Source organism: Clostridium sp. AM29-11AC, assembly GCF_003480545.1.
Classification (GTDB): domain Bacteria; phylum Bacillota; class Clostridia; order Lachnospirales; family Lachnospiraceae; genus Otoolea; species Otoolea saccharolyticum_A.
This window is the reverse complement of record NZ_QUJI01000013.1, coordinates 1-56,008: the sequence shown is the minus strand read 5'-3', so window position 1 is coordinate 56,008 and position 56,008 is coordinate 1. Positions and strand designations below refer to the sequence as shown.

The 56,008-nt window shown below is 52.0% G+C and carries 69 protein-coding genes and 2 pseudogenes (1 of these 71 cut by a window edge); 69 read left to right on the top strand and 2 right to left on the bottom strand.

Annotated features, from left to right (window positions below):
• The 7 genes from DW757_RS10695 to DW757_RS10665 all read left to right on the top strand — a co-directional run.
• Nucleotides 1-61, top strand: the final stretch of a protein-coding gene (locus DW757_RS10695; protein ID WP_015574021.1) for a hypothetical protein. It extends 206 nt beyond the left edge of the window; 61 of the gene's 267 nt are visible here — the last part of the coding sequence; its start codon lies off the left edge, out of view; it ends in the stop codon at nt 59-61.
• 224 nt (nt 62-285) lie between these two features.
• Nucleotides 286-672 (top strand): DUF3783 domain-containing protein, encoded by a 387-nt coding sequence (locus DW757_RS10690; RefSeq protein WP_008395927.1) that lies wholly within the window; start codon nt 286-288, stop codon nt 670-672.
• The gene (locus DW757_RS10685; RefSeq protein ID WP_118751698.1) at nt 672-1,790 is read left to right on the top strand and encodes an aldo/keto reductase; all 1,119 of its coding nucleotides are present in this window, start codon (nt 672-674) and stop codon (nt 1,788-1,790) included. Before DW757_RS10690 ends, DW757_RS10685 begins: the two co-directional genes overlap by 1 nt.
• Nucleotides 1,791-1,860: 70 nt before the next feature.
• A complete protein-coding gene (pap, locus tag DW757_RS10680; protein WP_044930767.1) occupies nt 1,861-3,399 on the top strand; it encodes a polyphosphate:AMP phosphotransferase in 1,539 nt (512 codons plus the stop codon).
• A gap of 147 nt (nt 3,400-3,546) precedes the next feature.
• On the top strand, nt 3,547-4,800 hold the full coding sequence (locus DW757_RS10675) for an NAD(P)/FAD-dependent oxidoreductase (RefSeq protein WP_118751697.1): 1,254 nt from the start codon (nt 3,547-3,549) through the stop codon (nt 4,798-4,800).
• A gap of 407 nt (nt 4,801-5,207) precedes the next feature.
• A complete protein-coding gene (locus DW757_RS10670; RefSeq protein ID WP_118751696.1) occupies nt 5,208-5,954 on the top strand; it encodes a metallophosphoesterase in 747 nt (248 codons plus the stop codon).
• A 391-nt stretch (nt 5,955-6,345) separates the two neighbouring features.
• Nucleotides 6,346-6,633 carry a DUF503 domain-containing protein gene (locus DW757_RS10665; RefSeq protein WP_347559984.1) on the top strand — a complete coding sequence of 96 codons (288 nt, stop codon included), beginning with the start codon at nt 6,346-6,348 and terminating at the stop codon, nt 6,631-6,633.
• Between the two features lie 521 nt (nt 6,634-7,154).
• On the opposite strand, the gene DW757_RS10660 is transcribed toward DW757_RS10665, so the two are convergent.
• On the bottom strand, nt 7,155-7,469 hold the full coding sequence (locus DW757_RS10660; RefSeq protein WP_118751694.1) for a transcriptional regulator: 315 nt from the start codon (nt 7,467-7,469) through the stop codon (nt 7,155-7,157).
• A 168-nt stretch (nt 7,470-7,637) separates the two neighbouring features.
• On the opposite strand from DW757_RS10660, the gene DW757_RS10655 reads away from it, so the two are divergent.
• The 60 genes and pseudogenes from DW757_RS10655 (at nt 7,638) to DW757_RS10360 (ending at nt 52,221) form a co-directional block, all read left to right on the top strand.
• Nucleotides 7,638-8,168, top strand: a complete 531-nt coding sequence (locus DW757_RS10655; protein WP_243033591.1) for an SLOG family protein — start codon at nt 7,638-7,640, stop codon at nt 8,166-8,168.
• 297 nt (nt 8,169-8,465) lie between these two features.
• Nucleotides 8,466-9,581: a hypothetical protein gene (locus tag DW757_RS10645; protein WP_118751693.1), complete on the top strand. Its 1,116-nt coding sequence runs from the start codon at nt 8,466-8,468 to the stop codon at nt 9,579-9,581.
• A 33-nt stretch (nt 9,582-9,614) separates the two neighbouring features.
• Nucleotides 9,615-10,457 (top strand): DUF2262 domain-containing protein, encoded by an 843-nt coding sequence (locus tag DW757_RS10640; RefSeq protein ID WP_118751692.1) that lies wholly within the window; start codon nt 9,615-9,617, stop codon nt 10,455-10,457.
• A 31-nt stretch (nt 10,458-10,488) separates the two neighbouring features.
• Nucleotides 10,489-10,767 carry a hypothetical protein gene (locus DW757_RS10635; protein ID WP_087170179.1) on the top strand — a complete coding sequence of 93 codons (279 nt, stop codon included), beginning with the start codon at nt 10,489-10,491 and terminating at the stop codon, nt 10,765-10,767.
• A 64-nt stretch (nt 10,768-10,831) separates the two neighbouring features.
• Complete coding sequence (locus DW757_RS10630) at nt 10,832-11,020, top strand: Imm17 family immunity protein (RefSeq protein WP_243033599.1); 189 nt, start codon at nt 10,832-10,834, stop codon at nt 11,018-11,020.
• 13 nt (nt 11,021-11,033) lie between these two features.
• On the top strand, nt 11,034-11,246 hold the full coding sequence (locus DW757_RS10625; RefSeq protein ID WP_055270385.1) for a hypothetical protein: 213 nt from the start codon (nt 11,034-11,036) through the stop codon (nt 11,244-11,246).
• Nucleotides 11,243-11,638: a hypothetical protein gene (locus DW757_RS10620; RefSeq protein WP_118751691.1), complete on the top strand. Its 396-nt coding sequence runs from the start codon at nt 11,243-11,245 to the stop codon at nt 11,636-11,638. Before DW757_RS10625 ends, DW757_RS10620 begins: the two co-directional genes overlap by 4 nt.
• The gene (locus DW757_RS10615) at nt 11,629-12,216 is read left to right on the top strand and encodes a hypothetical protein (protein ID WP_118751690.1); all 588 of its coding nucleotides are present in this window, start codon (nt 11,629-11,631) and stop codon (nt 12,214-12,216) included. The genes DW757_RS10620 and DW757_RS10615 overlap by 10 nt, the downstream gene beginning before the upstream one ends.
• 16 nt (nt 12,217-12,232) lie before the next feature.
• Entirely contained in the window at nt 12,233-13,312 is a 1,080-nt protein-coding gene (locus DW757_RS10610; protein ID WP_118751689.1) for an ankyrin repeat domain-containing protein, read from the top strand.
• Nucleotides 13,313-13,322: 10 nt separating this feature from the next.
• On the top strand, nt 13,323-13,808 hold the full coding sequence (locus DW757_RS10605) for an SMI1/KNR4 family protein (protein WP_118751688.1): 486 nt from the start codon (nt 13,323-13,325) through the stop codon (nt 13,806-13,808).
• A gap of 11 nt (nt 13,809-13,819) precedes the next feature.
• Nucleotides 13,820-14,440 (top strand): hypothetical protein, encoded by a 621-nt coding sequence (locus DW757_RS10600; RefSeq protein ID WP_118751687.1) that lies wholly within the window; start codon nt 13,820-13,822, stop codon nt 14,438-14,440.
• Between the two features lie 13 nt (nt 14,441-14,453).
• Nucleotides 14,454-15,044, top strand: coding sequence for a hypothetical protein (locus DW757_RS10595; protein WP_118751686.1), 591 nt, complete (start codon nt 14,454-14,456; stop codon nt 15,042-15,044).
• 14 nt (nt 15,045-15,058) lie between these two features.
• Entirely contained in the window at nt 15,059-15,898 is an 840-nt protein-coding gene (locus DW757_RS10590) for a DUF2262 domain-containing protein (RefSeq protein ID WP_118751685.1), read from the top strand.
• Nucleotides 15,899-15,911: 13 nt separating this feature from the next.
• Entirely contained in the window at nt 15,912-16,415 is a 504-nt protein-coding gene (locus DW757_RS10585) for a DUF2004 domain-containing protein (RefSeq protein ID WP_118751684.1), read from the top strand.
• Entirely contained in the window at nt 16,405-16,758 is a 354-nt protein-coding gene (locus DW757_RS10580; RefSeq protein WP_118751683.1) for a hypothetical protein, read from the top strand. The genes DW757_RS10585 and DW757_RS10580 overlap by 11 nt, the downstream gene beginning before the upstream one ends.
• On the top strand, nt 16,755-17,351 hold the full coding sequence (locus DW757_RS10575) for a hypothetical protein (RefSeq protein WP_118751682.1): 597 nt from the start codon (nt 16,755-16,757) through the stop codon (nt 17,349-17,351). The genes DW757_RS10580 and DW757_RS10575 overlap by 4 nt, the downstream gene beginning before the upstream one ends.
• 14 nt (nt 17,352-17,365) lie before the next feature.
• On the top strand, nt 17,366-17,920 hold the full coding sequence (locus tag DW757_RS10570) for an SUKH-3 domain-containing protein (RefSeq protein ID WP_118751681.1): 555 nt from the start codon (nt 17,366-17,368) through the stop codon (nt 17,918-17,920).
• On the top strand, nt 17,917-18,921 hold the full coding sequence (locus DW757_RS10565; protein WP_118751680.1) for a DKNYY domain-containing protein: 1,005 nt from the start codon (nt 17,917-17,919) through the stop codon (nt 18,919-18,921). Before DW757_RS10570 ends, DW757_RS10565 begins: the two co-directional genes overlap by 4 nt.
• A gap of 16 nt (nt 18,922-18,937) precedes the next feature.
• Nucleotides 18,938-19,483, top strand: coding sequence for a hypothetical protein (locus tag DW757_RS10560; RefSeq protein WP_118751679.1), 546 nt, complete (start codon nt 18,938-18,940; stop codon nt 19,481-19,483).
• Between the two features lie 16 nt (nt 19,484-19,499).
• Nucleotides 19,500-19,826, top strand: coding sequence for a DUF5713 family protein (locus tag DW757_RS10555; protein ID WP_055270415.1), 327 nt, complete (start codon nt 19,500-19,502; stop codon nt 19,824-19,826).
• A 5-nt stretch (nt 19,827-19,831) separates the two neighbouring features.
• Nucleotides 19,832-20,179 (top strand): hypothetical protein, encoded by a 348-nt coding sequence (locus DW757_RS10550; RefSeq protein WP_118751678.1) that lies wholly within the window; start codon nt 19,832-19,834, stop codon nt 20,177-20,179.
• Nucleotides 20,180-20,182: 3 nt separating this feature from the next.
• Nucleotides 20,183-20,947 carry a DUF4241 domain-containing protein gene (locus tag DW757_RS10545; protein WP_118751677.1) on the top strand — a complete coding sequence of 255 codons (765 nt, stop codon included), beginning with the start codon at nt 20,183-20,185 and terminating at the stop codon, nt 20,945-20,947.
• 14 nt (nt 20,948-20,961) lie between these two features.
• On the top strand, nt 20,962-21,921 hold the full coding sequence (locus DW757_RS10540) for an NTF2 fold immunity protein (RefSeq protein WP_118751676.1): 960 nt from the start codon (nt 20,962-20,964) through the stop codon (nt 21,919-21,921).
• 8 nt (nt 21,922-21,929) lie between these two features.
• The gene (locus tag DW757_RS10535; RefSeq protein ID WP_118751675.1) at nt 21,930-22,166 is read left to right on the top strand and encodes a hypothetical protein; all 237 of its coding nucleotides are present in this window, start codon (nt 21,930-21,932) and stop codon (nt 22,164-22,166) included.
• Nucleotides 22,167-22,181: 15 nt separating this feature from the next.
• Nucleotides 22,182-23,663: a hypothetical protein gene (locus DW757_RS10530; RefSeq protein ID WP_118751674.1), complete on the top strand. Its 1,482-nt coding sequence runs from the start codon at nt 22,182-22,184 to the stop codon at nt 23,661-23,663.
• A gap of 12 nt (nt 23,664-23,675) precedes the next feature.
• Nucleotides 23,676-24,275 (top strand): hypothetical protein, encoded by a 600-nt coding sequence (locus tag DW757_RS10525; protein WP_087260284.1) that lies wholly within the window; start codon nt 23,676-23,678, stop codon nt 24,273-24,275.
• A gap of 31 nt (nt 24,276-24,306) precedes the next feature.
• Nucleotides 24,307-24,906 carry a hypothetical protein gene (locus DW757_RS10520; protein WP_118751673.1) on the top strand — a complete coding sequence of 200 codons (600 nt, stop codon included), beginning with the start codon at nt 24,307-24,309 and terminating at the stop codon, nt 24,904-24,906.
• 2 nt (nt 24,907-24,908) lie between these two features.
• Nucleotides 24,909-25,154: a hypothetical protein gene (locus DW757_RS10515; RefSeq protein WP_182433290.1), complete on the top strand. Its 246-nt coding sequence runs from the start codon at nt 24,909-24,911 to the stop codon at nt 25,152-25,154.
• Between the two features lie 10 nt (nt 25,155-25,164).
• Nucleotides 25,165-25,899, top strand: a complete 735-nt coding sequence (locus tag DW757_RS10510) for a DKNYY domain-containing protein (RefSeq protein WP_118751672.1) — start codon at nt 25,165-25,167, stop codon at nt 25,897-25,899.
• A 15-nt stretch (nt 25,900-25,914) separates the two neighbouring features.
• Entirely contained in the window at nt 25,915-26,790 is an 876-nt protein-coding gene (locus tag DW757_RS10505) for an NADAR family protein (protein ID WP_118751671.1), read from the top strand.
• Between the two features lie 4 nt (nt 26,791-26,794).
• Nucleotides 26,795-27,109, top strand: coding sequence for a hypothetical protein (locus DW757_RS10500; RefSeq protein WP_118751670.1), 315 nt, complete (start codon nt 26,795-26,797; stop codon nt 27,107-27,109).
• Nucleotides 27,106-27,540 (top strand): annotated as a pseudogene (locus tag DW757_RS17715) (immunity 51 family protein); the annotation flags it as partial. The gene DW757_RS10500 and the pseudogene DW757_RS17715, both read left to right, overlap by 4 nt.
• Complete coding sequence (locus tag DW757_RS17710) at nt 27,526-27,816, top strand: hypothetical protein (RefSeq protein ID WP_347559986.1); 291 nt, start codon at nt 27,526-27,528, stop codon at nt 27,814-27,816. The pseudogene DW757_RS17715 and the gene DW757_RS17710, both read left to right, overlap by 15 nt.
• A 21-nt stretch (nt 27,817-27,837) precedes the next feature.
• On the top strand, nt 27,838-28,788 hold the full coding sequence (locus tag DW757_RS10490) for a hypothetical protein (protein WP_118751668.1): 951 nt from the start codon (nt 27,838-27,840) through the stop codon (nt 28,786-28,788).
• Nucleotides 28,785-29,477, top strand: a complete 693-nt coding sequence (locus DW757_RS10485) for a hypothetical protein (RefSeq protein WP_118751667.1) — start codon at nt 28,785-28,787, stop codon at nt 29,475-29,477. The genes DW757_RS10490 and DW757_RS10485 overlap by 4 nt, the downstream gene beginning before the upstream one ends.
• Before the next feature lie 12 nt (nt 29,478-29,489).
• A complete protein-coding gene (locus tag DW757_RS10480; protein ID WP_118642053.1) occupies nt 29,490-30,155 on the top strand; it encodes a hypothetical protein in 666 nt (221 codons plus the stop codon).
• Entirely contained in the window at nt 30,152-31,123 is a 972-nt protein-coding gene (locus DW757_RS10475) for a hypothetical protein (protein WP_118751666.1), read from the top strand. Before DW757_RS10480 ends, DW757_RS10475 begins: the two co-directional genes overlap by 4 nt.
• A gap of 79 nt (nt 31,124-31,202) precedes the next feature.
• Nucleotides 31,203-32,051 (top strand): hypothetical protein, encoded by an 849-nt coding sequence (locus DW757_RS10470; protein ID WP_118751665.1) that lies wholly within the window; start codon nt 31,203-31,205, stop codon nt 32,049-32,051.
• 25 nt (nt 32,052-32,076) lie between these two features.
• Complete coding sequence (locus tag DW757_RS10465) at nt 32,077-32,427, top strand: DUF6547 family protein (protein ID WP_015544500.1); 351 nt, start codon at nt 32,077-32,079, stop codon at nt 32,425-32,427.
• 15 nt (nt 32,428-32,442) lie between these two features.
• Nucleotides 32,443-38,043 (top strand): DUF2185 domain-containing protein, encoded by a 5,601-nt coding sequence (locus tag DW757_RS10460; protein WP_118751664.1) that lies wholly within the window; start codon nt 32,443-32,445, stop codon nt 38,041-38,043.
• Between the two features lie 15 nt (nt 38,044-38,058).
• The gene (locus DW757_RS10455; protein ID WP_118751663.1) at nt 38,059-38,922 is read left to right on the top strand and encodes a CbrC family protein; all 864 of its coding nucleotides are present in this window, start codon (nt 38,059-38,061) and stop codon (nt 38,920-38,922) included.
• A gap of 19 nt (nt 38,923-38,941) precedes the next feature.
• The gene (locus DW757_RS10450; protein WP_118751662.1) at nt 38,942-40,051 is read left to right on the top strand and encodes a hypothetical protein; all 1,110 of its coding nucleotides are present in this window, start codon (nt 38,942-38,944) and stop codon (nt 40,049-40,051) included.
• 16 nt (nt 40,052-40,067) lie between these two features.
• Nucleotides 40,068-40,502, top strand: a complete 435-nt coding sequence (locus DW757_RS10445) for a hypothetical protein (RefSeq protein ID WP_118751661.1) — start codon at nt 40,068-40,070, stop codon at nt 40,500-40,502.
• A 25-nt stretch (nt 40,503-40,527) separates the two neighbouring features.
• The gene (locus tag DW757_RS10440) at nt 40,528-41,277 is read left to right on the top strand and encodes an SMI1/KNR4 family protein (RefSeq protein WP_118751660.1); all 750 of its coding nucleotides are present in this window, start codon (nt 40,528-40,530) and stop codon (nt 41,275-41,277) included.
• Between the two features lie 54 nt (nt 41,278-41,331).
• Nucleotides 41,332-41,883 (top strand): DUF4304 domain-containing protein, encoded by a 552-nt coding sequence (locus DW757_RS10435; protein WP_118751659.1) that lies wholly within the window; start codon nt 41,332-41,334, stop codon nt 41,881-41,883.
• A 51-nt stretch (nt 41,884-41,934) separates the two neighbouring features.
• Nucleotides 41,935-42,420: a DUF2262 domain-containing protein gene (locus tag DW757_RS10430; protein ID WP_021630239.1), complete on the top strand. Its 486-nt coding sequence runs from the start codon at nt 41,935-41,937 to the stop codon at nt 42,418-42,420.
• A 74-nt stretch (nt 42,421-42,494) separates the two neighbouring features.
• Nucleotides 42,495-43,007 (top strand): hypothetical protein, encoded by a 513-nt coding sequence (locus DW757_RS10425; protein WP_118751658.1) that lies wholly within the window; start codon nt 42,495-42,497, stop codon nt 43,005-43,007.
• Nucleotides 43,008-43,025: 18 nt separating this feature from the next.
• Nucleotides 43,026-43,385 carry a hypothetical protein gene (locus DW757_RS10420; RefSeq protein WP_087347283.1) on the top strand — a complete coding sequence of 120 codons (360 nt, stop codon included), beginning with the start codon at nt 43,026-43,028 and terminating at the stop codon, nt 43,383-43,385.
• Between the two features lie 51 nt (nt 43,386-43,436).
• Entirely contained in the window at nt 43,437-43,793 is a 357-nt protein-coding gene (locus DW757_RS10415) for a hypothetical protein (RefSeq protein ID WP_118751657.1), read from the top strand.
• Complete coding sequence (locus tag DW757_RS10410; protein ID WP_118751656.1) at nt 43,784-44,089, top strand: barstar family protein; 306 nt, start codon at nt 43,784-43,786, stop codon at nt 44,087-44,089. Before DW757_RS10415 ends, DW757_RS10410 begins: the two co-directional genes overlap by 10 nt.
• 24 nt (nt 44,090-44,113) lie before the next feature.
• Nucleotides 44,114-44,893, top strand: a complete 780-nt coding sequence (locus DW757_RS10405) for a hypothetical protein (protein WP_118751655.1) — start codon at nt 44,114-44,116, stop codon at nt 44,891-44,893.
• 28 nt (nt 44,894-44,921) lie between these two features.
• Entirely contained in the window at nt 44,922-45,800 is an 879-nt protein-coding gene (locus DW757_RS10400; RefSeq protein WP_118751654.1) for a DUF4261 domain-containing protein, read from the top strand.
• A gap of 32 nt (nt 45,801-45,832) precedes the next feature.
• A pseudogene (locus DW757_RS18030) lies at nt 45,833-46,686 on the top strand (WYL domain-containing protein); the annotation flags it as partial.
• Nucleotides 46,687-47,274: 588 nt separating this feature from the next.
• Nucleotides 47,275-48,213 carry a hypothetical protein gene (locus tag DW757_RS10390; RefSeq protein ID WP_118751653.1) on the top strand — a complete coding sequence of 313 codons (939 nt, stop codon included), beginning with the start codon at nt 47,275-47,277 and terminating at the stop codon, nt 48,211-48,213.
• 465 nt (nt 48,214-48,678) lie between these two features.
• Nucleotides 48,679-49,704: a DnaB-like helicase C-terminal domain-containing protein gene (locus tag DW757_RS10385; protein WP_118751652.1), complete on the top strand. Its 1,026-nt coding sequence runs from the start codon at nt 48,679-48,681 to the stop codon at nt 49,702-49,704.
• Nucleotides 49,705-49,843: 139 nt separating this feature from the next.
• Nucleotides 49,844-50,713 carry a DUF5301 domain-containing protein gene (locus DW757_RS10380; protein ID WP_118751651.1) on the top strand — a complete coding sequence of 290 codons (870 nt, stop codon included), beginning with the start codon at nt 49,844-49,846 and terminating at the stop codon, nt 50,711-50,713.
• A gap of 52 nt (nt 50,714-50,765) precedes the next feature.
• Nucleotides 50,766-51,173, top strand: a complete 408-nt coding sequence (locus tag DW757_RS10375) for a DUF3221 domain-containing protein (protein ID WP_182433289.1) — start codon at nt 50,766-50,768, stop codon at nt 51,171-51,173.
• 147 nt (nt 51,174-51,320) lie between these two features.
• On the top strand, nt 51,321-51,587 hold the full coding sequence (locus DW757_RS10370) for a CPCC family cysteine-rich protein (protein ID WP_118751650.1): 267 nt from the start codon (nt 51,321-51,323) through the stop codon (nt 51,585-51,587).
• On the top strand, nt 51,535-51,798 hold the full coding sequence (locus DW757_RS17695; protein ID WP_347559985.1) for a PF20097 family protein: 264 nt from the start codon (nt 51,535-51,537) through the stop codon (nt 51,796-51,798). Before DW757_RS10370 ends, DW757_RS17695 begins: the two co-directional genes overlap by 53 nt.
• 57 nt (nt 51,799-51,855) lie before the next feature.
• Complete coding sequence (locus DW757_RS10360) at nt 51,856-52,221, top strand: hypothetical protein (protein WP_015574040.1); 366 nt, start codon at nt 51,856-51,858, stop codon at nt 52,219-52,221.
• An 83-nt stretch (nt 52,222-52,304) separates the two neighbouring features.
• Here DW757_RS10360 and DW757_RS10355 read toward each other — a convergent pair whose 3' ends face one another.
• Nucleotides 52,305-52,856 (bottom strand): RNA 2'-phosphotransferase, encoded by a 552-nt coding sequence (locus DW757_RS10355; RefSeq protein ID WP_347559983.1) that lies wholly within the window; start codon nt 52,854-52,856, stop codon nt 52,305-52,307.
• A gap of 259 nt (nt 52,857-53,115) precedes the next feature.
• Here DW757_RS10355 and DW757_RS10350 point away from each other — a divergent pair, with 259 nt between their 5' ends.
• Both DW757_RS10350 and DW757_RS10345 read left to right on the top strand, forming a co-directional pair.
• The gene (locus DW757_RS10350; RefSeq protein WP_015574041.1) at nt 53,116-53,811 is read left to right on the top strand and encodes a metallophosphoesterase; all 696 of its coding nucleotides are present in this window, start codon (nt 53,116-53,118) and stop codon (nt 53,809-53,811) included.
• 182 nt (nt 53,812-53,993) lie between these two features.
• Nucleotides 53,994-55,952, top strand: a complete 1,959-nt coding sequence (locus DW757_RS10345) for a sortase (RefSeq protein ID WP_118751647.1) — start codon at nt 53,994-53,996, stop codon at nt 55,950-55,952.
• Nucleotides 55,953-56,008 lie beyond the last annotated feature (56 nt).

Sequence of the window (56,008 nt, the reverse complement as noted above, 5' to 3'; positions counted from 1 at the left end):
TGAGAAAGAAGCGGAAGTGAAATTCCAAAACTTATTCGGAGGTTTTTTAAAAACAGCATGAGGACGAAAGAAGGAAATGAGCGGTAGCAGCCTTGGATTTGAAAAAGTTCCAGGGCTGCTTTTTTTTGCCGGAGAGGAAGAGCTCCTGCGGTAGCAGTTGTATTTTTTTGCCGTTTTTCTTATAATAGAGATAAAGTTTGCCTGGTCTTTCGTGAGAGAACAAGTAAAGCAGTGTGAAAAGAGCAGAGCAAAAATCAGGAGAGTCAGGAGAGAAAGGAACAATCTATGAGGGAGACAGTGCTGTTATATAATTTTAAGGATGCGGAGCGTCTGATGAAAATCAGGCAGGCGCTGATGCCGTTAGGCTTCCGTCTGAAGGCAGTGGCGAAGGAGGATTACCTGAAGCCAGTTGGCTTTCTGGCCGGGTTAAAGGATATAGAGGACAACGGGATGGTCTACGAGGGAGAGGAGTTTGAGGATGAGATGCTCCTCATGGCAGGCTTTACCTCAGCCAGGATCGACACTCTGATACTGGCGCTCAGAAAGAAAGGCGCAGGCAGAATCAACTATAAGGCAGTTCTCACAGAAACAAATAAAAACTGGGATTCTGTCAGCCTTTTTAAAGAAATAAAGAGAGAACACGAATATATGACAGGGGAGGGGAAACAGTGATGAAGTACAGAAAAATGGGCAAAACGGGGGCAGAGGTGTCAGCCCTCGGCTTCGGCGCAATGCGGCTTCCGGTAAGGGAAGGAAAGGTAGACGAGGCCGAAGCTATAAAGATGATCCGCGCCGGAATTGACGGGGGGATCAATTACGTGGACACTGCTTACAGGTATCACGAGGGGGTCAGCGAAACGGTTGTGGGTATGGCCCTTCAGGACGGCTACAGGGAAAAGGTATGGCTGGCAGACAAGAGTCCGGTGTGGCTTTTGGAAAAGGAGGGGGATTTTGAGAGGATTCTGGACGAGCAGCTTGAAAAACTGAAAACCGATCACATCGACTTCTACCTTCTCCATGCTCTGAACCGCAGCCGCTTTGAAGAGAAGGTAAAAAAATTTCATCTGGTGGAGCGTATGCTGGAGGCAAAGAAAGCGGGAAAGATCCGTTTCCTTGGCTTTTCTTTCCATGATTCGCTGGATGTGTTTGAGGAGATACTTAATTATACGGATCAGTGGGATTTCTGTCAGATCCAGTACAATTACATTAACCTGGATCACCAGGCAGGAACGAAGGGACTGAAAATGGCGGCTGACAGAGGGCTCGGGGTGGTTGTCATGGAACCGTTGCTTGGAGGAAAGCTTGCAAACCTGTCGTCCCACGTGGCGGAATGTCTGCCGGAGGGAAAAACGGCGGTGGAAAGCGCATTTAGCTTTCTCTGGGATCAGCCGGAAGTCAGCCTTCTGCTGAGCGGAATGAGCACCATGGAGCAGGTACAGGAAAACCTGCGCCTTGCAGACCTGGCTGCAGTGGGAATGCTGAGCCGGGAGGACAGGGAGGCCCTTTTAAAGACCAAGGAAGTGTTTGACCGGATGGCTCTGGTAAACTGCACCGCCTGCCGCTACTGTATGCCCTGCCCCTTTGGCCTCGACATACCAAAGACCCTCGCAGCCTGGAACATGACAGCTGTAGACGAGGATGAGGCGGATAAGTTTTATGGGGAGCTGGAGGTGAAGGCGGATTCCTGCCGGGCCTGCGGACACTGTGAGAAGGAATGTCCCCAGAGAATCTCTGTCAGCCAGGTGATGAAACAAATTGCCGGATACTTCAAAGAAAAGCAGGGGGCGTAAAAGAGCCTGTCTGGCGAAAGGGATCGGAGCAGGAACGGAGCATTTCGGAGAGATGAAATGGAGGGGTTATATGCTGGAAAAAATTGATCTGGAAAAGAAGATGGACAGGGAGGAATACCGGAAGGCAAGTGAGGCCATGGGCGTGCGCCTGGGAGCTGTTCAGAGAGAACTGAAGGAGAAAAAGATTCCTGTCATTATTGTATTTGAAGGACTTGGAGCTGCCGGAAAGGGAATCCAGATTAACCGTCTGATAGCCCCTCTGGATCCCAGGGGCTTCGAGGTCTACGCAAGCCGTCAGACCGGGGAGGAGGAGCAGATGCGCCCCTTTTTGTGGCGGTTCTGGACGAAGACGCCGGAACAGGGAAGGATTGCCATTTTTGACAGAAGCTGGTATCGGAAGGTGACAGAGGAGCGGTTCGAGGAAAAGCCCGGGCAGCAGGAAATCACAAGGGCCTTTGAGGATATTCTCTCCTTCGAGGAACAGCTCTGCGACGGAGGGTTTGTGGTAATCAAGCTGTTTTTATGCATCTCCAAGGAGGAGCAGAAGAAGCGCTTTAAGAAGCTGCGGGGGAACAGGGAAACTGCGTGGAGAGTATCTGACAGCGATCTGGAAAGAAACCGCCACTACGAGGAGTACCTGCATATCAATGAGGAGATGCTGGAAAAGACGGATACAAGGCGGGCCCCCTGGACCATTATCGAGGCCACAGATAAAAATTATGCCTCTGCAAAAATTATGACTGCTGTTTTGGAACGGCTGGAGTATGAGCTTGAAAAAAGGGAAAGCAGGGACAGGCATGGAGAGGAAGCCATGGGGCCGGCGTTCAGAGACGGTTATAAAAACGGAGTGCTGTCCGGTGTGGATCTGACAAAGACCATGGATGGAGAGGAATACCGCAGGCGCCTTGATGCGGCCCAGAAACGTCTGGAATTTCTCCACAGTGAAATTTACAGGCTGAGAATCCCTGTAGTTCTGGGATTTGAGGGCTGGGATGCCGCCGGAAAGGGAGGGGCGATCAGGAGACTCACAAGCCACCTGGATCCGCGAGGCTACCGCGTAAATCCTACGGCTGCGCCGAATGATGAGGAGAGAGTTCATCATTATCTCTGGCGGTTCTGGAACCGTATGCCAAAGGCCGGCCACATTGCGATTTTTGACCGGACCTGGTACGGGCGTGTGATGGTAGAGAGGATTGAAGGCTTCTGCAGCGAGGAGGAGTGGAGCCGGGCTTACCGCGAGATTAACGAGATGGAGGCTCACATGGCAAACTTCGGAGCCGTTGTTCTGAAATTCTGGATTCACATTGATAAGGACGAGCAGGAGCGCAGGTTTAAGGAGCGGATGGAAAATCCAGACAAGCAGTGGAAAATCACAGATGAGGACTGGAGAAACCGCGCCAAGTGGGGCGAGTATGAGGAAGCAGTCAACGAGATGCTGGTGCGCACCTCCACCACATATGCGCCCTGGATTGTAGTGGAGGGAAACTCAAAGCGCTATGCAAGGATCCGGGTTTTAGAGGCAGTGGCAGATGCACTGGAAGAGAAGATCCGCGAAAAAAAGGAGGCCGGAAAACAGGAGAAGAAGGCCAGAGAGCACAAAGGAAAGTAGAAGAGACAGAAAACAGCAGAGAAAAGGGGAAGACAAGAGAGGAACGCAGGGCAGGAGAAGGCCAGAAGAAGGGGAAAACGGAAAGAAACGAAAGGAAGGCCTCTTTCGATATCTTTAGATAAAAGAGAGGCGGGAAGCAGACACAGGATGAAGCATGTAATTGTAATCGGCGGAGGAGCCGCCGGAATGATGGCAGCGGCAGCAGCGGCGCAAAACGGCTGCCGCCCTGTCATCTATGAGAAAAATGAGAAGCTCGGGAAAAAAATTTATATCACAGGCAAGGGGCGCTGCAATGTGACAAACGACTGCGATATGGAAACGCTGTTTGACAGTGTGGTGACCAACCGTCGTTTTTTGTACAGCGCTTTTTATGGATTTACGAATCAGGATATGATGGCCCTTGTGGAAGGGGCAGGCTGTCATCTGAAGACAGAGAGGGGCGGCCGGGTGTTTCCCCAGTCGGACAAGGCCTCAGATATTATCCGCGCGCTGACGAAAATCTTAAAGGATCTGGATGTGGAGATCTGCCTGAAGGAGCCGGTAAAGGAGCTTTTAATTGAGGACGGCGTCTGCCGGGGAGTCGTTTTAGAGCGCCAGAAGAAAAAAGTTTATGCTGATGCGGTGATAGTGGCCACCGGCGGCATGTCTTATCCGACAACTGGTTCTGACGGTGACGGCTACCGGTTCGCCAGGGAAGCGGGGCACGCGGTGACAGAGCTTTCGCCGGCGCTGGTTCCCTTTACCACAGAGGAGGATGTGGTGAAGGATTTGCAGGGGCTGGCTCTCAAAAATATCGGGATCTCTGTAAAGAGAGGGAAAAAGGAGATTTACCGGGATTTTGGGGAGATGCTGTTTACCCATTTCGGTGTCAGCGGCCCTGTGCTTTTAAGCGCCAGCAGCTATGCGGCAAAGGAGCTGAAAAAAGGGAACCTGACACTGACCATCGATCTGAAGCCGGCCCTCTCCGAGGAGCAGCTCGACGCCCGCATCCTCAGGGATTTTGAGGAGGCGAAGAATAAACAGTTCAAAAATTCCCTGAACCGCCTTCTGCCCTCCAAGATGATACCCGTGATCATCGAGCGAAGCGGCATTGCCCCGGAGAAGCCGGTCAACGAGATCACCAGGGAAGAGAGGAGACGCCTGACAGCCTCTGTTAAGGGCTTTACCCTGACCTTAAACGGGCTTCGGGGATTTGGCGAGGCCATTATCACCCAGGGAGGCGTCCAGGTGAAGGAGATCAATCCCTCCACCATGGAGTCGAAGAAGGTAAAGGAACTCTACTTTGCAGGGGAGGTTCTGGATCTGGACGCTGTGACGGGAGGATTTAATCTTCAGATTGCGTGGTCTACGGGACATCTGGCGGGGGAGAGTGTTGGGCAGGAGTTGTTTAACGACATTTGAATTCGAAATATAGACATTACATCCGCAATAAGCGTTCCCAAACAGAGTGATTTTTTGACATAAGAATTCGAAATACCCGGAAAAAGCCTTATTTTATGCGGGTTTCCGAAAATGAATTTTTGACATAAGAATTCGAAACAAGATTCAGGATTTTTGACATTTGAAATCGAAATATACGGTTTTTATGGCAGTGACATTGCAAATCGAAATAAGCGGGAAAATACGGGCGGTTTTTTTGACATTTATCTGAAACAGATTTGAGGAAAGCTGCCGGTCGGTTCTATAGAAATTTTCGTGGGACCGGCCGGCTTTTTATATGGGTATTTAGATGTCAGTAATTAAACTGCTGATTCAATACAAATGTGGATTCGAGAGGTATAATAAGAAGAAAAGATAAAGGAGACACCATGTCTATTTACATTACGGGGGACTGCCACGGGGATTACCGCCGGTTCAGCACGGAGATATTCCCGGAGCAATATACAATGGGAAAGAGCGACTACGTAATCGTCTGCGGCGATTTTGGTTATTGGTCGGAAGATAGGGAGCAGCTGTGGTGGCGGAAATGGCTGGACAAAAAGCCGTTCACCACGCTCTGGGTAGATGGAAATCATGAAAACTATGATTTGTTGGCGGTCTGCCCGGTAAAAGAATGGAATGGCGGGAGAGTACAATATGTCGCGCCGTCCATCATCCATCTGATGCGGGGACAGGTTTATGACATAGACGGATGCCGGATCTTTACCTTCGGAGGGGCACAGAGCCATGATATCCAGGGAGGCATCCTGGAGCCGGATGACCCGGAATTCAAGCTGAAGAAAAAGCAGCTGGACAGAGGGGATATGCCGTATCGGATTAACCATGTAAGCTGGTGGAAGGAAGAACTGCCTTCTGACGAAGAATGTGCGGAAGGCCTGCGGAATATCGAGAAATGTGGCGGTGAGGTAGATTACGTGGTGACGCACTGTGCTCCTACGAAGGTGCAGGAGATGATTGGCAGGAAGATGTTTAAACCCGACCGGCTGACGGATTATCTGCAGGATGTGGACGAGAAACTTAAATATAAAAAATGGTTTTTCGGCCACTATCATGACAACTGTAATGTAAGCGAGAAGCATATCTTGCTGTATGAACAGATTGTACGGATATGGTAATTTAGGTGACAATAATCAAATTGCTAATTCAATATTGGAATTAAATCAAGGAGACACTTAAGAGGATTAAATATAGCAAAGATTCAGCGACGGATTGTCAGAACTATTTCGACGGAAGAGGCACTGAAGAATGTGGTCCCATTCCAATATGGCGAAGATATGCTGGCAGGACGGAGTAAGATAATATTGACGGTGGAGCCTGATTGGAGAAGAGATAGGGTATGACAGACTGAATTGTTTTGGGGAGCTCAGAGAGGAACTGGAAAAGAGAAAGAACAGAAAATTTCCATATAGGGATAAAGTTAAGAAAACTCCTAATTATGCAGTACATCAGAAACCAAAGAACGGATAGGAAGTCAGAGCCGGTCTGGAGTCATATATAAGAAAGGAAATGAATTTGAAAGTTGCGGTGATGGAACTCAGGCTTTACGCGCCATGGGTTCATTCATTAAAGGAAAAGAGAATGGTGGTAAAAAGCCTATTGGGAAAAATAAGAAGTCGATATGCCGTGTCGGCAGCCGAAACGGAAGAACAGGACATTCATCAGACAATTGTGATCGGCGTGGCGGCCATAGTGGCTCATGCCGCTCAAGCGGACGGCCTGATGGATGACATCCTGGCTCTTGTGGAGAACAGCACGGAGGCGGAGATTGTCTCTGTAGAGCGGGAGATTAGATAGAAAGAATAAATATGTGGATAAACAGGTAAGAATCCTCTGGGAGGCATTGGTCTTTCGGAGGATTTTTTCTGTGATGAGATTCAAATTTAGGGAATTTTAAGTCAAACAAAATAAATTTTATTGTCTGCCCCATAAACTGTAAATTCCCCACATAATTGAAATAGCAGTATGGGAGGAGAAAGGTTATACTATAATAGCATTGTATGTACGGACTGCGGTTCTCCCGGTGCTTAGTTAGTTTCTGTCGGATAACCGATTCCATACAAAGGGGGGCCTTTATGGAAGCAAACGAAACACGCAAACACGCTCGCATACGCACAAAAGCAAACTTCCGGTGACATTTGATATTTGAATTTCTGAACACTGCTGAGGATACAAGGGGAGCTGCCAAAAAGCGTTCGCAGAACGCACAGCCGCAGAATGAAATTCTGCGTTCAAAGGGGGCTTGGGGGATACCCTCAACAAGCAGCGCAAGGGAGCCGTGGCTATCCCTGGGCATTGCTTGCCACATTATGCTCCCTTTAGCTCTCCGAGTTCAAACGACCAATCAATCCAATCAACATTATCAGATCGTCGTCAGACAGTTTCCTCATTCCATCAAGAGCCTTCTTGATGAGTTGAGGGTTGTTTTCCTGTGCATCAAAAAATTGAAATGGGGTGATCTCCATATATTCGCAGATGTTGAGAAACTGCTTCATAAACGGCAATGCACGGCCAGAAGAAATGGCTTGAACATAGTTTTTGTTTTGGCCCAAATCCATGCTCATCTGGTATTCCGACACACCCTTTTTCAAACGCAATTCTGTAATCCGATTGCGAATAAACTCCTCATCCATACAAATCACCTCTCTGCTACGTTTAGGATAGCAGAAAGCGAATGTTGATATTCCACATTGTATATGGTATAATTTTGATTAAATATGCTTTTTGTCAATATTATTTGCACGATTTTTGCTTTGTATATGTAATCACGGCCAAAACGGGGAGGGATTTTATGAATCCGCGTGCTTGCGCCATTACAGATCATCGTCCAACAAGATTTTGCTTCGGTTATAACGAAAATCATCCGCTGTGCAAAAAAAATAAAAGAGTGCCTTTTTGAGCAGTTTCAAATGCTCCACAGCAGAGAAAATGTTCAAACATTTTTTGTGGGCGGCGCTCTTGGTGTAGATATGTGGGCCGGTGAGCAGCTGCTGGTGCTGAAAGAAAAATCCGGGTATGAGAACATTGAAATTATTGTTGCGATTCCCTTCGTTGGCCATGACTCTAAATGGCCAGAGCAAAGTCAAAAAAGGCTGAAAAGTCTGATTCAAAAAGCGACAAACTGCATTGTAGTTTCTCAGGAAGCAAGCACCGCCAGTTATAAAAAACGCAACTACTATATGGTGGATCATGCTGATTTTCTTGTGGGGGTATTTGACAATGCAAAACAGATGCGATCTGGTACAGCTCAGACTGTAAACTATGCTCTCCGCCAAGGAAAACAAATCATCTTGATTCACCCTGACACTGCCGATACTGCATATCTCAGATGAATAACAAATTCACAAAAAGTTAATCGGCAGAACTTACAAAACATTTCCAATGACAAGCGCCTTATGATATAATAAAATATAAGATTATGCCTATAAAGGAGGTGCCACTATGGGCAGAGTCCTTGGACAACCACCAACTGTTCTTAGATATGAAAAAACCATTTTAGCTGTCGAAGAAACCACATCAGCTGGTAGATGTGGCTCCTCTCTTGCGGCCTTTTTATGTCCTGCGTTCGTCTGCCCTTGTGGCAGTGCGGCGCAGGGCATTTTTTTATCTTCTGAAAGGGGTCAAAGAATATGAGTTTGAAATATACCTGCCCCAGCTGTGGGACACCTTTAGGCTATGAGGGATTGTGCTGGAAATGCAAGTGCGAGCAGGAGCGAAATGCTGCGCTGGCCTGGACGCCGGAACAAATTGCTGAAAAGCAAAGAAACCTGATCCAGAACATTCAGCGGCTGGCGGATATGGAGGACCCGGAGATCACCGACTTCTGGCAACTGCTTGGCTACCATGATGCCATCACCCCGGAAATCCAGCGGGCGGCACTGGCCGCAGAGGTGTTCTGGCCCTGTGAGCTCTACTACCACGCGCCAGAGGATGTGCGGGACTCTTTAGTTGCTGCCCTGCTAAAAGCAGAATACTCTCGGAATGCCGCCGACCTGATGAGTTGCCTTTCTATGCAGGGAGATGACAAGGCAATGGAGACTCTGCTGGAGCTGGAGCGAAATCCCCGGCCCTGGCGCAAGGGCCTCTATGTAGACCCATCCAGCTATGCGCAGATCGGAGGCTGGACCTTCGACAAGGAGGGCCAGAAAATCCAGCTCAACTTCGACACCTGTTATCCTGTGGTCAAGGGAACCGCTGGCGAGAAATCTCCCGTCCGCATTGGCCGAGCACGGGAGGACACCTGCCCTCACTGCGGCGGGCGTATGGTGGATATGTTGGTGCTGGATGGCCGGGATGAGCGTCTGAAATTTCTGGGGTTGGATGGTATTCTGACTGCCACCTGCTGCCCCAGCTGTGTGGGATTTTTGAAAGGTCCAGCCTTTAACAGTTTTACCCTGGATGGCGGCGTGGAAGTCTTTCCCTCCGAGCTCTTTGACGGGGCGGAGAAGACGGATTGCTATGTCAGTCCCGAGGACTACAAGGTCCTCACGGAAAATTCCTTTGTGCTGGGAGAAGCGCCGGTGCCTCTGTTTTACGGAGCGGCCTGCCAGGATGTGAACACCATCGGCGGCTTTGGCAACTGGGTGCAGGATGCAGAATATGCCATTTGTCCCCACTGTGGGAAGCCTATGAAGTATCTGGCACAGATCCAGTGGGATACGGTGTTTGACTGTGCGGAGGGGACGCTCTATGTGGAGTTCTGCCCAGACTGCCAGATTGTATCCATGCAGCATCAGCAGACCTGAAAATCGTCTGAACTGTGCTTACGGGAGGCCACCATGAAAAAAAGAAAAATCAAAGACTTTGTTGCCCTGTACGCCCCAGAAGATGAGGAAAAGCTGGTACTGATCCAGAGCGGCATCAGTGCAGATAAAACCTTTCTGGATACCTTTTGGACAGCCCATACCCATGCTCTTGCCATGGCGGCTGTCCAGACCGGGCAGGTAATCTCTGGCCGCTGCTACCTGAGCTGGCCGCTTACGGATAATGAACGAGAAAACGGAGACTATTCCAAGCTGTTTTCCAAGGGCCAGATCTACCGAATCAAAGCTCGTGCCTGGAAAGGCGACGCCCTCAGTGAACCCCAGTGGTATGTCACGGAAGTGTTGGAGGAAGGTGTGTCCTGTCCGGCGCTGGAGGAGATCTGGGCGGAATACACAAAGCCCATTCTTCTGAAAGACGAAGTGCTGGGAACCCTCACGCTGGATCGTGAGATGAGCATATTCGAGGGGACCTGTAAGTGGATGGGAAAAGAAGTCCGGATCTCGTTGGATGTGGAGATTGAAAAGAAAGCGTCCTGGACCCGTGTCACCAATGTGATGAAGAAACTGGTGGCAGACCAGGAAACCTGGGATAAGTCCCTGCGAGCGATGGCTGCCCAGAAGCTCATCGCTCAGGCCAACGAGTGGCTGGCGGACAATAACCAGACCGCCCGGGACCCGAAACAAGACCCCATCACCGAGGATGAGTTTGCCCGGCGCATCCTCCTCACCGAGTTTACAGTATCTCCCGGCGGCCGTTTTACCGCCTGGTACGAGGATGACGATATGTTCTGGGGCCATGTGATCACTGTGGATGGAACGCTGAAAAAAGGCCCCGTTGACGCTGAGATACAGGGCTGACTACAACCGTTTATGGGAGGAGGTGCCCATTATGTGCGAGCACTGCCGTAACATTCAAACATGGAGAAAATTTGATGCCCCCAAGGACTACCTGGCTTGTATTGCCTATATCCAGCAGTTGGTGGAACAAGGTGAATTTGAACTGATTGCAGAGGAATCCACCTGTCCGCTGGAGAAGGTAAAGACTGAGGATGGGTGGGCAGACGAAATTATGGCTCACATGATTCGATGCAAGCACTGCGGTCAGATCTTCACCTGTGTAGTCAACACCTGGCGAGGCAGCGGACACTTCAAAAAAGGCAAAGGATGACTGGAAGGAGGAAACCTAAATGAACAGCGAGCAGATCACGGCTTTTTTACAGGAGCATTAGTATATTGCCTCAGTGATCATTGGGGTCGTGATTTTGATTGGAGCAATCCGCAACTGGAATTGGCTCTGCGACCCTACCGGCAAACCGGATTCTCACCGCTATGGACGCGGCTCCCGGCGGGTGATCTTCTTCCTGCTGGGTGTCCTTCTAATCGTGGTGAGCATCTGGGGATTTATGCTGAAATTGCAATAAAAGGAGCGATCCCATGACCCAAGAAGAACAGATCCGCCTCTATCGGCTGATGGAAAAGCTCAACTGGTTTTTCCACCAAGAGATGCACTACCTGGATCGGGAAACGGCGGAAAAGACCGCACGAGAGTGTTACCCGGAGATTCGGGATTTTACATACGATATTTTATGGAATGACCTGCCCAAAGAGGTCCAGGAGCAGCTCATGGACGAGGAGGAATCCCTATGAGTACGCTGATTTGCTCTTTTGATGGTCTGCACGACAACAGAGTCCTGCGCTACTACGCTGACTTTGAAGCCCACATCCTGCACATGGATACCCAGACCGAGGCCGGAGAGAAAGTATCCGTTCACTTTACTGGCTTGCTGGCCCACTGGTTTGAAAATGTGGTCCAGGACAACATCCTCTTCGGCATGGATGAGATCCGCGTGGACGCTTTTTTTGAACAGTACAAAGACCTGCTGGGCGGGACCATCTCTTACGGCTTTCCCGCCTGTTGCAGCATCGAGGAACTGCGGGAGCGCATGGATCGGGAGCACATCCGGGTATTTGTCATTGATTCTTCCCTTGGGCTGTGTGGATTTGTATTGGCTCAGGAGGTGGAACTGCAATGTCTATAACTGCCTATAAAGTGGAAGCCGTCGGTCATGACCGAACCGGCGAAGACTATGGCTATGTAAATATCATGTACCGCTATGGCAACAAGCAGTCCTGTCCTCGGCCAGATCAATGTGAAAAGATAGAGGTCATGTGGGCGGATGAGAGCGTCTACGGGCCGCCTGCTCCTGGCAGCAAGGTGGGCGACTTTATAAAGACATGGCTGATGGGCTCCTGGGACTGCGGAGTATTTACCCACCGGGAGATTGCCCAGCGGCTCATGGATACCTTCACCGGTCTGAAGCTCAAGGAGCTGGCGTGGTTTGAGAACCCCAGAGAAAAGACGCTGAAAAACGGCAAACCGCGTGCGCGTCGGGCCAAGTGGCTGCCGGAGCGAGAGGTCGATCTGGTGTATCTCTACTCCGACTACTATATTGACGCAAGAGAACCTACTTCTGCCCAAACCGACTTCTTCACCGTTACGAGGATGGACGCTTGGGGCGTGAGCACCTGGTTCATGTGTACCCCAGAGGCCGCCGGGAAACTGATCGCCATGGATTACGACAATCTGTCTATAAAGGAAACTACTATTGTAGGATAGAGAAAGTAGGTGCCTTATGTACCAAATTGCATATATTGGCCGCTGGGAGACCCTCCCGGAAACGGCTGCCGCCATCTGTGACCACGACACTCCCAAGCTGGAGACGCTGCTCCAAGGCGGTCTGGATTTAGATGTTCCCATCCAGCTCAGCGAATACATCAAGCTGATGCCATTGGAGATCGCGGTTTTTCGGAACGATGTGCCCATGATTCACTTCCTGCTGGAGCATGGAGCTGATCCCAGTCTGGCAGAGGAACAGCCCCTGCTGCTCACCGCCGCCCGCTGTTGTGGGCCGGAGGTGGTGGCGCTCTTTGCTGGGCAGGCCGCAAAACTCAGCCCGAAGCAGAAAGAGCGGGCCTTCCAGGAAGTGCGCTGGGGTCAGCGAGCGGAGAATATCCAGGTGCTGGAGCAAGCCGGGATCACAGTGGACAAGTTTGGCGGCGAGGCATTCCGGGCCGCTGTGTCCGAGGGCAACACCAAACTTGCCCGACTGCTTCTGGAAAAAGGGGCAGATATCAATTACCACAAGCCGGACATGGTGTTTCCGAACGCCTCCACCGCTGTCACCGAAGCTGTCCGACACAAAAATCTCCCCATGGTGCGCTGGCTCATTGAGCAAGGAGCCGACATCACCATTGCGGACAAATACGGTGACCGGCCTTACACCGTGGCGGTGCAGAACAAGAATCAGGAGCTGGCCGACTATCTGAAGGCGCTGGAACCGGAGGAATGGCACAACGAGCAGGAAAAGATCCGGCAGCTCATGCCCTACAAGCTGCCCGCCAAGCTGGTGAAATACTTGAAGACCGGCCCCCTGCGGCTGGAGTTCCCGGATCAGGAATGGGTGAAGTGGGCGGAACTCTACTCCTTCATGGATGTGCAGGAGATGACCTGGAAACGGAAGAAGCTGCTCTCCCTGATGGTGCAGATGGACAACTACAGCGACTATCTGCTGCTGTGGAGCCCCAGGGACAAGAAGCTGTGGTATCTGGACATCGAGCATGAGGAATTCCACCCTCTGGCCAAATGGGATGACTTCATCGCAGATCCCGGACGGTATCTGAACGGGATGATCGAGGGGGAGTTTGAGGAATGAGGATAAGTTGATGAATGCATTACTTGAAAGCCTGACCAAAGTTCTGACCGAACAGGGTTGGAAAGTCGAGATGCAGGAAAATAATCAAATCCCAGCGGAGATCATCCAGCGTTATGATTTACTTCCAGCGGATTATATCTATTTCCTCCGAAACATGAAAGCCTGTGTCAACAGTGCAGAAACCGTGTGGATGCTTTGTCCGGATGACTTTGCCCCACAGGGAGAAGGCGGATTTGCCTGGAACGAGTTTGAAAAAATGAGTTTGGATGCCGCCGAAGGAGACAACAGCTGGACAGCGGAAATCAAATCTTTCTGGAACGAACATCTGCCTATCTGCTTGTCACTGAAAGATGGATATTCCTACTATGCACTCTGCCTGAAAGATGGAACCATTGTCACCGGAGAAGAACCGGAGTTTGAAGAAACAACGGAGGTTGCCCCTTCTTTTCGAGATTTTCTGCAAATGCTCTGCAATGGCGAGTTGGATTTGGAATAAGGAGTAAGGCCATGACATCCATAGACTTTCTGAACAAGGTACATAAAAGCCTGGACTCGCAGGAATATAACCTCTCTTATTCTCCGGCCAAGTCCAAGAATTATATGCTGTACTGCAACGGCAACTTCATCGGTGGCCTGTTCGATGAGGAGCTGTGCTTCGTCTACACTGACAGTGTGAGTGAACTGCTGGGGCAGCCGGAGCCGGTCTATCGCGGCTACTCCAGCGCCGCCCAGCACAGGATGCTGGTGATCCCGGAGGAGCACTGGACGCAGGCGCTGAAACTGCTCTATGCCGAGAAATTCGACTGGAGCCGTTTGGTGTACGACATCACCTACACCAGCATTGGTACGGCTGTGATGGAGGACTTCTACGACGAGAATGTGGTGTTCCTGCGCTTCTGCTTTGAAAAGGAATTGCTGAAAAAGAACCCGCTGGACCGGCGGGGCCGGATCATTCGGATGGTCTATCTCAACCAGGACTTGACAGAGGCGGGCAAAGTTCTGTTCCCCAGACTGCTGCAAAAGTTCCTTGTTTTTACAGACCGCGGCGGGAAAACCAGTCTGGAATCCATGCTGAAACGGTGGTACACCGCGCTGGAGAAGGAATACCGCAGTCAGACGGCGGGATAAGGAGGGCGGCAATATGACAGAAGAAAACAGAACCTACATCACCCATCTCAAGGTCGCTGATGTCCCGTGGCACCGGCTCACCACCGCCTATGGCCGGGGGACGGATTTTCCCGCACACCTGACAGTGCTGGAACAGATGCGTGATTTGGCGTCCGTCAAAGAGTCCCTCTACGAGCTCACCACCAACATGGAGCACCAGAGCACCCTGTGGCACGCCACCCCCTTTGGTATGGTGTTCCTGAGCCGAATTCTGGAGAAGGCCCTCGCAGACAGCGGGCAGAACCCCGCAGCCCATTTCCTGGCCGGGGAGCTGCTGGACTTCTTCTCCTGCATCCTCCAGTGCTTCCACGACGGGGACGAGATGGAGCACGCCGAGGCGCTGCCGCTGTTCTCCGATCTGCTGAAGGAAGAATACCTGTGGTCGGAGGAATACGACGAGGAAGAAGATGAGATGCGCTACGAGGAGGACGAGGTTTTCCCCGATGACCTGTTCTACAGCTTCTATTACTACTCTTGGCAGGCGGTGCTGGCCTATAGAGGCGCACTGGAGCAAGTCCCGGCGGAGTTTTCCAAGCCTGCTGCCGCGGTGCTGGAACTGCTGTAAAGGAGGCTACACCGATGTTTGAAGAATTCTATGAGATGTACGAGCCCGAGGAGCAGGAAGTGGTGGCTCTGATCAATCGCTGCATTGGGGGCGGATTTAACTGGAAAGGCAACTTTTGGGAAATGACCGTTGTGACGCTGGGTATCGTGTTCTGTAACACCGGCAAGGTCAGCACCAAAGAGGAGCGGCTGGATTGGCCGGTCAGCGATGAGGAGCGTAACAGCGAAAAGGGCTGGGGACGCTTTGGCAAGGAGCAGATCTGCCGCCTGAAGATCCGCCGGATGAAAGAAGAATTGGCAAAGGATCTGGTGGTGCGTCCCTGGTGTATCTCCGAGATAGTTAATGCCCATGAGGACTGCCCGGAACTTCAGACCGTTCTGGACGAGTACCACAAGCCGGTGGTGATCCAGGACGAGGTGCTGGGTGAGCTGAAGCTGGACAAGGACTATGATACCTTCGAGGGCGAGATCCAGTGGTGCGGAAAGAATATGAGCCTTTCTCTGGAGGTCAATGCCGAGAGCAAGCCCTCCTGGACCCGCGCCCGCAGCGCCGCCAAGAAGCTGCTGGCCGGCTGTGAAACCTGGGACAAGGCCATGCGGGAGCTTGCAGCCAAGAACCTGACCGAGCTGGCCAACAACTGGCTCTCCCAAGATGAAAAAGATCCCCGTGACCCGGAAACAGACCCCATCACAGAGGAAGAACTGGCCCGGCGGATCAGCATGACGAGCCTTTCCGTCACCTCCGGCGGCAGCTTCACCGCCTGGTTTGACTGCGACGAGATGTTCACCGACCATGCGGTGACGGTCTACGGCTCCTTGAAAAAGGGCCTCAAAACTGCCCACATTGAGGGGTAAGGAGGATAACATTATGAAACTGAACTGTAAACGCATTGATTTTACATATACCCCCGGCGAGGAAATCTTTAACTTTCCCGAGGAATCGGGACTACCCTTTATCTTCGATGTAGAGGAAGAACTGACTGCCGATCCTGCTGCCATGGATGTGGTGGGAGAAATGCTGGATGAGGCGGAGAAATTGGCGGAGAAGGCCAAAGCCGCCATCAAAGCGGCGCTGGCGGACGAGGGTGACCCCTACCACGATGCTGTGACCTTTTTCATGCGGTTCCACCGGGACGAGGTGCCCCCTGACATTGCGGCGGAGCTTTTTCCGGGAACCGATCCGGCCCAGCTGTCCTTTGCCGAAATGGTGGACTTTTTGAAGCTCAAGCGGTTCGGCAGTCTGGTGGATGGCGAGACAAATCAGCAGTCCTTCATCCTGGATTTGTCCTTCAACCCGGAGATCACCGACGAGCTGCTGGTGGTCTATTTTGATTTGAACAAAGAGATTTTCTGTATTACCCATGAGAGCTGAATTTGTTGCTTGTATTTTTGAGCCTGAGCCTGTCCAGTGGGGGCTGCGGGGGGACCCGTTCCTGTGGCGGCTGCTGGAGGAGCGGTATCAGGCGGCGGAGCTGCCCTATCCGCCCGAGGCGCTCCGGGAGGAGATTCTCCGCATCTTCGCTGATCTGGCTGGCGAACTGCCCGCACCGGATAAGCGGTACTATGTGGAGCGGTTTGCCAAAACCCATGTGGGCATGTCCACCGGCTGGGTAAGCGGCGATTTTTGGCTGGACACGGCCATCCCGTTGCTGATGGAGCGGCTGGAGCGGGCCAACTGCTTGACGGATGATGGCACGGAGGAGGTACGACGGTGAAGCAGGATCGCAGTTGGCCCAAAGATCTGCCGGCACTTTTGATTCAGCAGATCCGCCTGCAATGGTATAAGGACTGCCGGGGCGGAAGCGCCGCCACGCGGCGGAACCAGTACCCCAGAGCCATGGAGCTGCCAAAGGACTTCTTCTCTTATTATTCCTTTGGCCTGCCCATACACTTCGTGTCCGTCGTACAGAGTCCGGACGGATTTCGTGTCTACAAGGACTGCCGCAGGCTGATGGAGTGGAAGCCCAACAGCACCATGAGACTCCACCCATTTGAACTCATTCAGCGGGAAAGTGGAATCCAGGTATGGTACCGCTATGACTGGCACATCGGCGCGATACCGGAGCGATATACCTATGATAAGACCGGGCAAAAGCTCCCCCTTAATGAGTTGGCATTGGATTTGGCTCCCGGTGAATATGGGCGAGCTGTCTGCAATGGGCGGTTCCGGGACTGGGACACCGGAATCTGGTATTATGTGCTGGACATTTTGAATGTGTTGCCGCTGGCGGAACCCACCCGCTCACGGACCAGTTTTACGGACAGAGAACCCGGTAAGATCTATACCAAGATCGACCGGCTGTGGTGATGGAGGTAATTACCATGGTGAAAGAGCGCATCCCCATCTCCGGCGACCTCAAAAGCAGGGTCAGGCGGCTGATGGAGTACGCCGGATGGCAGGAAGGGCGAAGCGTGAACATCTCCCTCGCGGAGCGGTATTACGCTGACCACGGCGTGCCCATGATGAAGGCCACCCAGCGGTTTTACCGCAAGTATTTCGGCCTGTGCTGTCAGTGGTATTTGGCGCAGAAAAAGCTGAACTGGGCGGCCGACTTTGAATTCGCGCTGTTTCCATACCTCATCAACGGGATCAAGAACCACCTGGAGGATGCCTATTTCCGGGATATGTCCGGCTGTGAGCTGGCGGAGATTGAGCGGGCGGCCGGCCAGAGGTGCCAGCCCATTGGACACATCGGCTACTACTACCCGGCGGAGGTCTGGATCTCCGAGCACGGGAAGCTGTATGCGAAATATGAGTACCAGGATGAGATTGAGTGCTTTCCCGATGTGTTTGCCCTGATCGAGCGGGAGCTGAGGCAGTGCAAATTCGATTCCGCCGCTATGAAAACCATGGAGGCGCTGGACGGAAAACTATGAAACAGGACTTTACTATTTGGCGCAATCAAATATTGCAGAATCCGCGGGACATTTCACCGCTGAAATTCGGCATGTCGCAGGATGAGGTGATAGAGATTTTCGGCAAGCCCGATGCTGTTTCCACCATGAGAAGCGACGGGAAACCTTTGATCCTCAAATATTGTGACATAGAACTGCATTTCGATAGAAAGGCCCCTCATGGGCTCTACTTAGTTTATTGTGACGACGAAATCGAGCTGAGCATAACAGATCATCACGACGAACTGCTACAGCCGATCACAAACATAGAGCCGGTGGACAACGAATTTTTCCTTCAAGATGGAGCCGTTTATTTCTCTGGCCTGTATGAAAACGGCTTATTGAAGGGTGTTTCGCCCAAAGACTTCTGCTGCTGGCATTACTGGGGCAAATCCTCTACGGCCTGCTTTCTCGGCGGGATTCGCCTGCGTGGAGCAGATCCGGCATCGTTTCGGGTGTTAAACTATGCCTACGCGATGGACAAAACAGCCGTCTACACCACCAGCGGGAGAATCCCAGATGCAGAGCTGGCAACCTTCCAGGTATTAGACAACGGCCAGAACGATTCGGGTGCGCCCCAGGGATATGCAAAGGACAGCCGGCAGGTCTACTTCCACAACGGAGACGGCAAGGTGAAGATCATCAAGGGCGCGGAAGTTTCCTCTTTCCGCTCGTTGGGCGATACCTATTTTGCCAGGGATGAGAAACGGATCTATGCCTACGGAAAGCAACTCTCAAAAGCGGATTTGCCCTCATGGGAATTGCTCAGTCACTGGTATTCCCGCGATGCCAAGAGGGTGTACTACCTGAACCGGGAGATCCGAGGGGCGGACCGGGACAGCTTCACCATTTGCACCCCGCCGGACGCGCCCCCGCTTGCCGACCATCTGGCCCGTGACAAGGAACATTTTTACCAAAACGATGAGATGATTGAAGAACCGCTGTGGCTGGAAAGGCTGCATGAGTTAACACCAGAACAGTAGACGGAGGAAAACGGCTATGGATTATTTGAAAGCACTGCGTGATGACCCTGATCTGGCAGAGGAGTTTGATTCCCTTTTTGACTTCTTCCTGCTGGATGAGTTGTCTCCGAGGGATGAGGCGGATGGTCGATCAACCTTCACACTGCCCGGTATGGCTTTTGCCAGAGATGGCTCCGGCGGAGAATACCACCTGTTGGAAGATGGCTCCATCGGCTATTACAGCAGCGAAGGTGAGGCAGGCCGTCTGGCCGAGAGCATGGACGACCTTTTTTCACTGATCGTGCGCTGCATCTGCTGGCACGACTGCTGTGACGCAAAGGAGTATGCGGACTCCAAAACACTGGAGGAATACGGACAGAGGCAGCGCAACATCAACTTGGAAGATATGGATATGGACAGCTGGCGGCGGGTAGCTGATGCGCTCGGCATCCCTACCGATGAGCCGCTGGCTCCGGTTCTGGAGCGGTTCCGCAAAGCAACACAGCGCCAGCCTCTGTATCAGTGTATGTTCCATGAGGATGATGGCAGCCTGACCGAATCATACGGCCTGATGTTTGAATGAGAAAGGAGCAATCCCTATGAAAGCATTTGACCCCAATTACAAACTGCTGGACGAGATGTATCAGGACGATTACTATCCTGCTTTTCTGGTAGACAAGGTAAAAGACGAACTTCAGAAGGTCATCGACCTGCTGGAGAGCGGCGAAACCGACATTGAAGTAGTGCAGGAGACGCTGGACGAGGCGGTCTGCGGCATCAATGATCTCCAAGAGGAGTTTGACGAGAACGACAGCGAGATCGAAACGGTGGCCCGGGATTGTATTGGTGTCACTGTGGCCTACATTCTGGAGTGGTTCGGCATTCCAATTGATATTGAGGAGGCCATCCGAGAAAGGGACTGGTAAAAACAATGTCCATTGAAAATATGTTTGGCGACCTGGATAAGATCGACATTCTGGCAGAAACCAAAGCCGGAGAAGTGGTGATGGTTTTGGTCTGCAACGGCTTTATTGACGGCTCCCTGGAAACGCAGAAGGCCCTGCTGGACAAGATGGAGGGCTATCTGAACCACACCCAGAGTGAGGAGTTTCAAAAGGAATATGGTGGCTGGCCCGTGATTTTGCGTGTGACCCTTGGCCGGGAGCCGGATGAGCACATTCTGGCCCTGCTCAGCAAGTGTCCTGCTTGGGCGGCGGACTATGGCGTAAAGCTGGAAATTGAAATTGGAGGAAAACAGGTACGCATTGTAGAGAGCTGACCTATGCTCAAACCAAACCAACAGGAGGAAACGAGTATGCCGACAACAGAATGGCTGAACAAATACGAATCCATCAAGGAGAAACTGACCTGCAAAACAGACCTGGACGCCCATTTCACAGAGAAAGAGATTGGGAATATGGGCGTGGATGTGCTGGACATCGGCGCCGTCCATTTTCCCACAGGAACCATCTTTGCCTGCGATCCGCTGGTGGAGTTGGAGGATACACCGCCCTTTATTCAGAAGATCCCCGCCGGGACTTATCCCGTGAAGATCTGCGTGGTGCCCAGTGAGAAATACGGCGACCGCTACGCCTGCGTCAAGGTGGAGGTCAGCCAGGAAAAGCCTGTCCGCTATGAGCTGGGTATGACCGGCCAAGAGGATCTGGACGAGGAACTGGGTGAGGACGATTATTTTGGCTTTGGCGTAGACGCTGGGATGGGCTGCGTTGCGGACATCCAGACCCAGGCGGCCTTCAAGACATACTGGGCCAAGCGGCTGGAGGAGGACCCGGACATCGACCCCTACAACGACCTGTTCTGCGATCTTCTGGAGGAAAACGCCAAAGCCCACCCTAAATATCAGGGGAACTACGGCGACTGGCTCAACTGGACGGTGCCTGACACGGACTGCAATCTGCCCATTTTCGCCTCTGGCTGGGGGGACGGCTACTATCCGGTCTACTTCGGCTACGACGCAAAGGGTGAAGTCTGCGCCGTGTATGTGCGTTTCATCGACATTGAAGCTAGCTACCGGGAGCAGGTGTAAGGAGGTAAACAGCGATGGAATGGCCGAAACGGGCGCGGACGGCGGACTGGGAAAACGGTGTCCTGACCTTGGACAGAGAGAAGAAATTTGAAGTCCCGGAGCTGTCCGCAGAGATCATGGAGCAGCTGGCCGGCTACGCCCTGGTGGGCTTCCATGTGAAAGGCTATCCGGTGACCGATAAACTGCTTGCCCCCTTTGCCGGACATAAAAGCATGGCCAACTTCGGCGTGGAGGACGGTGCGCTCACTGACGCCTGTTTCCCCGTTTTTTACGCTATGCCCAAGCTGCGCTATCTGCTGCTGGACGGCAATGCCGCCATCCACGGCAGCGGTCTGTCCGCCCTGCGGGAGTGTAAAATAGACCTGCTGACCCTCAACCGCACCGGTCTGGATGACGCCGGACTGCTTCAGGCAGCCTCCATCCCCAGGCTCTCCCACATCCAGATCGACCATACCGCCGTTACCTATGAGGGCCTGCTGGCCATCGCTGGCAACAACCGCATCGAGCCGGTGGCCCATGTGCAATTCACCCAGGAGCAGATGGAACACTTCTCCCAGCTCCAGCGGGAAAAGGCAAAAAAGCCAGCCCAGCTGGATGAACAGGCTGCGGAGGAATGCCGCAGGGTGTTGTCCTCTTTCTTTGCAGAAATGACGGAATGGGAGCAGTACATGGAGCAGGCCGGGTTTGAAGATGCCGAGGCTGTGCACCGCCTGCTGGCGATCTGGGAAAGGTATGTGAGCGAAAAGCCCCGTCCGGGCTACCGGCCTCTGGGCCTCTCATACAGTGCCCAGGGCACCTACAACGGGGAAGAATTCCTTGACGCGGAGCAGATCACCAAGAACAAGCGCTACATCTACACTAGGGAGAAAAACACCGGCTTTGACCGCCGTTTTCTCATGAAGCGTGTGGGCGATAACTGGATGATCGACGGGGTTCAGGAGCGGCTGGACGGCTGGCAGCGCACGGGATTGTGAGGCATCACATGGCTTGGGAATATGAAACTTTTGGCCCAGACGGTCAATGCAAATTGTTCGGTGTGAACATCTTTGACTACGACTGGCAAACCATCGGCAAGCGAGTAAAAGTCAAAGACCCGATCTACCATCAAGACCATACCTTCGAGGTCTGGCAGGTGGAGATCGACGGGAAAATCCGCCGCTTTGCCGCTGGAGAGTTCTCCAACTGCGTATGGGGATTCTATCTGGAAAAGAACGGATGAGAGGAGCGTAGCGCCATGAAAGCCACCGCCGGAGAGGTCTATACAGTCTACAACCAATATCTGAAACGCTACACCGCCTGCCAGGTGGCCTATATCGCGCCGCCGGACTCGGTGAGCAAAGAGTCTTGGGCGGTGATCCTCTCTCTGGATTGGGTGGGAGACGCCCCTCTGACTGCGGAGGAACTGCCCCATCTCCGCCCGCTCTACAAGGACTTCATGTACTGGTCCCGTGACCTTCATCTGCTACGGGTGCCAATGGAGGTCCCACCCCAGTATAAGTTGGTTGGCACACTTCCGCCCTTCACCGACCAGCCCTGCCACTCCTACGGCGGCTGGAGTGACGGCTACGATGTGTACCTCCAGATTCGGTGGCAGGCCATCCCGGAGGAGCGGCGGCGGGCCTTCAAGGAGGCCATGGAGAGCGACGAGCAAACGGAGATCGGCGGCATCCAGCTGAAGGTCAGCAGCCATCGGGTGATGGACCAGTACGAGCCATTCGATTCGGCGCTGGAACTGGAGGCGCTGCCCTGCCTCTCCACCCTCATCTGCGAACGGTGGCACCCGGATCTGCTGGAGTTTTTGCGGGGAAACCCCTTCCTTGATGAACTGACCCTGCTGGACCACGGCCAGAGGGCCCTGGACCTGCGGGGCACCAGCATCAGAAAGCTGATGCTGGACATGACCGGCCTGGAGGAGCTGTGGCTGGATGAGGATACGGAGCTGCTCCTATTCCAGAACAAGGGGCCGGACGCCTGTACTATCCATGCCCCCGAAGATGGCGGCGGTTTGACCCTCCAATTTATCGGGGAATACCGCCCGCACACGGAACTGCCGAACCTATGGGGGCTGCATGGCATCCAGCTGAAGGACTTTGATCTGACCGGGCTGGCTGCTGTCCATCCCCATCTGAAGGAGCTGCGGCTCTGGGGTGCGCCGGGAAACTTGGGGAACTTCTCCGCCGTGGGAGGGTTCCGGGAACTGACGAACCTCTCCACCTATGACCTGTTCGGCTTCGGCGCAGCTGACATCCCCACCCCGGAGCAGATGCCGGAGCTTCGCTGGTTCTGGATGACCAGCCTGCCGGAGACGGCGGCAAAAGCGGCAAAGCAGCTCTGGAAAAGCAAGCCGGGAATGGACCTGCGGATCACCAAGCCACGGAAACCGGAGTGGCTGGCGCAAAACTTGGACAATCCATTCCGGGGCTGGGACGGTGCGGAGCATATTCCCGCCTCCGCTGCGAAAAAGGCAGCCAATCAATACCGAAAGACTCGTTCCCAGCTGATGAAGCTGGCTGCTGAACCGGGCGAGGACGCCCAGGCCCAGGCACTGGATGCAGTGGCAGCCTATACCCAGACCTTCAACAAAATGGGCTTTATCGAAACCGAGGAGCGGGACGAAATTTACATGGCCCTGCGGGGTATCCTTGATGCCCTGCCGGGCGATATGCTCCAGAAAGATGCCCTAATTGAACACTTTGATCATGTGCGAGATTTTTGAAAGGGGCATCACATGAGTTACACGAAATTCAGCAAGGCAGTGACCAAGTGGCTGAAAGCCAATGGCCTGCCCTGCTATGGAACAGCCTATGATAGCCCCGAAGAAACAAAAGCCCGGCTGGACGCATGGATGCGCGGGAGCAAAGAGATACTGCGCCAGTGGATCACAGATAAGCGTTACCGTGAACTGATCTCCTGCGCCCACGGAGGCTGGTATCAGGATGATGTAATTTTTGAGCCCTTGGCTGAACATTTTGTGGCGAACCACCTGTTTGATGAACTGCGTTTTCTCTGCGAACGCGGCATCCGTTTTTCTGCGGAAGATATGCTGGCCACCATTAAATCTGAGAAAGAGGAGCATGGGACGCTTGATATAGAAACAATTCGGTCTATCGATGTTCCAAGCTATGTGTCAGGTCGCAGTTATTCCCATTTGGGGGAAATCGCAAAATACAGGAAACGGGCGCTGGATCAGATTATCCGCTATGCAGGCTATCTGGAGCAGATCCACGCACCTGCGGAGTATTTGGAACAGGTAAATGTCCTGCAAGAGAGCGTTTCGGATCTGACAATCAAAACAAAAGATTTGAAACCATTTCGATTTCGGCTGTGAAAGTAATTACCTGAAAGGAGTGTGTGGGCGCATGAGCCGAATCGTTGATGAACCCTATTTCACCCACAGTGCCTACAGCGCCTTCACCACCGGCATCCAGGTAAAATGCCCCAAGTGCCATGGGGCTGGTGTGGTGACAGCGGACGATGATAACGCCTATTTCCGGTGCCTGAGCTGCGGCCATCAGGAGACCCGCGACCGGGAAATCTACCGCTATGATGTCCATAACCAGTGCAAAAACTGCGGCAGGTACTATCGGGTGGATATTGAAGATGAGGCAAAGCAGCACTATTCCGTTCTCCATGTGGCCTGCCCCTATTGTGGAACAACCATGTCGGGAGAAGTTCATAAAACAGCGGAGTCGTTTTCATATATTGGCGAAATCAGGGATGGACGAGAACCTTACTTCGGCCTGGAGCTGTGGTTTTTGACCTCATTCCAGGGTAAGCCAGTCTGGGCCCTCAACCGGGAGCACCTTGCCTATCTGATCGACTATCTCAGCGCCGATTTGCGAGAAAAGCCATCGGGAAGCCAGAAAAAGACCCAGGCCGATCATCTCCCCACATTCATGAAAACCGCAAAGAATCGGGAGCGGATCGTGAAGCTGCTGAAGAAGCTACAGGAGGGATGAGGATGGATCAGAATGTCCTTTATCGTGGTCAGCGTCTTACCCTGACGCGCTTTTGGGCGACGGGAGAGCCTTGCCTGTGGATCACCGACCCGGAGCAGATCGGGATGCCTAAAATGGAATTTGTGGGAGGCCACCCGGACGAATACTGCATTTTCCTGAAAAATCTGACTGAAGCAGAGCTGGCACAGATCACATCCCTGGACGGCACTCCACTGGATATGAAAGAAGAACGAAACGACATTGAATGAGGTGAACACCATGGAACCGATTAGAAACCCACTTCCCAAGCCGCCAAAATACATAGATGTGGACTATATGACTTTGCCTGACATCGACAGCAACCCGCTGTTCTATGATGAGGACGCGCAGGAGATCCTGGACTATTGGACGGACGGGAAAATGGTCTACTGGGATTTTGACCCGGTGTCCAAGGATGTAGAGCATTTTGTCTGGTTCAATCGGCGCTTTGCCAAGGATAGCAAACACTGTTTTCTCCAGTGCAAAAAGCTGCGGAATGTGGATCATGCCTCGTTCACGGCACTCAATAACTGCTACGCCAGGGATTGTAAAAGTGTCTGGACGACCGGCGGCCGGTTTGAGCCGGAGGACATCCGCTCTTTCGTTGTCTGTGATGATGGAGTCAAACTGATTGAAGAGATCCGGACCATGTCCGATGGGACACAGCGCCCCATCCGGCTGCGTATTCCCTACGGATATGCCAAGGACAGCAAGGCCGTGTACTATGAAAACTTTGCCGGCAAGATCAAGATACTGAAAAAAGCAGACCCTGCCACCTTCGTTTCCAACAATGACGCCCATTTCGCATGGGATGCCAAGTCCATCTTCTGGGGCGGTTATCTGCTGCCGAAAGCCGACTTGCAATCCTGGCGAATCGTGAATACAGAAATGGATCTCTCAAGGGATGACAAGCACTTCTATATCCTGAATAAACTGGTCACAGAAGAAGAATGGAACCAGAAACTGCTCGGATAAGAAAGGACAAACCCTATGGCTCTACAAGATAAGAAAATAATGCCTCCCCCTTGGCTGGCCCACCGGGAGATCGAGCGATACTCCATTGGCTGGCGCATGGGCTATGGGGAGGATTACATAGACCGATTTGGCGATTGGCTGGACACCCTCTCCCCGGAGGAGCGGACGGAATACCGCACTCTCTTTCCTGAACCGGTGACCTGGAAGGGCTGGTGGGATGACGAGGACAGCAGCGAGGTGCTGGAGCATGGTGACTTTTGGGTGGATGCGTGGCAGCCGGAAGGCCAGCCAAAGTACACCCGCCAGTGGCTCCAGCAGGAGTTTGCCGCCGGGCGGAAGCGGGAGCTGTGCCTGTTCTGGGGCCATCAGCTATCCGAGGACGGCCAGCTGACAAAAAGCTGCCTCAGCCAGTGGTGGATGGAGGACTTCTATACGACGGCTGACTCCTACCTCTGCATGGAGCAGTATATGATGGCTGCCAAGGCCGAGCTGTTCAGCGACAAAGAGATCCGGGACCAGATTTTGAAATGCAGCGACCAAAAGCAGATCAAGGCTCTGGGCCGCAAGGTGCGGGGCTTTGAGCAGAAGGTATGGGACAAGTTCAAGTACGCCATTGTGCTGCTTGGCAACTGGCACAAATTCAGCCAGAACCGCGAACTGCGGGAGTTTCTCCTTTCCACCGGGAACAGCGTGCTGGTGGAGGCCAGCCCCTATGATGCCATCTGGGGTATCCGCCTCGCGGCCAGCTCCCCGGAGGCCCAGGACCCCATGAAGTGGCGTGGACAAAACCTGCTGGGCTTTGCGCTGATGGAGGTGCGGGACGAGCTGCGCCGGGTGACAGAGAACGAAATGCTTTGCGACTGGAGTACAGTATGGGAATATGAGGAGTGATTCCATGTCCAAATTACCATTGGAAGAAATACAGTCACTTCGCAGCAGGATATATCACGGAGAGCAGGAACTGATTTCCACTCTGACACCCGAGCAATTCTTTGCCCTGCTATCTCACGACTATGATACCGGTTTTGCAGCTGGTAAAGCTTCTACACAGAAGGAAATTCTCTGTATGCTGGCTGCGGACGGGATGCCCGCTGAGAAAATTGCGCTTCTGCTGCGGATAAAGACAGAAACGGTGCTGGAGGTCATGGCTGCTAAACAGGCCCACATTGAAAAATGCAGAAAGAAACTCGGACAGGAGGCGAAGCCATGAAAGACTTTTCCCAATACGGAAACAGACCGGACGACCAGTGGGAGATGCTGCCCTGGATACCCGATCCACGCCCGCCTTTCAAAATCTGGGTGAAGCCGGAGCAGATCGCGCCATTCTTCCTCATTCCCCACCACCCCTATGCCATCTCCCTTCTGCTGAAAATCAACGATGGATTCCGGACGGAAGAATTCCGTCGGCTGGGACTGACTGGAAGCAGCGGAGACTGGGAGCGGCTGGTCCGGGGCGTGATACGGGAGTTCGAGGAAAACAACAGCGGTGTGGGTCTGTTTCACTTCGACTCTGACGAGGATGTGTTCTGCGTGTATTCCCAATACATCGACGATTTGATGATGCTGGCCAAAATGATCCGAGCAGCCTGTGCCGATGAAAAAGCGATGCGGACTTATCTTGGCAAGATCGAGTACATCAAGCTCTTTTGGGAGGGCGCACCGGAGGGTGAACCAGCGGTCATCCTCTATGAAGTGGATACCGAAAATGAGCGGCTGGCCCTCCGCTCCATCGACATCTTTGCAGATTGCCGCACCCGTAACATCCCTGACCTTTACGACGGCGCCATCGAGATCACGCCGATCCCCACCGTGGAGGAATTGAACGCCCATGTCTGGGGCGAGGAATTCCACGCCTGCATCATAGAGAAAGCGGAATTTGAGGCCATCTGGGAAAGCCACACCTATGATGGAGCATGAAAGGAACCAGGAGGAGACACTATGAACAAACCTATAAAAGCCAAAAATCTGCCGTTGTTCCCCATCATTGACCTGGACCAGCTGCGCCGGGAAAACCGTCTGGAGGGCACAGAGGTGACAGACTTTTTCACGGCAAGGGATGGAAAAGTCTATCTTCTCATGGAACAGCCGTCCGAAACACAGGGTAAGGACTGGCTCAGCACTCCTTCCACCTATACCGCAGTGGAAATCCAGCTGGATTGGGCAGAACAGCGGGTGCTGGAAACGACGCTGTTTCCTCTTGGCCTCTTGAAGTTCCAGTTCCATTATTTGCGGCCCGCAGGTGATCACTTCCTTCTGCTGGGGGCAAGATGCGCCTATCGGAAAAACGGCCCTGACCAGAACGCCTGGATCGTCAGCCGGGACGGAACTGTGCTGTCCCGTTTCTGCCTGGGGGATGGCATTCAAGATTGTGTGGTAAAAAAAGATGGCACCATCATTACCAGCTACTTTGACGAAGGTGTATTTGGTAATTACGGTTGGGATGAACCTCTGGGTGCTTGCGGCCTGATTGCATGGACATCGGAGGGAACTCCTCTCTGGAAGAATGAGAAGTATTCCATCTATGACTGCTATGCCATCAGCCTGGACGAAGAAGAAAACCTGTGGTTCTATTATTACGATGAATTCCAGCTGGTGCGGACGACCTTCAAAGAGGATCTTGTGTTTGAACTGCCAATCGAAGGAAGCGGAGCTTTTTCTGTTGCCCCGTCTGGTGATACTTTTCTGTTTCAGGGCGGGTATCAGGAACATAACAAATTCTACTTCCTTACCGCTCATGGTGATCGCCTTGGGCAAAAGTGGGAGGCTATTCCCACCTGTGATGGAAACAAAGTCGCTGTGGAGCAGTGCAGCCTGCTTTGCAGCCAGATGCTGTTCCTCGGGAAAAACGGTGTTCTCTATGGCGGGGTGCTTGGTGAAAGCGAGGAATGACAATGGTTGAGATCAATCGCGTCTGGCTCAATGTGGATACAGACACCAATAAAATCACGCTATTCGGCCGCCCGCGTGTATCCATCCATGTGGATGAGTACATTTGGAGTTTGATCGAAGAACATATCGTGAAGCCCCATAAGCTCATGCGCAGCGAAAAGCACAAGTATCTGCTGAAAATTGCCTTTGGCCGATTTGATCCGGTGCGGCACCGATATTATCCGCTTTCCCCGTACAACGGTCAGCTTCGGGAAGGTGTCAAGCCGGACAGCGCAAACGGATGGTATCCCCGTGAGGACTTTGCAGACGCTGCGGAACGCGCCACCTGGTTCTCCCCCGATAAAATCTGGACAAACTGCGGCAACAAGGTTCTGGATGTGAATGTTGATGCCGCCAATATGAGCGAGAGTATCACCCCCAGAGAATACGCAGACTTGCTGCTTGATGGGATTGGGGCAGCACTGGTGTTTAACTTCAAAAGGCTCAAGCGCGAGGAGTTTGATGGGCTGAAACCCAAGATCGACTGGAGCATAGTAGATAGCTTCCCCTTCCCCGCATCCTTTGAGGAGCAGCAGTACATTGGGGACGAGGGCAAAATTCATGTGTATTCCTGGGATGGCCGGCAGGAAACGAACCTTGTAGGCCCTCATTCTGTGCGGGATTTGTATCTGGAGCATTTCGGAAAATAGTGAGGTGAGCACATGGCAAAGGGCATTCGTGAACGCCTACTGGAGCAGGCAATAAAGTTCCATCAATGGCAGGAAGCCACTTATCCCGGCAAAACCAGCGAGGAACTCGGCGGTGAGTGGGAAGTCGATTATCCATACTGGAATGATACTTACAGTGCCTTTTGCCATGTGTTGACCCAAATGGATGCAGAAACGGCAGACAGCGTTCTACTGGATGAGATGGTCTATCTGATCGCCAGGGACAACGAAGCGGAGGGGTTTATACAGGAGACCACTTCCCATCCACAATGGTTTGAGTGCCTCTGCCGCAGGGCCGCAGCCTCCAATGAGAGTGAGGCCAAGTGGCAGTTTGCCGCTTATCTGCCAGAATGTCCGTGCAGCCAGGAAGTCAAAGACATGATCCTGGACTTCGCAAAGGACCCCAATGAATATGTGAGCCGGCGGGCGCTTTTGGCGATGCCCGCTCTGCGTCCTGACTGTGTGGAACAGTTCGCTCCGCTGTTCTGGGAGCGGAACTGTTATTCCCTCGAATTACAGGAATACCAGCGGATCGCTGTTCTGGTCTCGCTGGACGCCATCCATTCCGGCCTGCTTCCACAATACTTGGAGCAGGCCAAGCAGGATGGCCGGCGCTATCTGCTGGAACACGCAGAAAGGATTGAAGGAGGACTACTGTGAACGAAAATTTATTTCGCACTCAATTCGATCAACTGGAAACCACCGAGAAACAGGCGCTGATGGAAAGTCTGGCTGCTCGTTATGATATGACTTTTCTCGGTCTACATACCTTTGACCGCTGGGGCCAGAACTGTACCACCGGCATATTCGAGAAAGATGGCCGGGAGTTTGTCTTTGTTCCCGGTGACACCGTCACCCTGGGCTGGGAACGGTTCGCTATTGGGCTGGATCAGGACAGCCGGGAGGAACTGGACGATCTGTTCCAGGAATGGGAGATGGAACAGGACCCGGAGGAGATGATCCGAGAAAGTATGGCTCCTGTTCGGCAGGCAGCCATTGGCCCCATGCTGGTGGGCCGGGAGTTGGAGGAACTGTGCTGGGAGCCGGTCACAATGGACGATCCCAGATTGACCGCCCACCCTGACTGGCTGAAGAAGTTCCGGGAGTTTGCCTGGAGCGACCTTGACAGCCTTACTATGCACCAGTCAGCCCGCATTGAGCGGACGGAAAAGGGCTTTCAGATCTGTATCTATAACCGCACTGATTACGATGAACTCCTTGCCGGGCTGGAAAAACAGGGGCTCTCGCTGCCTACGGCAGACGAGTGGGCCTATCTGTGCGGCGGTGGGTGCCGCACCCTGTTCCCCTGGGGAGATGGAATGGACTACTCCATGCACCTGCACCACTTCGAAAGCCCGGAGGATGAGGACAAGCCCTTCGATATGGAGGAGCCTAACTTCTTCGGAGTGTCCATCGCCTATGACCCCTATATGCGGGAGGTCGTGAAGGCCGAGCAGTTTACCACCTGCGGCGGTGATGGCGGGCGCAGCATCTGCGGCGGACTTGGAATATTCCTCGGTTTTCTGCCCTGTTCGCCGCACTGCAAGCCGGAAGTGCAGGAGGACAAGGAACTGAACGGCGACTATGACTTCTACCGGCCTATTATCCGGGTAGATACGGACTGTTAGAAAGGAAACCTGGACACCCGGCTGTGGGGCCGGTGTGGAACCTACTATTTACAGAAAAAAGACTGAAGGAGGCGTCAACATGGATGTCGTGAAACTCCCCAAGAAAGTCCGCATGGTCTGCTATGAGATCATGGATGGCAAAGAAGGAGCCTTGGACACGCTGGAATCCTTTGCCGATAAATATCCCCATCAGGTAGCGGCGGTCAAGGCCGAGGTCGCCTATTTCAACCTGGACTATGAAAAGGCGCTGGCTTTGGATCTGACCATCCTTCCTTGGCTGGAGGAGTGGTATTACAGCAATGTGAGCGATGAGCACATGATTGCCATGACGGTGGCGGCCATCCGGCTCCACCGGGAGCAGGAACTGATTGAGGCGCTGACGAAGGAACAGACGCGCATCCGGGCTGATAACGGTCTCCCCCAGCGGGATCGGTTCTGTGACATCCTGATGGACTACCTCAAACGGGGCCTTATGCCCTTTGCGGACAACGACAAGAACTACCCCTACCATGAACCAGAGGAACCGCAGACAAAGGAGCAGCTCTGGGCAAAGCTGGTGGAACAGAATAAGAAGCTCTCGCCAGACGATCCCGATGCCAGGCGGAAGCTCTATAACCACTGCTGTATGTTCGGAACCGCCAGGGATGCCGTAGATCTCTTTGAGGAGATTCAAGGCGTGCCCATGGCTGACTCCTCCTATCGGGACGCAATCGCCCGCTATCTCTATCTGGGTGAACGGGAGAAGGCGCTCCAGACGGCAGAGCGGTTGGCAGCATCGCGGCTGTGGGCGGTTGCCGGGCCGACGCAGGTGCGTCCCATGTCCTTCTTTGAGGACCCGAATCTGCGGGAGTTTTTGCTGGAGCCGGAATCCCTCCGGCGCATCCGGGAAGCTGCCTTCATTGATGACGGGAACTTGATCCGAAAGTAAATCACTTGGGAATGGAGGATCTGCTATGAGCAAGGAGCTGGTACTGTATAAAGCATTTATTGACGGCCTTGTGGAGCGGAAAGACAGCATGACGGCACTTTGTGTCAAGGGCGGTGGCTTTCCCAAGACGGAGGACAATAAGGCGAAGAATGATCTTCTCGCCACACTGACCCCGGAGCAGAAAGATGTACTGGCCGAGATGCTTCAGGACGAACATATTGCGGGTATCCATACCACTCTTGCTTATATCAATAAAATGATGGACTTGGATGGTTTGGAGCTTCATCAGGACGGTGAATCCTATCCCAACGACTATTTTGAGAGCCTGCACTATGACTTCATCAGCCGTTGTGACGGAGATGAGTGGCCGGAATAATAGGAGGTGTGACAGATGTATATCAAAAAATACTGGGGCAACTTTATCGGAGGTTCGGATGACAGCCTGAACCTTGTGGCATTTTTGGAAGACCAGAAAAAAGAGGAGATCCCCCTCAGCGAGATATTTGCCAAGATTGGGCTGGACAAACAAAACTGGAACTTCCGCCAGACCGTGGAGTATCTGGAGTTTACACACTCCAGTGGTGTGGAAATGGATTTTCACTTCGCTATTGATGTGGTCACCGATCTGGCCGCCATCCTACTGGAGTGCAGCATTAGCGGCAGTGTAAACCTTCAGGATCTGGATGAGTACAACACCCCTTCCCGCCGTATCCGCATCACCGCCACGCCAGATGAGCATGACACCATGAACAAGGCCCTGGCGGATTTTGCCCAGAACCCACTGGAATATGACCTCAGCGAGATGATGGACAACGAGGAGATCCAGGAGATGGCTCGGGATGTGGAGGCGCTGCGGAAGGAGCTGTACGAGGCTGCTGGCCGCAACCGGGACTACCATGTGAAAGCGGAGGATGTGAAACCTCTACTCTCTGACTGGAAGGGTGCCGATGGCTGCATTGCCACCAACCGTATCACGGTGGAGGGCTGCAAGGTCGGCTACTGCTACCGGGAGAAGCCGGACGGCGACTGGGACAGTGGCTGGCGCTTCACCGCCGGCGATGAGAGCGAGGAGTACATGGACGACCCCAACAATGCCGGGATTTACAAGCTGAACACAATCTGCAACGACGATCCCGACATCATTGCGCTGCTACATATGCCCGCCCCCTGCGCCTTTGAGCGGGATGAGAACGGCGTGTTCCAACAAATCAAAGACTGGAAACCGGATGAGGACGAGGAGGACCCGGATATGGATATTTTGAAGCAGTGCCAGAAGTGGCATGAGAACAACGAGCATCACAAGATCATTGAAGCACTGGAGGGCATTGAGGAGCGCACTCCGGAAATGGACAGCCAGCTTGCAAGGGCGTACAACAACGAGGCAGATCACAGAACGCCGGAAGGCAGAGCTATGCTCAAAAAGGCCATCGCTCTCTTGAAACCTCATGAGGAATACTTTGAGGGAGACTACTACTGGAACTTTCGCATGGGCTATTCCTATTACTATCTGGATCAGGAGGGCCGGGCTCTTCGTTACTTTGAAAAGGCATTGGAGGCCCGCCCCGACGACGAGGACACCATGCAGCTGATCGACGGGTGCAAGAAGGGCATTTCTCTGCCGCAATTCTCGGATTGCTTCCGGGAAAGGACAGAGGACTGGTGGGAAACCTTTGCCGAGATGGAAGCAGAATTGCGCCAGATGATGGATGAGGACAAGGATCACACCCGCGGTGCAGAACTCGTGGCCCAAATGCAGGAAACTCTGAATCTGGTCTTTGATGAGATCTCTTTCGAGATGGGTTTCAACGGCGAGAAGTACGAGCTGATCCTCACCCCGGAGGGTGACAAGGTCAAGCTGTTTGAGCTGGTCTACTTCCAGAAGCACGCCTCCAAGGAGGTGCTGGAGCACTGGAACATCCTTGTGGGCCGTCAGCCCATCCGAAACATCGGACTGCGCACCGAGGATGGATGGAATATCTCTGGGGATGATGTGCAGATCTGGCTGGAGGAGCAGGGTGAAAACAGCTTCGCCATCTCCGCCTACTGTGAAAAGCTGCTGCCCATGCTCCAGAAGGCGGAAGGCCGAGTCTGGTGGATGCTCACCACCCTTACTGACCAAGTGCTGGGCGAGATTCCCCACATGAGATACATAGATAGCTTTGATGTACTGGAGGAACCCAAAGCCGAGCCGTCCATGCTTATGTCCCAGCTTCCCGACGCTCTGAAGGAGCGGGGCCTGGAACTCTCCACCGACCCGGAAGCCTATCTGAACAGCTATCTTGGCTACAAAATGGAACCCAACAAGGACCCGGAAGCCGATTGGCGGCTGGATGTGATGGTCGGCTCCACCAACTGTGTGCCGCTCATCAACGGCTATCTGAATGCCGATAATGACTTCATGGACGCACTTCATGCCGACGGCGCGGTGGCGGGCTTCTTCTGCTATCCTCTGGATGCTCTGCGGGAGGAGGAAGGAACGAATAAGATTTTCGACTTCCGGGACAAGCTGGAAGAAGTGTTCACCACCGGCGACGGCCCGGAGGTTCTCACCCTCACCGGCGGAGCCACCGGCCTTTTCTGCGGCTATGTGGACTTCATCGCTTGGGACATCGAAGCGGCGCTCCAGATGGCAAAGGAGTTCTTCGAGGACAGTGAGATTCCCTGGGCCAGCTTCCACACCTTCCGTCGAGAAGCAGGCACTGTGAATCTGAAAACGCCGCCCGAGGAGGAACCGGACGATGAGGATCAGGTCCCCGAGCTGGACGAGACGCTGACGGGTATGGACTATATCCCTTACACCCCGCAGAACGAAGAAGAATTCTTCCAGCAGCTGGAGCAGTGGAACGACGAGGACGAATACACCCGCTGCATCCAGGCATTGAACGCTATCCCGGAGGATTGGCGAAACTACCGCACCGCCTATGCCATGGCACGGGCGCTGGAGAACTACGCTATTCTGGGCGACCACACGGAGGTCCCCCCTAATTATAAGGGAGATAAGGCCCTGCGCCGAGCTATCGAAATGCTGGAGTCCGTCCAAGAAGAGGGTCAGGACAAGGCCCAGTGGAATATGCGGATGGCCTATGCCTATCAGTATCTATATGGTCAGGAGGAAAAGGCCATCCCCTACGCCCAGCGGTGGGCCGAGCTGGACCCTGAGGACGAGGACGCCCCGGCAGTGATTCAAGCGTGTCAGGATGAGATTGCAAGGCGAGCTGAGGCAGAAGCCGAGGACGAGAGTGACCACACAGGCGTCTTCACCGGCTTTGTGCTGCTGTCTAAGGCAGAATGGGATAAAAAGCAGTTCATCCGGGATATGAAGGAAAAGTGGGACATCGCCGTGGATGAATATGACGCCAGCGAGGAGAAGGACGATGACGCGCTGGTGTTTGAAGTAGGCGATATGCTCGCCGCCGTCAGCCTGAATAACTATCCCATCCCCGGAGGCGAGGCCGAGGGCAATGCGGAAAACAACTATATGTGGGAGGATGCGGTCAAGGTAGCCAAAAAGCACCGTGCCCACCTGATGGTAGCAGTGCTGGGTAAAGAGGAGGATTTGCTGGAAAAGGGCAAGCTGTTCACCAAGGTGGTTGCCGCCTGCTGCCGCCAGGAATATGCCACCGGCATCTACACCAGCGGCGTGGTGTTTGAGCCCCGGTTCTATGAGGGCTTTGCCGACATGATGCAGGAGGACGAGCTGCCCATCTTCAACTGGATCTGGTTCGGCCTCTGGCGGGATGAGAATGGCATGAACGGCTACACCTACGGTCTGGATGTGTTTGGCAAAGACGAGATGGAGGTACTGGGTACCGATGCCAAGCCGAGCGATCTGCGGGACTTTTTGGCCAGCCTTGTGTCCTATGTGCTGGAGAATGATGTGGAACTGCACGATGGGGAGACCATCGGTTTTGATGCAGATGATAAGCACACCATCACCCGCAGCCCTGGCGTCGGACTGCCGGAGGAGCAGATGACTCTGAAAATCTCCTGGGCGTCATCGGACAATGACCCTGACGATGATGACGATGACCCGGACGGTGAAGTGCCCGAGGATGAAGAAAACGGTGTTCCCGAGGTCTACACCGAGGAGGAGATGGAGGCCGTCGAGGCTCACATTCAGCAGTATTTCGGCAAGTTTGAGAATGTGTTCCACGAGCTGTCTTCCCCGGACATCCATGTGGACATCTGCGTGGTGCCGCCCTCTGGGGATCGGGACTACTACACCCTGGTAACCATGGGCATGGGTGCCCACCGGATGAATGTGCCGGAGGAACTGGCAGAATACAAGCTGGAGCGGGCGGAGCTTGCCATCGCGCTGCCGGGGAACTGGAAACTGAAGCGTGAGGACCTGAAGAATGAGCGATGGTACTGGCCCATTCGCCTGCTGAAAGCCCTGGCCCGCCTTCCCATTGCCAGCGATACCTGGCTGGGCTTCGGCCATACCATGGACAATGAAGAGGACTTTGCAAAGGATACAAAGCTGTGCGCTGCCATTCTGACCGGTCCCCAGGATACCGAAGATGGCAGCGAGGTCTGCATCCTGCCGAGCGGCGAGGAGGTCAACTTCTATCAGGTGATCCCTCTCTACCGGGATGAATTGGAATATAAGCTGGCCCATGACGCGGATGCCCTGCTGGACAAAATGAACGGCATCAGCTTTGTGGTGGAGCCTGACCGTCAGGATGCTATCACTCGTGGCACCCTTTCCAATGATGATTTTGACGGTGAGATGGACGATGCCTCCTATCATATCGAGAGCATTGAGGAGAAGGGTCTGCCCATTGACCCCATCAATGCCTACAACCATATGGCCATCTACTTGCGTTGGTGCATGGAGCATGATTTGATGGGCGAGGAATTCCTGAAAGAATACGGCGAAGTGGCCAAACAGGTCAAAGCCGATCCTGCCAGTGTGGACCTGCGGGCATTCATCCAGAATGAGTTGGACGGCTGCTTGTTCTCTGTGCTATTCGATCAGAAAGGCCGTGCTTTTGCAGGCTATTACTATGGAGAGGGCGACAGCCCCTACTATCCTGCCGATGTTGATGACAACGCCCTCCGCTTCTTCGGCCCGGAGCGGTATCACTCCAATGAGTTCCAAGATGAAGCCTACCTGTTCATCCCCTTTGACGAGGACTACTACCAGGCCATGGCAAAGGTGATCGAGGAACGCTTCACCAACTGGCAGGGACAGGACTTCGACGAGGACACGCTGGAGCCTTCTGATACAGCCCGGGCCATTATGGAGTATCTGGACTGCGAATGTACCTATTTCCCCTCCATGAAGGACGATGACCCCATCATGGCAGCTTACGGTTATGCCAAGCGGGACAGCGCCCAGGAAGGCTTTGTGCCGGTACTCATCAAGGCAGATGACGAAACGCTGCTTGAGTGTCTGGTGATGAACGCCGACCCGAAGAATGATGCAGACATTTACGAATTTGACCTCAAAACTGTAACGGAGTACCGGAAGAAGATGCTCTCCACCTCCGTCAAAGACGGAAAGGCGGTTTTGGAGGAATTGACCGGCCAGCGCAAGGAAGAAGCCGAGGATGACGATATGGACTGGGATGAGGAAATCCTGGGCGAGATGGAAGGCGGCTATGAGAATAACCGTATCTCCTGCTACTGGGATTCCGACACCGATATGACCCACCCTCTCATTCTGGCGAAAATTCCGGTCAAGAACCCCTGGGAGATCTTTGCCTACCTGCCCTTCGGAAACTGGAACGACTGCCCCGATACGCCGGAGCTGATGGCAGCGGCGAAATACTGGTTCGAGCAGTACGGCGCGGTGCCTGCCGCCATGAGCCACGACGAACTGGAGTTCCTGCTCCCGGCCCCCGTCCCCAAGGAGAAGGCCGTGGATGCAGCAGTGGAGCTGTACGGTTTCTGCCCGGATGTGATCGACCAGGGGCCGGAGGACGCCACTGTGGGCGCGCTGGCGGATGTGCTGCGGCAGTCCACTGTCTGGTATCTCTGGTGGGATTGATGGGAGATTTTGACCATGAACGAATATCTGAAGCAATATATTGAACTCCAAAAGCAGTTTCGAGAGACAAAAGGAAATCCAGACAGTGTCCGCGCGCTCTATACCTTCAAGGAAAAACTGGAGCAGTCGGAAGACAAGCAGGCCAAGGAAGTGCTGGTAGATGTGTATGATCTGCTGGACTTCAAGAAGGATGCCTACGAACTGCTCTGCCAAATCGGAAATCGTTCCGATAAAAAGACACTCAAGCGGCTGGGCACGCTGAAGGAATATGCGGACAACTGGGGCAATCATTATGCCCTCCCCAGACCCAAAACGCCGGAGGAAAAGCAGAAAGAGAAGGAGCGGCAGGCCCAGCTGGGCCTGCCCACCTTCCGGTATCACCCCAATCCGCTGGAAACCGGCGCTTTTGAGGAGTCTGCGGATGGCGTTGCCTGCGACTGCTGCGGCAAGACGACCCATATTTTCTATACAGGCCCCTTTTACGCTGTGGAGGATATTGAGTATCTGTGCCCGGAGTGTATCGCCAGCGGCGAGGCGGCCCGGAAATATGATGGCAGCTTCCAGGACGATTGCTCCGTGGACGATGGCGTGGAGAACCCGGCCCAGTTGGACGAGCTCATCCACCGAACTCCCGGCTACTCCGGTTGGCAGCAGGAATACTGGCGCGCCCACTGTGGCGACTACTGCGCCTACCTGGGCCCTGTGGGTGCCAGAGAACTGTGGGCGCTGGGTGTGCTGGAGGATGTGATGGACGATCCCATGTGGGACGATGAGCAGAGGGAAATGATTCAGGAATCCGTCAATGGCGGGCATCTGCAATGCTATCTGTTCCAGTGCCTCCACTGCGGAAAACATCTGGTCTGGATGGATTTTGATTAAGAAGGAGGTGCCTGCGCCAATGGAAAAAACCTTCCTCAACCCCGCCACAAATAAGCAGTGGCGAATTGAAATTGACGGACATACCATCCGAACCTGCTTGAATGGCGGGAAGGTCAAGGAGATCCTGTGCGACTCCGCCTTCCAGGTCAAGAGCAAGGCTGCCAGCGCCATGATGAGCCAAATGCGGAAAGGATTTGTCTATCAGAATCCGGATGCCGCTGTTGGGCAGGCGCGGTGCCATCGGTTTGTCGGCAAGGACAGCAACGGCTTTATGCCCTTGGCTGCCGCCCTCACACGGGACGACTTCTTCCTGACGAGGGTGGTCGGAGATTTTGAGGACGAAACCCTCTATCACTTCGATGGCAGCGGGGCGATCCTTGAAACGGTCTCTCTGGGGGCCAAGCGGATGACCTATGAGCAGGTCCTCTGCCCCAATAATACCCTGCTGCTGAACAACAGCTATCTTCTCCAGCAGTTCTCACTCCGCTCCCATGAAATCACACCCTTTGCCAACAAGAAAAACAGCATGAAGACCATGCTGGATGTCAGCGGCGACCTGGCCCTGTGGTACACGGGCGAGGAGATTGTTGTCTTTGACTTTGGCAGCAACACAGAGGTGTGGCGGGAAACGGTAAAATGCAAGAAGTCAAAAGACCCGTATTTTGCCTATTACTGCTTCGGGATGCTCTCTCCCCGGCAGAGCAAAGCGGCCTACCGCGTCACCGAGGGTGAGTATGTGCTGGTCGATCTGAAGTCCGCCCAAAAAGTGGTGATTCCCAATGAGGGCTGGCATCCCTTCTTCTCTCCAGATGACCAGTGTTTCTCAGTGGGCGGCAGGTTCTATCTGACCCAGACCGGAGAGGAGATGGACAATCCTTTCCCATTTTCTGTCCGGCAGGGGCTGAGTTTTTCGGATACCTGTACGGTGAGGACAAGGGGCAGCCTGATGGCCGTTCAGCAGGATCGTGGCAGCTCCCCCATAGAGCTGTGGGATACCGGAAGCGGCCAGCTGCTGGCCACCATTGACGACCCCTTTGTGGTGCGGCAGGTGAATTTTGCCTTTACCAAGAGCGGACTTGTCCTGCACACCGATTACGGGGCCATGAGCATCTATTCCTGCGCTCTCTGAAACGGAGGGATGAACGATGGATCATGAGAGGAAAGAGCTTTTGGCTCAGAAAAAAGCGCAGCTTAAAGTAAAACAGCAAAGAGAAGAGATCCAGCAATACAAGGACCGTCTCACAAAAAGCATCGAAGATTTTTCTCAAAAATACCGATGCGCGGATGAAGCTGAAGTGCTCAAAATTGAAACCTTTATCTCAAAACTCAATTTTGAGCAGCCGGGGCAGCTGGCGATCCAAGAAGTTTGCCCATATCCCCATGGGAATGTCTACTTGTGCTTTTTAATGGGAACAGACGCTTTATTTGAGATTTATGTATTTGGCAAATATTCTGACATTATGAGCGATCATGATGCATGGGAAGTTTTCAGTCCATACCTGTTGCTTGTGGACGAGGATTTTATTCATTACACTTATATCAACGATAATGGCGAAGTCATGGAATCACAAGTATCGTGATGGCAGAGAAAGAGCGTGGACACCTATGAACAAAGAATCATTGACTGAAAAACTCCTGGACTTGGTCGAAGGCCGGGAAACACCGGAAAGTTGGCGGAGCTGGTGGGACGAGCACGAAACGGAGTTGGAAGCTCTGCTCAATCGGGGTGAATTCCTGAAACTGAAGCCTTGCCGACATGGTTTTCAGTGGGTTCCGGTGTTTGGCAGCCAAAAGGGAGCCATCGCCATTCTGGAAAAGAGCGGCACAGCATTTGAGGCCAGCAATCTCTACCAGGAGCGGTATCTGGCGGAGCTGGATGCGTTCTGCAAGGAGCAGGAGCGAGTGCAGCGGGAAAAGCAAAAGGAATTCAAGGCCAGCCACCCAGAACTATTTGGCCGATACCCCAAGTTTTCCAAGGCATTGGCAAAGGTGCTGGACCCCACGGATAAGATCCAGCCTGCCGCCGCGGAGGAACAGATCAGGAATCAAGAAAGCGTGCTGGACTTCACGCTCCCGTCCCAGGTGCGGGAGTTTTTCCTGCTGACCGCAGGCATCAATGTATCCACAGGCGTGATCCTTACCCTTTCTGGGATGTTTGATCTGACCATCCATGGAGAGCGGTATTGTGTGCTGGGCGAGTTTTGGAAAGAAGCGGACGGCGACCAGCTCCTGTTCCGCCCCGGAGAGGAAACCATCTGGTACTACGCCCATGAGAAGGACAAGGTAAAACGCCTCTGCAACGATATGACAGAACTGCTGGAGAAGAAACTGGCGAGGTATCTCAATGAGCAATAAAAATAACGCGGCGGTTGAGAGTGGAACGGTAAATGAGTGAAGGAAGGTGGCAACATGGAGAGGATGGATTTCCCGAAGGGAACCAAGCCCCGCGAGATCTTCGTCTATACCTGTGAGCGGATCGCGGAGCCCTTGATCCCGCTGGGTTACAAATACCGCAAGAGCAAAAATGACATCTACAAAAAAGACGGCATCTTTGTGTTCTCCTTTTACTTTTCCCCCTCCATCCGCTTTGGCTCCACCACTTTTACTGCCTTCTTCGATGTGAGTTCCCCGGTGATTGCCCAGTGGCGCAGTGAGCAGGAAGGGACGGAGGATACCTATGATGGTATCGTGGGTACCTCCATCGCCCGACTGACCCGCCGGTATGATGACTTCCCCCGCTATGAGGTATCTACTCTGCTGGAGCGGGAACGCTCTATCCAGGAGATTTCCGGGCAGATCCAGGACTATGCACTACCGTTCTTTGCCCGGTTTTCCGACTTGTCGAAGCTGTTGGACGATGTGGAACGGGAAGGGTTCTTTCCCCATCGGAAGGGATTCGATGTTCCAAAGCGGAATCGGGAGTTCATCGAATGCTTCCGGAAGTATCTCCAAAAGCAGTAATCGAATGGGCTATCATACTGGACAATAAATTGGAACTTTTAGAGGTGTATTATGGGACTGTTTTTGAAGAAAAGGGTCGAAATGCCGGATAAAATCATTTTGGGGAATACGGAATTTGTATTTGACCGCAAACTCGGCTTTCATGTTGGAGAATGGACCGTATGGGATAGAAAGACTAAAATTCTCCTTGAGTTTCAGAGCACAGAGGGAAATATAGGCGATATCGTTTTGGAAAAGGTAAATTGGGTCAATGACCATAAAGATACCATTATCCGAGCATTTTTGGATGAGAACGATGACTGTATAGACGTCGTGAATGAAATGATCGAAGATGGAACGCTGGAAGCAGATGGGAAGATTTCAGAAGATGAGTTTGTAAAAGCACTATTCGTAAACAATGTAACAATATTTGTAAATGGAAGTGAAACTGGCTTTTACATCGATTTGGATGCGGAACCCGACTATTTCATGGGACATTTAGTTTGTATCGAGGTCGACTGCAAATATAAAATTGAAGTCGGCGGATTCAACGGATAACACTTCAAACACAAAAGGCAAATTCTGCGGAAAGGGCAACGCCCGCAACGACATCAGAAAGGAAACAAGTACCTATGTCAACCTGGAACGGAATCCGAAACAAACTGGAGAATGACTACCTGTGCCCGGCGCTCCGGGGCCGCATCCAGTATTTTGCCACCAGTTACTGGGAAAGCCATGACCAAACAGGCCGGGCGGCCATTCGACTGGACGGCGTGGAGGTGCTGCGAAGTAACTACTACGCTTATGAACAGAACTACTGGAACAGATATCAGGCCCTGCGGCGGGAGGGTGTCGGAGAGGACGACCCGAAGGCCCCCTTCCGGATGGCCCATGAAGGGACGCTGAACGACGCCTGTTTTGACAACATTTTTTTCTATGAGGCATTTCACGAATTTGACAACCAGAGCATCGAGAAAAGCCTTACCAGCGAGAATCCGCTTGTCCGTGTCTTTGCCCTTCTGGACCGCAGGCTGGGAAAGCGCCGCCTGCTGGCTTTGGAGGACTCCATGGAGCAGGGGCTGGACTGGGTGCGGGCCTTCTATGTGATCCGGATGCAGGCAGAAGGGCTGATGGAAAAAGAATAACATACAGGAGGAACCACCATGTCACAGATCGCATCCTTTTATCTACTCAAAGACGGCCAGCGGCAGGAACTGTCCAACGGTGACTGCTCCGGCGCGGTCTATATGGCCATCTGGGATTGGTGTGAGAGCGAGCTGGATCTGGATGTCCGTTTTCCTGCTCCCCAGGCGGAGGACACCCTGGACTGCGCTCTGCTGAAGGGAGAGTTGGCGTCTAATGTGCTGGCAGCCCTGCGGGAGCAGGACCTCCCGGAGCTGGCCGCTGAAATTGCCCCAGACTGGGATCTGCCCACCGAGGCGGTGCAAAGCGGGCTTGAAACGCTGCGCTCCCATCTGGAACTGGTGCGGGGCGACATTGCCCTACTGTATGAAATGACTTGACGAGACTATGCCCAAGCCAAGGATGCAGGTTAAGAAACGGAGAGAAATACCATGGTGAGAGATGGACTTGTGTTCAAAGATGAGGATGGTCAGGTCATATTCAACCAGTACAGCTTCTGCGAATTGGTGAAGCGCCTGCTGGTGGAACTGGTGGGGATCTCCTATGAGGAAGCCTCCCAGATCGTGGAACGCTCACCGCTGGCAGAGCCAGTGACCGATGCCTTGGGAGTGGCGATATTCAGCCATGACTTGCCTTATTACTGGGCTATGTTTTTTTACTATGGGAACGGTTACTGGTTGGGGGACAAGGGTATTCCAGCGCAGCCAGAGGATATGGATGCCTATGAAACTCTGGAAAATAAGATCATGGAGAAATACCACTTAAAGGAGCCGTTTATATGGACATAAGAGAGGTGTTCACCATCGACGGCCGCCGCTTTTCTAACATGGCCGGGTTTTATGACGAGGTGGAGCGGGTATTTACATTCGGTTTGGACTGGAAGATCGGTCGGAACCTGAACGCTTTCAACGATATTCTCCGGGGCGGTTTTGGGCGGCATGAGCATGGACAACCCATCCACATCCAGTGGCTGGCCTATGAAAAAAGCGTTCGTAATCTCGGGAAAGAGACTATGGACACCATTGTGGAAATCATTTTGGATACGGACCATTCCGGGCACGACTGTACCCTGGAACGGCTTTGACCAAGCAAAAAAGGAGGCATCACTATGGGACTTGACATCTACGCCGGAACATTGACCCGGTACTATTCTCACAACTGGAAAACTGTTGTTCAGCAGTGGGCGGAAGAAAATGGATGGGGCTTTCAAAAAATCACGCCGGATGGAGGAGCTGCTGATAACGAGGAAGAAATGTCCCCGGCTGAGGTCCAGGCGGCGGTGGAGAACTGGCGGGATCAAATCTTGAGCGCCATTTCTCAGCCGGGCCAGCCCCCCTACACCCCCTGGCCCGAGGACAATGAGAAGCCCTATTACACCGACAAGCCGGATTGGGACGCCTTCGGCGCTATGCTGCTGGTGGCCGCCTGCCATACATACGATGAGCCGGTGCCTTCCACCGTGGAGAAAGGCTGGAACTTCGGGGAGCATCCTCTGGTCGCCCGTCTTGCATCGGACGAGGAGCGGGTGTGGTCCTTGTTCCGCGGAGTTACCTGGTGGCTGCCTCTGGCGGATGCCTTCTTCTTCCAGGCGCCTCTGCCCACCGATAATCAGGCGATGATCGCCACCCTGGGCGGACTGCGGAAGGAGCTGGAAAAACTAAACCAGCTGGCATGGCAGGCCGATGAGGATGCCATCCTTGATTGGGCAGACACTGAGGGATACCCGATAGATGGAACCATAGGCCCGGATGGACAGTACAGCAAGGCGGACATCCCGGAACACACCCAGTATGACACCCAATCCCTGGCCAAGTTTGCCTTCTCCATGTTCTGGAGTGCCATGCGGTTTGCCGAGGAACAGCAGGTGCCCATCCTGCTTGATTATTAAAGAGGATTTGTCAGGAGGTGGAGACCAAATGAGTAATAAAGTATTCCAGCAAAACCTGGATGACAAAAAAGGCCCCCAGCCCGGAGGCCCCTATCTCATACAAATGCTGTTCAAAGAACCGGTGCCCATGCCGGACAAAGAGAAAATGACTGCCGTAATGGTGAAACACATCGGAGCAACAGAGTGCTTCTGTTATGATAAAAAAATGGCTGGCTTTGCCGCTCTGGATCATATAGCGGAATTTCAGGACGGCAAGTGCCCGGTACAGCTGATGGTGATGAAATGCGACAAGTTCAAGGGCAAAGGCTTTGATGCCTTTTTGTTGAGTCAGATGTGGGACTGCCAGGAGGACCGAGAGCGGATTTTCCGGGAGTGCCGGTATCAGGTGGTGGCCACTGATATGCTGGCTGCGGCGCTTCCGGCGCTGGAGCGGGCCAACCTGGACGCCGACTTCTTGGAGGCTCTGGCGGAGCTGTACCCCTCATGCGAAGCATTCTATTTCCAGAACTGCGGCAAGCTGTTTCTGGCAGAGGATGTGCGCTCCCATCAGATTGAGGGCCCGGATCGGTTCATCCGCTTTGGCGTCAATGTCCGATTCTTCAACATTGAGGGTACGGAGGATATGCTCATCGACACGGTGGGCATGAGCACCCTGTTTTTGCCGGATCTCCAGTACCACTTCCACGACATGGACCCAAATTGGGTGGTAAACCATGCCTATAATGTGGCGTCCTACATTCTGGAACATGATAACCCCATTAAGGATGGTGAAACCATAGACGGCGTGGCGGATGGCCAGATGTGTCGGGAGATTCAGTGGAAGTGCCAATATGAGGATGCCCTGATCCAGCCACCCAGAGGGGTGCTGGACATCAACATGGGGAAAAATGCTTCGGGAGGACGCTGACTTTTTATCATACCAGCAAAGGAGGGGGAACTATGCAAAGCCAAGGCAATATCAGAGTTGTTGAAATGCTTCGCTATCTTTATCAGCATACAGATGAAAACCATCCTGCTACTGTTACAGACATTACTGCTTACTTGAAAGAATGAGGCATTCAGGCAGTGCGCTAAACGGTCTATGCTGATTTGAACGCTTTGATTACGGCTAGGTTTGATATTGTGATAGTCAAAAGTACACAAAATCAGTATTTCATTGGAAGCAGGCTTTTTGAATACCCGGAATTAAAAATGATGGCGAATGCGGTGGCTTCTTCTAAAATTATTTCTGCGAAAAAATCGGAGGCGCTGGTACAGAAGCTGGGGTGTTTGACGAGTATCCATCAGGCAGAACAGCTCAAGGGGCTCGCCAGCTTATCCAGCCGCGTAAAACCAGGAAATGAAAAAGTTTAATACATAATCGACAGTATTTATTCTGCTATCTTGGAGCATCGTCAAATCGAATTCCAATACTATGAATACACTCAGACAAAAGAAAAAATCCTGAAACGTGACCATTATACTTGATTGGCTACTCACATAAGCATAACAGAGTCGCCCACTTCCGTGTAGATCGTCTGGCAGGCTTTGAGGCCTCAACAACAGGGGTTGCTCAGCTTGAAAATTTTGATGTAGCTCCATACACCAATATAATGATTGATATGTTTGCATCGGAAGGTACACTGGATGTTGAGTTGCTGTGTGATAATGAGCTTATGCGCGTTATCATTGACCATTACGGAGAGAATGTCCCTGGGCCAACCTATGATAAGGATCGCTTTATAGCAACAATCAAAGTAAACCCAAGCGGCACATTCTATGGATGGGTATTTAAGTTTATGGGGAAGATCGAGTATGGAAAGGAACTCATATTTGCCGTTATCAAATTTATTTTGGCAATCAGTAAAAATATCTGCCAAAGAAAGCTGTTTGTATGTTATCATATAGGTACAACTCCTTTCTGGCGGATGGTGGATTGTTTTTGGACAACTCAATTTTACCACAAATCAGTGAGGAGTTATTTTATTTGGGAAAAGAATCCCGTATTTATGCGGGGTCTGGCGTTTTGCAAACGCTTATTATACGAAAGCTAAAAAGGAGTTGGAGGAAATTCGTGCCGAGCTGCAAGCGGAACGTGAGACGATGACAGAAGAAGAGCGCCAGGCTGAGAAGCAGGAGAATGAGATTAGCTGGAAGAAACTGATGGATCGAATGAAATTGGAACAGCAGTGGTGTAAAAAAGTTAGAGTTTGACCTTTTTGATGAAATGGTAATTTAAGCTGTGCACCAGTCATAAAACAATAAAACAAGAAATGCAGGAAAAAAGAGCAGGCGAAGCGACTAATTTCGTCTGCTTTTTATTTTTTTGAAAGAAAAAACCAATTTTGGCTTTATCGCGCCCACCATTATAGGTAGAAAGACTAAACATGAGGAGGATCAACATGGGCGGATCGATAAAAGTCAAAAAGGAATGCATGAATAACTGTAAGGTGGCAAATATGCTGACTGTTAACAAGGGGCTGGCGGAAAAACAGATGATCCGGGTTTCCACCCTTCCCAGCCGGAAGGTCGTAACTCTGGTCAATCTGTGCCATGACAAAAACATACAGCTGTCATGCAATGATATTTCTCCGTATGATATGGCTGTCATGGATGCGTTCTATACGCTGTATAAAAGCGGATACCAGACATTTTCACTGCAGACCGTCATCCGGGTCATGTCCGGCAACATGGACCAGGACATTACGGCACAAAAAATCGCCAGGCTGAAGGAAAGCGTGGAGAAACTGCGGCTTATCCTGATTACGATTGACTGTACGAATGAGCTGAGGGCCAGAAAATTAATCGAAAAGAATGAAACAGCAAAGTACCGGAGCTATTTCCTGCCGGTATCAAGCGTGGAAATACAGTCCGGCAATCAGACGGTTGTGGAAGGGTACAGGCTGCTGGAATTGCCCGCACTTTATGCATATGCCGAAAGAATAAAGCAGATGATTAGTGTCCCGATCGAGCTGTTAGCTTCTACGGGAGGGTTCCTGCCGGATACGGATGAGAATGTTATCCTGAAGCGGTATCTGCTGAAGCGGATTGCCCGGATGAAAAAGGAAAAAGCCACGGTCTACAGCCGTCGTATCCGTTATGAGTGGTATGACAGGAAAACCCAGCGTGAGAAGGGGATGTTTGCCGAATTGGGATACAGAGAGGAGGATTTCGCGTCAAGATCCTCCTGGCTTAACAAACGGGCCAAAGTACATAAGGCAGTCAAACAGATACTGGATGCCTTCCGGCAGGCCGGTTACATTGCGGGATATTCGGAAACCAGGGAAGGAAATGCTATTACAGGGGTGGAAATCCTGTTGGGAGAGACCACCGAAAAGTGATGATTGAACCACCGAAAAGTGGTGATTAGACCACCGAAAAGTGGTGATTCCCGCAAAGAACGTAATGGGGCAATTTTGCTGATAAAATAAGGGTTTTCCGGGTACCGGTTTTTGGGATGTAGTTACCAGTAGGTAACTGTAGGTAACTGCAGGGCCTGCGGCTCCGTCCGGGCACGGGAGCCCGACTGCGCCTTGGCCCTTGTGCTCCGGCGGCGGTATTGGTGAGGGCGTGAGGAAATGGATAGCCTGGGCCGTAAATGCGGTGCGCTGCCGAATCTGCCGGGCGGGCGTATTATCCAACATAAGGGATCATGGCCGCCAACTGCTTATAAAACGAAGTAAAACCATGGGGTTCTGGTACGGAGGCGGGTGCGTGTTGCATCCACGCCCCTGACCGCCTCCTAAGCCGGACGCATTGGAAGGCACGACGGCCGTTTTTATAAAATGTAAGAAGGAGATGACCATATGACTAACGATGACTTAACTGTTTTCCGGGAACGGAATACGCGGAAGCGTCTGTCTAATGTGGCAGCGCTGATTGGGAAGGCGGATGACGCCGTATTTGAAGCCTGCCGCCCGACCGGATACGCGGAACTGGACAGGTGCCTTGGAGGCGGACTGACTGCCGGCCTTCACTGCCTTGGCGCAGTTCCGTCCCTGGGAAAATCAACCTATGTGATGCAGATGGCGGAACAAATGGCAGCAAGGGGAACCCATGTGATTGTGTTTTCCCTGGAAATGCAGTCCGTGGATCTGGCGGCAAAGGCTGTCAGCAGGCAGCTTTACATGGATTGGCACGAAACTTCCGCCGGATTGTTAAGGACATCCGGTGAGCTGAGAAACCGTACGGCTTTCATGAAGCTTACGGACCGTGAATGGATGGCCGTAGCAGAAGCCGCTGGGAAAGTGGAAAAACGCAGCTGTACCATTACGGTGGAAGAATGCGGGGCCAAGGCATGGACTGCGGCGGACATCGCACAGTATGTGGAAAATTATATAGCCGCATTTGGGGTTGTTCCGGTGGTCATCGTGGACTACCTGCAGATCCTTGCCGCACCGGAAGGAAAAGGCAGCCTCACCGACAAACAGGCAGTAGATGAAAGTCTGCGGGTGCTTAAGTCCCTGAGTGATTCCAGGGCACTGCCGGTTGTCCTGATCAGCAGCCTCAACCGGGAAAGCTACGACCAGCCGGTATCCCTCCGATCGTATAAGGACACTGGGAGCATTGAATATTCCTGTGATACCGTTCTGGGAATGCAGTACAGGGGTGTCGGAGCCAGGGACTTTGACGTTTTTCAGGCGCAGGGGCAGAACCCGCGGGAACTGGAGGTCTGCGTACTGAAGCAGAGATACGGAGCTGTCGGGATCCGTATCCCTTACCGATTCTATCCCGCTTATAGCTGCTTTGAGGAACTTCCGCCTGCGCGGAGTGGAAAGCCGCCAAAGGGTTCCAAAAAGCAAATACAGGATGACGGGATACTGGAAGTTTAAGTGCCGTGGATCGCTGTCATGTAATCGGAGATTTTAATAAAATGTAAGGCATAAGTAATACACGGAGTGCCGGAATATGATATAGTTTTATTAAAGAAACCGGATGTTGTAGACTGCATTGTAGGTAGAGGTGGGCATTATGGGCCATGGATTAAAAAAGGGAGTTATCGGAATGATGTGGATGGTTTACGCGGCGGTAATCTCCGCCTGCAGTCCGTCTCCCGCGGTGGAATCTGCCATGCTGCCGCCGGAGGAACAGGTGCGGACGGTTTCCGTGGAACGGGACGGAGTGGCTACGGACTGTGAGAACCGGGAACAGATCGGCGAACTGATTTCCATTCTGGCGGACATGGAACCAACAAACCTGCAGTCTGTGCAGGATGTCCCGCAGGCGGATGCATATACATCCATTCATTTTGAAGATACCGAAGGCCGTGTTTACACGATTTTCCATTACGAAATGAACGGCACGGATTATGTGGAGCAGTCCTACCAGGAGATCTACAAGCCGGCTCCAGCCCTTGGCGAGCTTTTGGGCAGCATGCTGAAATCCGGGGAAGCGCCGCTAAATGACAGGATTCCGATGGTTATGGCAGACGGGGCGATGTATTATGACACCGGAAGGGAAAGCACGGTTACGGACCGCTGCGGCGTCATGGACGGCGAGATCACATCTGCGGTGGACCGGACGGAAGTGCCGTCTGAAAACAACCAGTCTAATTTCGGCGCTGGGTATGGATATCAGTGGGGGCCGGAGGAAGGAACCCTGGAAGTATGCATGGATGGTAAATGGCTGGTATTTGAGCGGCGGTACGTGGATAACAACCGGGTTTATTTTGCGGGAAGATGGCATGATAAAAGCGGACTGTCGGAAGATACCCTCCGGTGGCTTGCGTGGTATAACGATTTAAGCAAAGAAGAGCAGGCGTGCATCAGTGCCGTCCCGGCGGATCTGCTGGATGAAAGCGGAATTTCCGGGGCAGAGGAAACGGATGCGAAGGCGGATTGATTGTTTTTATCTGCACGAATGCCATGATGGGGAAAGTAAAAACGGAGTGTGTATGATGAATGGGAAAATAGCGGTGCGACATGCCGCGGCAGCAGTTTTAATGATTTTTATTGCTGCCGGAGCATATCTGTTCGGATATAAGACAGCGTATGACCGGATAGAAGAAGCGGCAGGAAGTTACGGAACCGAAACGTTCTATGCGGTTATTACCGATATTTCAGATAGTTCCATAGCGGTTCAGGGCATGGAGATCAATGATATTAATTTCAGGGGAAGATTTACCTTTCCCATAATGGCGGAGACCTCTTATCTGTGGCGGGGGACGAGAATCAGCCCCAAAGACCTGGAAGAGGGTGATAATATTTCGATTACCTTTACGGGACTGGTACAGGAAACATCTCCCGCCGGGATCCTGGAAGTCTTGAAGGTGCAGCTGCTGGATGATGATTTTGAGGGCTGATGTCTGTTAAAGGGAGCGGGACTCTATGTGGAATAAACTCAATACATTTTTAAACTGCCAGATCGGGGCTTTTATTGGAGTGCTTTTAAGACGAATAAGAATATGATATATTTCTAATTTGCAAAAGGAGAGAGGGAAAAATATAGAATGAAAAAATATCAATGTCCTTGTTGTGGATATTTTACCTACAATGTTCCAGCAAATGAAGATTGCGGATATATTTGCCCCGTTTGTTTTTGGGAGAATGACCCGTTCATTACTTCTGATAATGAGCCAAGCGACTCTAATCATGGAATAACACTAAAAGAAGCAAAATCCAATTTCTCACAATTTGGTGCATGTGAAAAAGATATGTTATGCCATGTTCGATCGCCAAGAGATGATGAAAGGAGCAGCGCTGATGAAATGTCCTAAGTGCGGAAAAGATATGAAATCGGGCTATTTACAGACAACGAAGATTGTCGCATTTAACAAAAGAAAACATAAAATTTCGTTAAATCCTGAATGTGAGGATGATGTCATGATTGCCCGAAAGGCATTTACGGGAACAGACTTTCCAGGCTTTATCTGTAAAGAGTGCGGCCTGATTTTGTTCGATTATAAGAATGATACATTTCGCCTCTGAATTTCCATTTACTTGGGGATAAAACGGTTCACAAATTAGACATTCTGGAGGAATCATATGAAAAAGAGAATAGAAATTCTTTTGATCATGTTTTGCCTGCTCAGTTTCAGCGGCTGTACATACAATAATGAAGAATTGACTCCGACCGGTTATCCGTCTGACGAGGTGCAGCGCCCGCAAATTATGTATAATGGCGTAATTTATTTCTATACAGCGGATGGATTTGATCACCCACTCCCAGATGGTTATGAGCAGGTTGGCGAAGTAAAAGAAGTAGATAACAGACAGGAACCTGTGGAGGATTGGTGCGGCAGCCGTGTTGAGGTGGGGCAGAAAATATATGTTTCCAATGATACAGCCACAATTTATGTGGAGTATGAGACGGGATATGCAGAATTTGACGCTGCTTCCGACTTAGAGTGATAATTAATAAATCGGAATCATAGCATATTGGAACTAAGAGGTGCGGGAGCTGCGTGGATACTCCCGCATTTTTTGATAACTGTTTATACTTCCTGCGGAAGTCTTTGAAGAAATTCCACGGGAACTTCTTTTGTCAGCCATACACCGTTCGCGGAAAGATAGAAGGCGTAACCGGCCTGTGCCATACGCCTGGCGGCAACCTGATAGACAACAGGCTTTCCATGCCGCTTCCCTACGGCAATGGCCGTATCCATATCTTTGGAGAGGTGGACGTAAAGCCGGCTTTTGGGGATCAGGCCGATTTCCTCAATAGAAGCGGTATATTTCTCCCCGGTACCGTGCCAGAGAATCTCAGGCGGCATGGCCTGCGTCAGATCTGCATCCACGGGAATGGAGTGGCCCTGGCTGGCCCGGATCAATGTATGGTCTTCATTGTAAGCATAGCGTTGTTTGCTGTCGGTGCGGACGATTTCGTCCAGCAGTTCCCTGGAGAAGGCAGGTTCCTTGGTTTCCCTGATCCCCTGGATCAGCGCATTTACGTCGGCCCACCCGTGTTCGTCCAGGGTAATGCCGATGACTTCCGGCTTATGGCGCAGGATCAGGCTGATATAGCGGCTGATGGCAGTCAAATTCACGGTGATCACTTCCTTCCGATTGATTCTATATGGGTATTCTACCCGGCAATGGACCTAAAATCAAGTATTGTGAAGTACTCCGGTACCTATGAATCCACAGCGACAATTCAACCTGCGGTTCAATGTATTTTTCTGCTGCCTGTAGTATAATGATGGTACTTACCAGGCTGCAGAAGATAAGGCATTTGACCTGTTTTCAAAATGGTTTTACAGCCTGTGGGATTAGAGGATGGCTGAGCAGATGGGAGGCGGCGATAGAATGGCGGTATATATTACAGGAGATACTCACGGGGATTTCCGGCGGATCGGAGACTTCTGTTTCTCCATGGGGACAAAGCGGGATGATGTCATGATCGTGTTGGGGGATGCGGGATTGAATTACTTTGGCGATGAACGGGACACTGCCAGAAAAACAGGCGTATCCCGTACCCGGATGACCTATCTGATGATACACGGCAACCATGAAATGCGGCCGGAGACACTGGACGGGTACAGACTGATCCAGTGGAACGGCGGAATGATATATCAGGAAGAACGATTCCCAAATCTGCTGTTTGCAAAGGATGGGGAGATTTACCGGCTTGGCGGAAAGGATGTGCTGGTCGTCGGCGGAGCTTACAGCGTGGACAAGGAATACCGTCTGCGGATGGGATACCGCTGGTTTTCGGACGAACAGCCTTCCGGCGAGATTAAGGAATATGTGAAGCAGCAGTTGGATCGAGTTGGCTGGAAGGTAGACGTGGTGCTGTCCCATACCTGTCCCCGCAAATATGAGCCGGTGGAACATTTCCTGCCGGGGATTGACCAGTCAAAAGTGGATAAATCAACGGAAAATTGGCTTGACATGATTGAGGACAGATTGGATTATAAGGAATGGTACTGCGGGCACTGGCATATCAACAAGCGGATCAATAAGCTGACATTCCTCTTTCATGACATACGGCTGTTTAACTGAAAATTTAAAAGGCCCATGCGGTGCAGACCAATGAGCATACATTGTGAAACAATAATAAAAATGAATGAAAATATAGACGGAATAGCGGCTAAATAAAAATTTTTTGCTGCTGTGGGCAATATCTTAGTTTCAAGTTCCATAATTGACGTATAGAAATATGAAGATAGGAGGAGCTTGAAGCCATGAAAAGAAAAATTCACTTAATGTTTTTATTGGTAACCTGCGGTGCAATGGGTGTGTTGTCCGGATGCGGCATGCTTTCCGCACCATTGTCTGAGGATCCATGGGAGAACGGGATCATGGAGTCCATCGGTTTGGCAGACATGCCGCAGCCAAACGAAAATTTTCAAGTAAGCTGTCAGACTTCTGAAGAGGATGATATCGACAGTGTGACCGGGGAGCAATATACGGAGCATAAATGGAAGATATCCTTTTCGGAACTGCCATATGAAAATTATCTGGCGGAATTGTACACATATCTGGCGGACAGATGTGAGCCTCTGTATGATGAGAACTGCCAGGAACTGGAAGAAATCCCATATGCGGACCAGATGAGCAATAATTTAATGCGGGAAGCGGAAAATCTATATGGGAGAGATCATACGGTGCCATCCTGCATCCATTTAAACCAATATACCCCCATGGTATATGAGTACGATAATCAGATTTACCTGATTTATCCGAGACAAAATTATGATGAAGAAACGATTGAGGCAAGGGAGAATGCTTCAGAGACCATAAAGGATCTGATCCCTCTGCCGCTTGAAATCGAAACCGGCGATTTGATTCCCGCACCGTTTACCATTGATATCATACGGGTTGATGACTCGGATCCGGATAATGTCGTTGCAAATAGTCTGGATTCGGACGATGAAGGCTTAAGTGGTGTTTCCGCTGCAGAGAATGCGGATATTTTGAGTAACAATCTCAATGAATTTGGGGAGACAGACGCGGATACAGATACCTTGCTGACAGAAGAGACATATAAGGTCCCTGAATTTTTGCGGACCCTAATGAATGACAATGGATCTGTCATTGGATGGCTTGTGATAAATGGTACGAATGTGAATTATCCCATTGTTCAGAATACAGCCGATAATGAATTTTTCTTTTATCACGACATCAATGGGCAAGAGAGTATTTCCGGCTCCATTTATCTGGATTCCGTCCATAGTATCAATGAGTACGGACTGCATACCGTTTATGGCCGGGAGCAAGCAGATGGCTCTATGTTTGCGGATATTGCGGACTATATGGATCCGGATTATTTTGAGAAACATCAATCCATTGTTATCTATACGGGAGAGAAGAAGATTGAACTGACCCCGGTATATTGTTATACGGATTCGGCCGATCGCACTTACAGTACCGCAATCGATTCTCAGGATGAATTAGAAAATTTTCTGTATGAAAAGACAGGGCAGCATATACCTGCCGGAAATACTTTTATTTTTACTGCCTGCCCGGATATCCAAACAGGGGAAAGAACATATCTTGTTTTAACTGATCGTGATTCTTGGGCCACGAAAAAGGCAGTGGAAGAAATTTCCCTTGTCGGCACGGCCATTTCAAACAATAAGATAGAATTTTTTGTGACAGAGGAACTTGCAGAAAATATGACTGATGGAGAGCAGGTAGATGCTGAAAAAAACGGAATCCGATACCAAGGTAAGATTCTGCATACGGATCAAGCTCCGAGCTCGACAACAGGCCTTTACAGGGTAGAAGCCGACGTGGATTTGAAAAATGAAGTAAAAACAGGCTCTGCCGTAAAAGTCAGTTTGGACACAGACATCAGTACAATTGGAAGAGAAACGGAAGCGGATCCGTGGGAAAGCGGAATGCTTGAAGCCATAGGTTTGGGGGATATGCCGCAGCCTGATGCTTCAAATACAGTTCGCTGGGAGCTATATGAAGATAAAAGACATAACCCTTTGAAGGAAACGGAGTATATTTATAGAAATCTGACGCTGATGTTTTTGCAGGAATGGACTGAGGATTATTACGATAAATTGCAGGACTATTTTCTGGATAAAAATGCTTACATATTTGGATGTGAAACCTCTGTGAATGAGGCTGGAGAATATCAGTATGCGTATGTTCTAACAAATGAACTTGAAACGGTTAAGGAATCTCCATAGGTAGTGTAAAAAAGTTTGTGTCTTTGGAAGAAAATGACTCCTTTTTGGTAAGAATT

Coding starts and splice junctions, on each gene's coding strand:
- DW757_RS10610 (WP_118751689.1), top strand. CDS start 12,233: ATGTACCAAATTGCATATATTGGCCGCTGGGAGACCCTCCCGGAAACG.
- DW757_RS10375 (WP_182433289.1), top strand. CDS start 50,766: ATGATGAATGGGAAAATAGCGGTGCGACATGCCGCGGCAGCAGTTTTA.
- DW757_RS10485 (WP_118751667.1), top strand. CDS start 28,785: ATGACAATGGTTGAGATCAATCGCGTCTGGCTCAATGTGGATACAGAC.
- DW757_RS10645 (WP_118751693.1), top strand. CDS start 8,466: ATGAGTTTGAAATATACCTGCCCCAGCTGTGGGACACCTTTAGGCTAT.
- DW757_RS10405 (WP_118751655.1), top strand. CDS start 44,114: ATGGGACTTGACATCTACGCCGGAACATTGACCCGGTACTATTCTCAC.
- DW757_RS10390 (WP_118751653.1), top strand. CDS start 47,275: ATGGGCGGATCGATAAAAGTCAAAAAGGAATGCATGAATAACTGTAAG.
- DW757_RS10505 (WP_118751671.1), top strand. CDS start 25,915: ATGGCTCTACAAGATAAGAAAATAATGCCTCCCCCTTGGCTGGCCCAC.
- DW757_RS10625 (WP_055270385.1), top strand. CDS start 11,034: ATGACCCAAGAAGAACAGATCCGCCTCTATCGGCTGATGGAAAAGCTC.
- DW757_RS10595 (WP_118751686.1), top strand. CDS start 14,454: ATGACAGAAGAAAACAGAACCTACATCACCCATCTCAAGGTCGCTGAT.
- DW757_RS10690 (WP_008395927.1), top strand. CDS start 286: ATGAGGGAGACAGTGCTGTTATATAATTTTAAGGATGCGGAGCGTCTG.
- DW757_RS10410 (WP_118751656.1), top strand. CDS start 43,784: ATGGACATAAGAGAGGTGTTCACCATCGACGGCCGCCGCTTTTCTAAC.
- DW757_RS10635 (WP_087170179.1), top strand. CDS start 10,489: ATGTGCGAGCACTGCCGTAACATTCAAACATGGAGAAAATTTGATGCC.
- DW757_RS10455 (WP_118751663.1), top strand. CDS start 38,059: ATGAACGAATATCTGAAGCAATATATTGAACTCCAAAAGCAGTTTCGA.
- DW757_RS10545 (WP_118751677.1), top strand. CDS start 20,183: ATGCTCAAACCAAACCAACAGGAGGAAACGAGTATGCCGACAACAGAA.
- DW757_RS10615 (WP_118751690.1), top strand. CDS start 11,629: ATGTCTATAACTGCCTATAAAGTGGAAGCCGTCGGTCATGACCGAACC.
- DW757_RS10670 (WP_118751696.1), top strand. CDS start 5,208: ATGTCTATTTACATTACGGGGGACTGCCACGGGGATTACCGCCGGTTC.
- DW757_RS10345 (WP_118751647.1), top strand. CDS start 53,994: ATGAAAAGAAAAATTCACTTAATGTTTTTATTGGTAACCTGCGGTGCA.
- DW757_RS10665 (WP_347559984.1), top strand. CDS start 6,346: ATGAATTTGAAAGTTGCGGTGATGGAACTCAGGCTTTACGCGCCATGG.
- DW757_RS10440 (WP_118751660.1), top strand. CDS start 40,528: ATGAACAAAGAATCATTGACTGAAAAACTCCTGGACTTGGTCGAAGGC.
- DW757_RS10470 (WP_118751665.1), top strand. CDS start 31,203: ATGGATGTCGTGAAACTCCCCAAGAAAGTCCGCATGGTCTGCTATGAG.
- DW757_RS10370 (WP_118751650.1), top strand. CDS start 51,321: ATGAAAAAATATCAATGTCCTTGTTGTGGATATTTTACCTACAATGTT.
- DW757_RS10520 (WP_118751673.1), top strand. CDS start 24,307: ATGAGCCGAATCGTTGATGAACCCTATTTCACCCACAGTGCCTACAGC.
- DW757_RS10435 (WP_118751659.1), top strand. CDS start 41,332: ATGGAGAGGATGGATTTCCCGAAGGGAACCAAGCCCCGCGAGATCTTC.
- DW757_RS10380 (WP_118751651.1), top strand. CDS start 49,844: ATGGGCCATGGATTAAAAAAGGGAGTTATCGGAATGATGTGGATGGTT.
- DW757_RS10530 (WP_118751674.1), top strand. CDS start 22,182: ATGAAAGCCACCGCCGGAGAGGTCTATACAGTCTACAACCAATATCTG.
- pap (WP_044930767.1), top strand. CDS start 1,861: ATGCTGGAAAAAATTGATCTGGAAAAGAAGATGGACAGGGAGGAATAC.
- DW757_RS10640 (WP_118751692.1), top strand. CDS start 9,615: ATGAAAAAAAGAAAAATCAAAGACTTTGTTGCCCTGTACGCCCCAGAA.
- DW757_RS10515 (WP_182433290.1), top strand. CDS start 24,909: ATGGATCAGAATGTCCTTTATCGTGGTCAGCGTCTTACCCTGACGCGC.
- DW757_RS10360 (WP_015574040.1), top strand. CDS start 51,856: ATGAAAAAGAGAATAGAAATTCTTTTGATCATGTTTTGCCTGCTCAGT.
- DW757_RS10465 (WP_015544500.1), top strand. CDS start 32,077: ATGAGCAAGGAGCTGGTACTGTATAAAGCATTTATTGACGGCCTTGTG.
- DW757_RS10500 (WP_118751670.1), top strand. CDS start 26,795: ATGTCCAAATTACCATTGGAAGAAATACAGTCACTTCGCAGCAGGATA.
- DW757_RS10600 (WP_118751687.1), top strand. CDS start 13,820: ATGACATCCATAGACTTTCTGAACAAGGTACATAAAAGCCTGGACTCG.
- DW757_RS10350 (WP_015574041.1), top strand. CDS start 53,116: ATGGCGGTATATATTACAGGAGATACTCACGGGGATTTCCGGCGGATC.
- DW757_RS10580 (WP_118751683.1), top strand. CDS start 16,405: ATGAGAGCTGAATTTGTTGCTTGTATTTTTGAGCCTGAGCCTGTCCAG.
- DW757_RS10605 (WP_118751688.1), top strand. CDS start 13,323: ATGAATGCATTACTTGAAAGCCTGACCAAAGTTCTGACCGAACAGGGT.
- DW757_RS10535 (WP_118751675.1), top strand. CDS start 21,930: ATGGCTTGGGAATATGAAACTTTTGGCCCAGACGGTCAATGCAAATTG.
- DW757_RS10685 (WP_118751698.1), top strand. CDS start 672: ATGAAGTACAGAAAAATGGGCAAAACGGGGGCAGAGGTGTCAGCCCTC.
- DW757_RS10385 (WP_118751652.1), top strand. CDS start 48,679: ATGACTAACGATGACTTAACTGTTTTCCGGGAACGGAATACGCGGAAG.
- DW757_RS10525 (WP_087260284.1), top strand. CDS start 23,676: ATGAGTTACACGAAATTCAGCAAGGCAGTGACCAAGTGGCTGAAAGCC.
- DW757_RS10620 (WP_118751691.1), top strand. CDS start 11,243: ATGAGTACGCTGATTTGCTCTTTTGATGGTCTGCACGACAACAGAGTC.
- DW757_RS10400 (WP_118751654.1), top strand. CDS start 44,922: ATGAGTAATAAAGTATTCCAGCAAAACCTGGATGACAAAAAAGGCCCC.
- DW757_RS10560 (WP_118751679.1), top strand. CDS start 18,938: ATGGATTATTTGAAAGCACTGCGTGATGACCCTGATCTGGCAGAGGAG.
- DW757_RS10415 (WP_118751657.1), top strand. CDS start 43,437: ATGGTGAGAGATGGACTTGTGTTCAAAGATGAGGATGGTCAGGTCATA.
- DW757_RS10425 (WP_118751658.1), top strand. CDS start 42,495: ATGTCAACCTGGAACGGAATCCGAAACAAACTGGAGAATGACTACCTG.
- DW757_RS10550 (WP_118751678.1), top strand. CDS start 19,832: ATGTCCATTGAAAATATGTTTGGCGACCTGGATAAGATCGACATTCTG.
- DW757_RS10570 (WP_118751681.1), top strand. CDS start 17,366: ATGGTGAAAGAGCGCATCCCCATCTCCGGCGACCTCAAAAGCAGGGTC.
- DW757_RS10460 (WP_118751664.1), top strand. CDS start 32,443: ATGTATATCAAAAAATACTGGGGCAACTTTATCGGAGGTTCGGATGAC.
- DW757_RS10480 (WP_118642053.1), top strand. CDS start 29,490: ATGGCAAAGGGCATTCGTGAACGCCTACTGGAGCAGGCAATAAAGTTC.
- DW757_RS10585 (WP_118751684.1), top strand. CDS start 15,912: ATGAAACTGAACTGTAAACGCATTGATTTTACATATACCCCCGGCGAG.
- DW757_RS10450 (WP_118751662.1), top strand. CDS start 38,942: ATGGAAAAAACCTTCCTCAACCCCGCCACAAATAAGCAGTGGCGAATT.
- DW757_RS10420 (WP_087347283.1), top strand. CDS start 43,026: ATGTCACAGATCGCATCCTTTTATCTACTCAAAGACGGCCAGCGGCAG.
- DW757_RS10590 (WP_118751685.1), top strand. CDS start 15,059: ATGTTTGAAGAATTCTATGAGATGTACGAGCCCGAGGAGCAGGAAGTG.
- DW757_RS10540 (WP_118751676.1), top strand. CDS start 20,962: ATGGAATGGCCGAAACGGGCGCGGACGGCGGACTGGGAAAACGGTGTC.
- DW757_RS10555 (WP_055270415.1), top strand. CDS start 19,500: ATGAAAGCATTTGACCCCAATTACAAACTGCTGGACGAGATGTATCAG.
- DW757_RS10445 (WP_118751661.1), top strand. CDS start 40,068: ATGGATCATGAGAGGAAAGAGCTTTTGGCTCAGAAAAAAGCGCAGCTT.
- DW757_RS10675 (WP_118751697.1), top strand. CDS start 3,547: ATGAAGCATGTAATTGTAATCGGCGGAGGAGCCGCCGGAATGATGGCA.
- DW757_RS10490 (WP_118751668.1), top strand. CDS start 27,838: ATGAACAAACCTATAAAAGCCAAAAATCTGCCGTTGTTCCCCATCATT.
- DW757_RS10510 (WP_118751672.1), top strand. CDS start 25,165: ATGGAACCGATTAGAAACCCACTTCCCAAGCCGCCAAAATACATAGAT.
- DW757_RS10565 (WP_118751680.1), top strand. CDS start 17,917: ATGAAACAGGACTTTACTATTTGGCGCAATCAAATATTGCAGAATCCG.
- DW757_RS10430 (WP_021630239.1), top strand. CDS start 41,935: ATGGGACTGTTTTTGAAGAAAAGGGTCGAAATGCCGGATAAAATCATT.
- DW757_RS10660 (WP_118751694.1), bottom strand. CDS start 7,469: ATGGATGAGGAGTTTATTCGCAATCGGATTACAGAATTGCGTTTGAAA.
- DW757_RS17695 (WP_347559985.1), top strand. CDS start 51,535: ATGTTCGATCGCCAAGAGATGATGAAAGGAGCAGCGCTGATGAAATGT.